We start from the raw sequence: 44,472 nt of genomic DNA, 5'->3' as shown, positions 1-44,472 counted from the left end.
CCAGCGCCCAGTCGAAGTGGGTGGATTTGCTCAGCGCGGCCATCGCCTCGGCGGGGCCCGATGCGAACCGCCCGCCCCACAGCGCACCGGTGTTCGTGCTGCCGCTCTGCGTCATCGTGTGCTGTCTCCTCGTCGTTGGTTCTGGGACTCCCCGTGCTCCGGCCCGGTCGGTATCGGAACTCGGCCCGGACTCCGTGTCGATGCCCGTCGACAACGGAATTGTTCGGCGCAGGCCTCGGCCCGGGTCCGTTCTCCGCGCCGCATCAGGCCGTCACCTGCGTCGATCCCACCGTAGCCGGGGCGCGCGGCGCGCATCAGGCGCGGCCCCCGAGCGCGCCGACGAGGGCCGGCGCGCACAGCACCGGCCCTCGTCGACAGCGTCGGATTACTTCTGGTTCAGATCGCGGCGCGCGGCGACCTTCGACGACAGTCCGTGGATCTGCACGAAGCCCTTGGCCAGCGACTGGTCGAAAGTGTCGCCCTCGTCGTAGGTGGCGAGGTTGAAGTCGTAGAGCGACTGCTCGGAACGGCGGCCGTTGACCACGGCGGAACCACCGTGGAGCACCATCCGGATGTCGCCGGAGACGGCCTGCTGGGTGTCCTGCACGAAGGCGTCCAGCGCCCGCTTCAGCGGGGAGAACCACAGGCCGTCGTAGGCCAGCTCGCCCCAGCGCTGCTCGACCTGGCGCTTGTAGCGGCCCAGCTCGCGCTCGATGGTCACGTGCTCGAGCGCCTGGTGTGCGGTGATCAGCGCGATGGCGCCGGGCGCCTCGTAGATCTCGCGGCTCTTGATGCCGACGAGCCGGTCCTCGACCATGTCCAGCCGGCCGACGCCCTGGCGGCCCGCGCGGTGGTTCAACTCGACGATGGCCTCGAGCACGCTGACCTGGCGACCGTCGATGGCGACCGGGACGCCCTTGTCGAAGGTGATGATCAGTTCGTCGGGGGCCTCGAAGTTGACCGTCGGGTCTGCGGTGTAGTCGTAGACGTCCTTGGTCGGCGCGTTCCACAGGTCCTCGAGGAACCCGGTCTCCACGGCACGGCCCCACACGTTCTGGTCGATGGAGAACGGCGACTTCTTGGTGACGTTGATCGGGAGCTTGTTCTCCTCGGCGAAGGCGATGGCCTTCTCCCGGGTCCAGGCGTAGTCGCGGACCGGGGCGATCACGTTCAGATCGGGCGCGAGCGCGCCGATGCCGACCTCGAAGCGCACCTGGTCGTTGCCCTTGCCGGTGCAGCCGTGCGCGACGGTGGTGGCGCCGTGGAACTTGGCGGCCTCCACCAGGTGCTTGACGATCAGCGGCCGACTGATGGCCGAAACCAGCGGGTACTCGCCCATGTAGAGAGCGTTGGCCTGGATGGTGGGCAGGCAGTACTCGTCGGCGAACTCGTCGCGGGCGTCGACCACGACGGCCTCGACGGCGCCGCAGTCGAGTGCGCGCTGGCGCACCACGTTCATGTCCTCGCCGCCCTGGCCCAGATCGATGGCGACGGCCACGACCTCGGCGCCGGTCTCCTTGCCGATCCAGCTGATGGCGACGGAGGTGTCCAGCCCACCGGAGTAGGCGAGTACGACGCGCTCGGACATGTCTTCAGTGCTCCCTAGGTGTTGTATGAGTGGTGGTCTCGACCGTCTTGCGGCGGTCTGCCGGTCGCGCCGGCGCGCAGGTCAGGAACCCTGCACCCTTATGCAAATGATTATGCACGACTATGCAAGCCCATACATAACCGGGGTGGTCATCTCGGCGCGGATCACATCCGGACGCCTCGGTCGAGACGGTTTCGTCATCACTGTAGGCACCGTCTCGATACTCGGCAGGCTTGGCCGCGCCCGGGGCCTGTGAAAGCCTGGACTCCTCCACGAAAGCCTGACCCATCCGCGGCGGATGCAAAGGACCCGGCCCATGTTCCACAACATCATCGAGCCCCTGCAGGACCTGGCCGAGCAGAACCGCGATCTGATCGGATACGTCGTCATCAACCTCGGCAACGAGGCACTGTCGATCGTCAGGTGGGGTCTGGAAGTTCTGCCGCCGCTGCTCCAGCCGTACTTCGCCCAGTAGCCCGAGCGGCTCGTTCGGCCGCCCGGCAGCATCCGGATGCAGAGGAGCACCCGTGAACGACACCGACCCCCTGCTGCAATTCGCCATCGACAATCGGGACTGGCTCGGCTTCGCCCTCATGCACGGCGGCAATGCCGCCGTCACGATCACCCGGATGGGGTTCGAACTGGTGGCGCCGCTGTTGCAGCAGTTCTTCTCCGAGTACCCGCACTGATGGCCCGGATCCGCTCACTGCGTTGTTCCGGCGGTGCGGAGCGCGCTCGCCGGCGCTTCCTCCGCATTCGATCGCCCGAGCGTTTCCCGCTCGTCGACGCGGCAGGCTCGGATCACACGGATACGTGAGCGTCGGCTTCCGTCCGGGGTTGCGCCGAGAGGTCGGCGTCGTCGAGTTCGGGCTGCTGCAAGGCCGCCGCTACGCGCCGCATCACTTCCGGACGCGCGCCGGGCACTCGCCAGACCCGCTTGGTGTTCGGTGTCCGCTTCGGCAACGGCATGATCTTTCCTTTCCGGGTAGGCAGCCCGACTGCCGCTCACGGCACGTCGGCGCGGCGACTGTCACAGTAAGGACAAGCCAACCTTCGGCCGGTTACATCCATGCCTACTGTCGGCGCTGCTGCGGCGGCGATGAGCTGAACGTTCTTCTCATCGGAATTCGGTAACGGCTGGATAATTCATATTGCGAAACACAGCTACCGCTGGCGTTCTGATCGAAATATTTGATCTTGGAAGCGAATTGTCACAGGCCGCCGGTGGCGGTAGCGATTTCGCGACTCGAGAAATCAGGAACGGTCCGATGAAATTCCGACCGCAAATCGAGTTTGCCGACGAGAATCTGGTGTAGCCCACATTCGGGGCATATCGATACGCTGCCGACCCTTGCGCTGGAAGCGGTGCATCGCCGTCGACGGCAGGCAAGGAGTGGTGATGAAGGGTGGCGCGAGACTGGCGATCGGTGTGGGCGTCGGGTATGTCCTCGGCCGCACCCGCAAGATGCGGTTTGCATTGGCGCTGGCGGGTGCGGGACTGAGCAGGCAGTCCCAGGCGCGGGAGTTGCTCAAACGCGGCGGTTCGCTGATGGAGTCGTCCTCGGAGCTGGCCAAGGTCACCGAGGCGGTCCGGGGTGAGTTGGCCGGTGCGGTCCGGGCGGCGGCGGTCAATGCCGCGGCGAACCGGGTGGACGCCCTCAACGCGCGACTGCGACAGCCGTCGACGGGATCGAGAGAGGATCTGCCCGAGGACGAGTACGCCGACGATCTCGACGAGGACGAGGTCGATGAAGAGCGCAGCGACGACGGTGATTTCGAAGACCGGGACGAGTACGACGACACCGACGACGAAGAGGCCGCTGAAGACGACGAGGGCTACGCGGACGACGAGGCGGAATTCGACGACGAGGCGGAGGACGAAACGGAGCCCGAGGACGAGACGGAACCGGAGGACGACGAGACCGACGAGACGGAAAACGAGGACGAGGACGAGGAGTCCGCGCGCGACACCACCGACGACGAACCGGCCCGGCGCGTCCGCCCCCGTGGCCGGCCACGAGCCGCCGCGACGTCGCGGACCCGGACGAGCAGGTCACGCGGAACCGAGAGCGCGGGTTCCGGCGGTCGTTCCGGCTCCTCCGCACGCCGCGTGCGGGCCGACGCCGACACCGCCGATCGCGCGCCCGTGCGCCGGACCGGGAGGTGAGGGCAATGGCGAAGGGAACAGTCGGCGATCGGTCCGGTTCAGGTACCGCGGGCGCCGCCCGCCGGGCCGCCACCACGGTCACCCGGCAGGCGGGCAAGGCCGCAACCGCGACCGCCGGACAGGCACGCCGCGCGGCCTCGTCCGGCACGGGACAGGCACGCCGCGCCGCCTCGTCCACGACCGGACAGGCACGCCGGGCGGCGTCGTCGACCACGGGGCAGGCGCGCCGCGCCGCGTCGTCGACGGCGGAGAAGGTCGAAGAGCTCACACCGGCCGCACAGTTGCAGCAGTCGCTGCAGAGTCTGGCGGGCACGGTGGCCGAGCGGGCGCTCAGCGGAGTCACCGACAAGGTGGCGGGGACCGCCGACCGGCTGCACGATTACGCCGAGGGCGGCGGCGGCAATCTGCTGGCGGCTGTGACCGGCGTGGAGAAGCTCGCCGGTGGTGCGTCACCGATGAAGGCGGCGATGAGTGCCGGCATGGCGCATCTCGGCCACAACGTCAAGGACACGCTGCAGAACGCGAAGGACTCGCTGCTCGGCGGCAAGGGTAAGGGCAGCGGCGGCAAGAAATTGAAGCTGACGAATATCGTCGAGCAGATCGATGTCGGGGTGCCGGTCCGGCTGGCCTACGACCAATGGACTCAGTTCGCGGATTTTCCGAAGTTCATGAAGAAGGTCGAACAGGTCGAGCAGGTTTCCGACGAGAAGCTGACCTGGACCGGCAAGGTGTTCTGGTCGCGGCGCAGCTGGGAATCGACCATCGTCGAGCAGGTCCCGTTCGAGCGGATCGTCTGGCGGTCGAAGGGCCAGAAAGGCTATATCGACGGCGCGGTGACCTTCCACGAACTCGCCCCGGAGTTGACCCGCATCATCATGGTGCTCGAGTACCACCCGGTCGGGGTGTTCGAGAAGACCGCCAATCTGTGGCGCGCCGCAGGAAGACGAACACGCTTGGAACTGAAGCACTTCCAGCGCCACGTCATGACCGAGACCATATTGCATCCCGACGACGTGCAGGGCTGGCACGGGGAGATCCGCGACAAGAAGGTAGTCGCCGAGAACGCCGTCGACGAGGAGGCCCCGGAGGAGGAGGAGGAGTCCGGCGCGAAGCCCGCGACCGGGCGCTCGGCGCGCAGGAACAGAGCCGCCGAGAACGAGAACACCGAGTCCGCCGAGAATTCGGAGCGATCCGCGCCACGCCGCAAGCCGGCCCGGCGACGGGCCGGATCCGAACGTCGAGGCGCCGATCGAGGAGATGAATCGACATGACGATCGAACCCGCGGGGGGCCGGGGCGGGGCAGGCACGATGGCACGGCCGAACTCGTCCAGTCTGGCCGATGTGGTCGACACGATCCTGGACAAGGGACTGGTCATCGATGCCTTCGTGCGGGTGTCGCTGGTCGGCATCGAACTGATCACCATCGACGCGAGGGTCGTGGTGGCCAGCGTCGACACCTACCTGCGTTTCGCGCAGGCGGTCGATCGGCTCGACATCTCCGAGAGCGATGCGAAGGGCCTGCCCGATCTGGTCGGCGACGCCGTGTCGGGCGGCGCCAAGCACAAGACCAAAGGCGCGATCGAAGCCGCGGGCGAAAAGGTGATGGGCCTGCTCGACGAGGTGGAGGACAAGCGCCAGCGGGCATCGCGGCCGCGAGAGAGGGGTCACTGATGCCCGGCGAGACGGCGATGTACGTGTACGGCATCGTGCCCGGCGATGTAGAGCCGGAAGATCACGCGACCGGTGTGGGCGATCCCCCTGGCCGGATCACCGTGGTGCGGCAGGGCGACGTTGCCGCGCTGGTCAGCGAGGTTCCGATCGGTCGACCGCTGGGCACCCCGGACGATCTCACCGCGCACGCGCGCCTGCTCGACGGCTCGGCCGCCGTCGCGCCGGTGCTGCCGTTGCGCTTCGGCGCGGTCCTGACCGATGCGGACGCGGTGCAGGAGGAGCTGCTGAAGTCCCATGAGGACACGTTGCGTACCGCGCTGGGCGAACTGGAGGGCCGCGCGCAGTTCGTGATCCGGGGGCGGTATGTCGAGAAGGCCATCCTGCGCGAATTGCTCGAAAGCGATCCCGAGGTGCAGCGGCTGCGCGCGGAGATCCGCGACAAGCCCGAGGACGCGACGCGCAACGAACGTATCGCGCTCGGCGAGATGATCAACAACGCGATCGAGCAGCGCCGGGCCGCCGACACCGATCGGGTGGTCGGCGCGCTCGACGACCTCGACCCGCTGGTCAACCTGCGGCCGCCGACGCACGAGGAGGAGGCGGTGCACGTCGCGGTCCTGATCGAGCTGGAGCGCCAGGGCGAACTCGAGCAGAAATTGACAGAGCTGGCCGAGGAGTGGGACGGCCGCGTGGAGCTGAGCCTGCTCGGCCCGATGGCGGCCTACGACTTCGTCGCCGCGCCGGAACCGGAGGGCTGAGCCATGGGGCTGGTGTCGTCGCTGTTGATGCTGCCGCTCGCCCCGGTGCGCGGAGTGCTGTGGCTGGGCGAGGTGATCCAGGAACGGGTCGAGCACGAACTGAACGACCCGGCGAAGATCCGCCGCGAGATCGAGGCGATCGACGAGGCCGCGGCCGCGGGCGAACTGTCCGACGAGGAGCGGCGTCTCGCGCAGCAGCGGGTGCTCGACCGGTTGATCCGGCCGCCCGGATCGACGGGTCCGCCCGCCGGAGAGGAGTGATCGAGGTGACCCGCGAGCCGGCAGACGAAGCCCCGGAGCGCGGCGCCCCGCTCGCGGCCACCCCGGCCGAGGCGGCTGCCGCGGCGAGCGAACAATTGCGCTCTCTGATCGCCAAGCAATTGGAGGGCACGACTTCCATGACGCCGACCGAGGACGGGTGGAGGGTGGAGATCGAGGTCCTGGAGGACCAGCGCATTCCCTCGTCGTCGGACATGCTCGCACTCTACGAAGTGGAGATCGACTTGGACGGCAATCTGCTGGCCTATCACCGGACCCGCCGCTACAGCCGCGGCAGCACCGATATCGGAGGGGGTCGGTCATGACAGTGGCCGGGGGGACGCCGTCCTCGCCGCAGCCCTACGGGGGCGGCCATCAGTCGACGAATCTCGGCGACATCCTCGAACGGGTACTGGACAAAGGGCTGGTGATCGCCGGCGACATCCAGGTGAACCTGCTCGACATCGAACTGCTCACGATCAAATTGCGCCTGGTGGTGGCGTCGCTGGAGACCGCGAAGGCAGTGGGCATCGATTGGTGGGAGACCGATCCGTGGCTGAACAGCAAGGCGCACACGCTGGAACGGCGCGATCATGATCTGGAACTGGAGAACCGGGAACTGCGCGAGCGGATCGCGCGGCTGGAAGGAGCTCTCGGTGTGGACGCACCCGCCGAAATCACCGCCGAAACGGAGGACGAGCGGTCGTGACCGGTGACGAGGGGATCTGGCTCTACACCGTCGCCGACACCACGACCGTCGGCGAGGTCCTCGACGGGGCGACCGGCGTCGCCGGGGAAGCGTTGCGCAGAATCGAAGCCGGACCACTGACGGCGGTGGTCGGTTCGGTGCCCCTCGCGGTCTTCGGCGAGCAGCCGTTGCGCCGGAACCTGGAGGATCTGGATTGGCTGGAAGGCGTGGCGCGCGCGCACGATGCGGTGGTGTCGGCGGCGGCGCGACGTGGACCGGTCGTGCCGATGCGGTTGGCGACGGTCTTCCTGGACGACGACCGTGTGCGTGAGTTGCTCGAGGAACGGCGAACGGATTTCGAGGCGGCACTGGCACTGGTGGCGGGCCGCACCGAATGGGGAGTCAAAGGTTATGGCGACCGTGACGCACTGATCGGCGCCGTCGCCCGGGCGGCCGCGCCCGACAGCGGCGGCACCGGCACCGCGTATCTGCTCCGCCGCCGGGCACAGTTGAGCGCGCAGGACACCGTCGAGCAGCAGACCGCCGAGCACGTCGAGCAGATCCACGAGACGCTGGTCCGGGAGGCCGCGGCGGGACGGCGGCAACCGGCCACCGATCCCGCGCTGAGTCGCACCGGGGAGTGGATGGTGCTCAACGGCAGCTATCTCGTCGACGACGATCGCGCCGACGCGTTCGCGGCCGCTGTGGCCGCCCAGAGCGAACGCTTTCCCGGTATCCGGCTGGAATTGACCGGGCCCTGGCCGCCGTACTCGTTCGCGGGCGTGAGCAAGGATCCGCTGTGAGGGCCGCCGACGGCGAACGCCGCGTCGCGCTGGTGGACCTGCTGGATCGGGTGCTGGCCGGCGGCGTGGTGATCTCCGGCGACATCAAACTCTCCATTGCCGATGTCGACATGGTGCAGATCTCGCTGCGCGCGCTGATCTCCTCGATCAGTGCCCTGACCGGGGCCGGCCCCGCTGAACTCGAGCCCGCCGGTCGCCCGGCGCCGCAACGGGAGTCGGGTTCCGATGGCTGAATACGACGGTGTGCCACCCAGAATCGACGCCGATCCGGAGAGCGTCGAGCGGGGACTGGTGACCCTGGTGCTGACCCTGGTGGAACTGCTGCGGCAACTGATCGAGCGACAGGCCGTGCGCCGGGTCGACGAGGGCGATCTCACCGACGACCAGATCGAGCGGATCGGCACCACCTTGATGCTGCTCGAAGAGCGGATGGCCGAGCTGCGTGAGCACTTCGGCCTGCGGCCCGAAGACCTGAACATCGATCTGGGCCCGCTGGGGACGCTGCTGCCGGAGGAACGCTGCGATCCCTGGTGAGTCCCGGCGAACCGCGCGCGTTGTCAGGGAAATGCGCAACGCCGCTGCGGCGGGAGTTCAGGATCCGAAGTCACGCAGTATTCCCGCGTACGGCTTCGCCGGCGGCGCGGCGAATTCCCCACGGCCGGAAGGCCGCAACCGCATGGTCGCCAGCGACTGCACCGCGAGGGTGGCGGCCGCGACCCCGTCGATCACCGGCACCCCGACCTCGGCGGTGATGTGCGCGGCCAGATCGGTCATGCCCGCGCAGCCGAGCACGACGACCTCGGAGTCGTCGTGTTCCACCGCACGCCCGCACGCCTCGGTGACGATCCTGCGCGCGTCCGGGTCGGTGTCGAGGGCCAGGACCGGGAGGTCACAGGCGTGCATGCCGAGGCAGAACCGGGACATGCCGTAGCGCTCGAGCAGGTCGGCGGCGCGGCCGAGGGTACGGCCGAGGGTGGTGACGACGCTGAATCCGCGGCCGAGGTGGCTCGCGGTGTGGAAAGCGGCTTCGGCCATGCCCACGACGGGGACGCTCGCCAGTTCGCGGGCGGCGTCGAGACCGGGGTCGCCGAAGCAGGCGATCACGTAGCCGGCGACCGGATCGGGCTCGGCGTCGGCGCGGCGGATGGCGTCGAGCAGGCCGGGGACGCTCAGCGCTTCGTCGTAGTGGCTCTCGATGGAGGCGGGGCCCGTGGCGGAGGTGACCGCGTCGACGCGGGTGCCCGGGCCTGCGACGGCTCGGGCACCCGCTTCGATCAGATCGGTCATCGCCCGGGTGGTGTTCGGGTTGACGACCACGATGCGCATCAGGCGGTGGCCTCCGCGGGGGCGGGGCTGCGGCGCGACAGCAGGGTGTAGACCACGAAGCCGAGCGCGCAGCCGATGAACCAGCTGTACTGGGCGGTGGTCGACATGCCGGGCAGGCTGTTGAACAGCACGGGGAACACCGCGACCAGAGCGCCGAGCACGGTGGCGATCACCGCGATCGGGTTGTAGCCCTTGCGGTACCAGTAGCTGCCCTGCTCGGACATGGTGAACAGGTCGTCGACGATCACCCGCTGCTTCTTGATCAGGTAGTAGTCGGCGATGAGCACGCCGAACAGCGGGCCGATGAAGGCGCCGAGGGTTTCCAGCGTGTAGTGGATCACGTCGGGGTTGTTGTAGAGGTTCCAGGGCGTGATGAGCACCGAGCCGACGGCGGCGATCATGCCGCCCGCACGCCAGCTGATCTTCTGCGGGCTGACGTGGGAGAAGTCGAAGGCGGGCGAGATGAAGTTGGCGACGATGTTGATGCCGATGGTGGCGATGGTGAAGGTGGCCGCGCCGAGCACGATGGCGAAGGTGGAGTCGATACGGGCCACGGTTTCCACCGGGTCGGTGATGAGTTCGCCGTAGACCGGCAGGGTGAGCGAGGCGGTGACCACCACCAGCAGCGAGAACACCAGGAAGTTCACCGGCAGGCCGAGCAGGTTGCCGCGCCGGACCGCGCCGAAACTGCGGCCGTAGCGGGAGAAATCGCCGAAATTCAGCATCGGGCCGGAGAAGTAGGACACCACCAGGGCGATGGCGCCGAGCATGACCGGCACCGCGTCCAGGCCGTGATGGGTGACCTCGCCGAGGCTGAGGTCGATGGCGCTCCAGCCCGCCTCGGAGATGAGGTAGCCGCAGAGCAGGAACATGACCACGTAGACGGCGGGACCGCAGAAGTCGATGAACCGGCGGATGGATTCCATGCCCCGCCAGAAGACACATGCCTGCACGACCCACAGCAGCAGATAGCAGCCCCAGCCGAGCGCCGACAGCCCGACGAAGCCGTAGTCCGCGGTCACCGCGTACGGGGCCAGGCCCGGGAACAGTTTGATCAGCACGATCTCCAGCGCCGCGGAGGCCAGGAAGGTCTGGATGCCGTACCAGGCGACGGCGATCAGGCCGCGGATGACCGCCGGGATGTTCGCGCCGAGCACGCCGAAGGAACTACGACAGATGACCGGATACGGCACGCCCGTGACCTGGCTCGGCTTGGCGACCAGGTTGCAGAAGAAATAGACGATGGTGATGCCGACCAGCAGCGCCACCAGCACCTGCCAGCTGGACAGGCCGAGCGCGAACAGACTGCCCGCGGTGACGTAACCGCCGACGCTGTGCACGTCCGACATCCAGAAGGCGAAGATGTTGTAGGAGCTCCAGGTCTGCTTCTCGAGTGGCGCCAGGCACTCGTTGGTGAGCCTGGGGTGGTAATCGGGCGTGCCGGCCGCGGCGGCGGTCGAGGGGGCGCTCGGCGCGGTGGCCGGGGCGAGTATCTCGGTCATGGCGATGTCCCGTCCGGGAGTGGAGATCTATCGCCGGTCACCATAGGAAGCGGCTATTGCCCCGCCGTTGCCCTTCCGTTGCCCCGCTATTGCGTCGTTGATATATCTTCCGCCGCAGGAGATCCGGTCGTGCTCCCGCGGCGGCCGCGGCCGGGTGGTCACGCCGACGGGCCGATCAGGCCGGCGACGATGCGCGCCGAGAGCATGACCAGCGGCAGTCCGCCGCCCGGGTGCGCGGATCCGCCGACCAGGAACAGGCCGGGCACCGGTGCGGTATTGGCCGGCCGCAGGAATGCCGCGCGCGGACCGTTCGACGAGGAGCCGTAGATACTGCCGCCGGGCGTGCACGTGCGCCGCTCGAGGTCGGCCGGTGTGATGACGGTGGTGTGCCGTATCCGCGGACGCACATCGAGACCGCGCTCGGCCATCACCCGCAGGACCAGATCGGCGTAGTCGTCGGCCGAGCCCGGTGCGTCCCAGTCCATTCCGGCTTCCGGATCGTGCCGGGGCGCGTTCACCAGGACGAACCAGGCTCCGGTCCCCGGACCGGGGACGACCGCCGGGTCGTCGGGAGCCGAGATGTACACCGTCGGCGCGGCCACCGGACGCAGTGGCCCGCCGAAACCGAAGACCGCGTCGAATTCCGCGTCGTAGTCCTCGGCGAACAGCACCTGATGGTGCGGTGCGTCCGCGGGTGGATCGTCGAGCGCCAGCAGGATCGCGAAGCCCGACAGGGACGGGGTCGCGCGGCGCAGATGCGCGGCGGCGCGCCGGGTCGCCGGGGTACGGACGAGGCGCTCGTACACCTGCCGCGCGTCGGCGTCGGCGACCACGATCTCGGCGGTTTCGACGCGGCCGTCGGCGAGCACGGCGCCGGTGACGTGCCCGCGCGCATCCGTCGTGAGCTCGACGACCAGGCTGTTCGTCTCGACCGCACCGCCGAGTTCGAGCAGCCTGTCCCGCAGCGCCACCGCGATGCGGCCCAGCCCGCCCCGCACATACCAGGATCCCCACGCCTGTTCGGTCCACGGGATGGAGGCGAGCGCGGCGGGTGCCCGGCGCGGGTCGGAGCCGGTGTAGGTGGCGTATCGGTCGAGCAGCATCATCAGGCGGGGATCGCGCAGGTAGCGGCGTCCCAGTCCGCGCAGGGTGTGCCATGGCGCGACGGTACGGACATCCGAGGGCTTGATCAGGCCACCCACCATGGTGCGCAATCGCATCGGCGACTCCAGGAAGGGGCCGTGGGTCACGTCCCAGATGGCGCGTGCGCGATCGAGCAGCGCCGACCATTGCGCGCCCCGGCCGGGGCCGAGCGCCGCGTCGAGGGCGGCCGGGATATCGGCGAGCGTTCCCGGCATATTCAGTTCCGTGCCGTCGGGGAAGCGGTATCCGGCCGCGAGCGGCAGCCGCTGCAGCGAGAGGACGTCGTGGACCGAGGAGCCGGTGGAGGCGAACAGTTCCTCGAGCACCTGTGGCATCGTCAGCAGCGACGGGCCGGTGTCGAAGCGGAACCCGTCCTGCTCCACCACGCCGAGCTTGCCGCCGATCTCCTCCGACTGCTCGAGCACGGTGACCCGATGTCCCATGGCCTGCAATCGCATCGCGGCCGCCAGCCCGCCGATCCCGGCACCGACCACCAGCACCCGGCTCATGCCCACACCTCGCCCGGGCCGTGTCCGTCCTGTGAAGCCATCCCACCGCATCCTTCCCGTCGAGGACCACGGCGGCGACCGTTCGACTCCCGGCTCGCCGTTGCCCGGCCCGCGTTCGTTCCTGACAGGCGGCCGCGCTGTCACCGGCTCGCACTGCGCACTCTGCCACGGTGGTGACGCCTCCGGTGCCCGAACCGCTCGGCGCGCCGGTGGGCCGTGACCGGCGCGGGCGCGCGCTCCGTTACGGAGCCGCCGGAACATCCTCCGGCGCAAGCAGTCCGGTGTCGGTGGGCAGCGTCGCGATGACACTCTCCAGCCGGCGGTGGTGTGTTTCGGCCGCCGTCAGCAGACGGTCGACGTCGCGCGCGAGGAAAGCGTCGAGCAGGTGGGCATGGTCGGTGTGCAGGAGGATGCGATCGGCTCGATCGACGTGCACCATCGTCTGCACGGGTTCGGTGACGTTCCAGGCTGTTTCGAGCATGTGCAGCAGCCGGAACATGCGCGACGGCCTGGTCAGGGCGACATGGAAGTGCCTGGACAGGCGGTGGTAGGCGACCGGGTCGTCGTCGCGGATGGCGGCTTCCAGATCGGCGTTCACACCGAGCAGGGCCTCGATGTCGGCCTCGGTGGCGTGGCGGGCGGCCGCGGCCAGCGACGCTGTCTCCAAAGTCTCCCGGACTATGTACATCTCGCGTAGCTCGGCGGCGGTGAGCTGGGCAACGGTGTATCCGGAATGCGGCTGGTGGGTGACCAGCCCCTCCCCCATGAGCGTTTTGAGCGCCTCGCGAACCGGTATGTGGCTGACGCCGAACAGTTCCGCGACTTCACGCAGCGGAATGGCGGTGCGCGGTGGCACCGCCCCGTCCAGGATCACCCGGCGCAGTTCGCCCAGAATGATCTGGGGCCTGCCGGGTTCGTCGACCACCAACCGGGCGAGCAACGCGGATCGTCGGCGTGGCGGCATGGCCCTCACGGTAGGCGGCTCGTGTTGCGATCTCGGTCACGGATGTGACAGGCAGGAAAATGTACGTGCAGCCGCGCGCTCGACAGGAAACGGAACGGATCAACCGTGCAGCATGTCCCGCATCTGGTCGATCTCGGCCTGCTGGCCGTCGATGATGTGCTGGGCCATGGCCTTGGCGTCCGGGTAGGCGCCCTCGGCGAGCTCGGTGCGCGACATCGTGATCGCTCCTTCGTGATGGGTGATCATCCCGGTCAGCCACAGCCGGTCGAACTCGGCACCGGTGGCGGCCCCCATGTGCGACATCTGCTCGTCGTTCATCATTCCCGGCATCGGCCAGCCACCGCCGTGCGGGCCGGGGCCGTGCCCACCGCCCATGACGGGCACACCCCATGCCTGCAACCACGCGGTCATCGTCGCGATCTCGGGTTGCTGGGCGGCCTGGATCCGCTCGGCCAGCTCGATGAGTTGCGGATCGGTCGACCGCATCAGCGCCATCTCGGCCATCATCACCGCCTGCTGATGGTGCGGGATCATCTGCTGCGCGAAAGCGATGTCGGCGTCGTTGTGCGCCTCGGCCGGGACGGCCGTGGTGGCGGTGCCCGGCGCCGCGGGCGCCGAAACGCTGGTGGTGGTCACCCCCTCGGTGCGGCCCGCGGCCGAATCGTCGTTGCCGCAGCCGGTGAGTACAGCAGCCGCGGCCAGCACCACCAGCACGGCTGAGGTAAGCGTCTTGCCGGACATGATCACTCCTGACGTTTTCCGAAGGTGTGCATCAGGCCGATATGGGTGTCGCCGCGACCTGGGCCGGGCAACTCTTGGTCCGTTCACGCGCTGCGGCCGCATCCGGCGCCACCAGCACGAATCCACCCTAGCAACGAGCTACCTGCCACTGCCGACATCGTCCCGGGTCGCTTGTGACCGCCGGTTCCGGGATCTCGCGGTGTGTGGCCCACCTCCACCGCCTCCGCTGCGCTCGCTTCTGGCTCCTGCGCGCCTGCCTCGGGAGACGGAGCGCGATCCGCTCAGGCCAGTTCCTCGATCTTGGCGGCCAATTCGGCGCCGGTGAGGGGTTCGCGGGCGATGACGGCGATGGTGTCGTCGCCGGCGATGGTGCCGACGATGTAGGGCAGGGCGGCGCGGTCGAGGGCGGAGGCCAGATAGCCCGCGGCGCCGGGTGGGGTGCGCAGCACGGCGATATTGCCGCTGGCGTCGGTGGAGACGAGCAGGTCGCCGAGGAGTTTGGAGAGGCGGTCGGTGCCGCCGGTGACGCCGCGGACGGGGCTGCCGTCCTCGGGGACGACGTAGACGCCCGCGCCGCCGTCGGCCGCGCGGAGCTTCACGGCGCCGAGTTCGTCGAGATCACGGGAGAGCGTGGCCTGGGTGGTCTCGATGCCCTCGGCGGCAAGCAGGGCGGCCAGTTCGGTCTGGCTGCGCACGGCGTGGGCGGAGAGCAGTTCGATGATGCGGGACTGGCGGCCCGCGCGGGTGCGGGCGATCGCCGGTCCTCTACCGTCGGACGATCGCCCGGAGCCGCGCTCAGGGGTGGAGACGCTCATCGTCGCGTCTCCCCGCGTCGTCGGTGCTGCGTCGACCGGACCGCACCGGTACCGCCCACGGTATCCCCGCGCCGCGCAACCTGTCCGGCAGCAGTTCCGCGTCTCATAGCGACGCGCCCTCCCGTTTGGCCAGCAGCCAGACCAGAAGAGCCTTCTGGGCATGCAGCCGGTTCTCGGCCTCGTCCCAGACCGCGCTGCGCGCACCGTCGATGACCTCGTCGGTGATCTCGTCGCCGCGATGCGCGGGCAGGCAGTGCAGGACCACCACGTCGGGTTCGGCGTGGGCGAGCAGTGCGGCATCGATGCGATACGGGACGAACGGGCCGACCCGGTCCAGGCCGTCGTTCTCTTGGCCCATCGAGGTCCAGGTGTCGGTGACCAGCGCGTGCGCGCCGCGGGCGGCGGCGACGGGATCGCCGGTGACGGTGATGGTCGCACCGGTCTCGGCGGCGCGCTTGCGGGCGGCCTCGAGCACCCACGGCAGCGGTTCGAAACCGGCCGGGGCGGCGATGGTGACATCGAGTCCGGCGGTGACGCCGCCGAGCAGCAGCGAGTGCGCCATATTGTTCGCACCGTCGCCGAAGTAGGCGAGCTTGCGGCCCGACAGCGTGCCCAGGCGCTGGCGCAGGGTCATGAGATCGGCCAGCACCTGGCAGGGATGGAACTCGTCGGACAGCGCGTTGACCACCGGAACCGTTGCCGCCGAGGCCATCTGGTCGAGGCGGTCCTGCTCGAAGGTACGCCAGACCACGGCTTCGACATAGCGGGAGAGCACCCGGCCGGTGTCGGCGAGGGTCTCCTCGCGGCCCAGCTGGGTGTCGCGGCCGTCGACAACCACCGCGTGCCCGCCGAGCTGGGCGATGCCCACCTCGAAGGAGAAGCGGGTGCGGGTGGAGTTCTTCTCGAAGATCACCCCGACGCCGCGCGGGCCCTCGAGCGGGCGGCGCGAGAACGGGGCCTTCGCGAGTTCCAGTGCCAGGTCGAGGATTTCGGCCTGTTCGGCGGGCGAGACGTCGTCGTCACGCAGGAAATGGCGCAGTTCGCCGGTCATCACCGGGCTCCCTTCGCGTCGGCGGCCGCGGCGTCGAGGATGCCGGGCAGGTCCGCGACGAAATGTTCGGCCTGGGCCTCGGTGAGCACCAGGGGCGGCGCCAGCCGGAGGACGTTCGGCTTGGGGGCGTTGATCAGGTAGCCCGCTTCCCTGGCGCGCGCCTCCACCTCGGCGGAGACGTTGTCGGTCAGGGCGATCCCGATCAGCAGGCCCGCGCCGCGCACATGATCGATGAGCGGATGCTCGAGCACGGCGATGCCGTCACTGAGCCGCTTGCCGACCGATTCGACATGGGCCAGCAGCCCTTCTTCGTCGAGGGTGCGCAGCACGGCGAGCGCAGCGGCCGCGCAGACCGGGTTGCCGCCGAAGGTGGTGCCGTGCATGCCGGGGTTGAACAGTTCGGCGGCGCGGCCGGTCGCCAGCATGGCGCCGATGGGCAGGCCGCCGCCGAGTCCCTTGGCCAGGGTGATGACATCGGGGACGATGCCCGCGGCCTGGTGGGCGTAGAAGGTGCCGGTGCGGCCGATGCCGGTCTGTACCTCGTCCAGGATCAGCAGCGCGCCGTGGCGGGAGGTGATCTCGCGTGCCTTGGCCAGGTAGTCCAGCGGCGGAACCACCACGCCGGATTCGCCGAGGATCGGCTCGAGGAACACCGCGGCGGTGTGATCGTCGACGGCGGCGGCCAGCGCGGCGGCGTCACCGTAGGGCACGTGCACGACGCCGGGCGGCATGGGCTCGAAGGGCGCACGCTTGGAGGGTTGACCGGTCAGCGCCAGCGCGCCCATGGTGCGGCCGTGGAAGGCCTCCTCGCAGGCGACGATCTTGGTCCGGCCGGTGAGCCGGGCGATCTTGAAGGCGGCCTCGTTGGCCTCGGTGCCGGAGTTGCAGAAGAAGGCCTTGCCCTCACCGTCGCCGAAGTGCGCCAGCAGACGCTCGGCCAGCTCGATCACCGGTTCGCTGACATAGAGGTTCGACACGTGGCCGAGGGTGCCCAGCTGCTGGGTGACCGCCGCCAGGATGGCCGGGTGCCCGTGGCCGAGGCTGTTGACCGCGATGCCGCCGAGGAAATCGAGGTAGCGCTTGCCGTCGGCGTCGTAGACGACCGCGCCCGAGCCGCGCACCAGCGCGACCTGCGGGGTGCCGTAGTTGTTCATCAGCGCCGAGGACCAGCGCTGCCGCAGCTGCTCGGTGCTCTGTCCGGTGCCCTGCGCTGCCGCGCCGGGCTGTGCTGAAGCGTTCATTCCGTCTCTCCTCCCGGAGTCACCATCGTGCCGATCCCCTCTCCGGTGAACAGTTCCAGCAATACCGAATGCGCGACCCGACCGTCGATCACGTGCGCGCTCGGCACTCCGCCGCGCACGGCGCGCAGGCAGGCTTCCATCTTGGGCACCATGCCCTCGTCCAGGCTGGGCAGCAAGGTCTCCAACGCGCCGGCCTCGATGACACTGGTCAGCGAGGAACGGTCGGGCCAGTCGGTGTAGAGGCCTTCGACGTCGGTGAGGACGACCAGCTTCTCGGCGCCGATGCCCTCGGCGAGCGCGGCGGCGGCGGTGTCGGCGTTGATGTTGTGCACCACGCCGTCGGCGTCCGGGGCGATGGTGGACACCACCGGGATCCGGCCCGCGTCGATCAGGTCGAGCACGGCGGCCGGGTTCACCTCGGTGACATCGCCGACCAGGCCGATGTCGGTGGGTTCGCCCTCGACGAGGACGGTGCGCCTGGTCGCGGTGAACAGCCGCGCGTCTTCGCCGGAGATGCCGACCGCGTACGGGCCGTGGGCGTTGATCAGACCGACCAGCTCACGCCCGACCTGCCCGAACAGCACCATCCGCACCACATCCATGACTTCCGGTGTGGTGACCCGGAATCCGCCGCGGAACTCGCCCTGCAGGCCGAGTTTCTTCAGCATGGCGCTGATCTGCGGACCGCCGCCGTGCACCACCACCGGGTGCACCCCGACGGTGCGCAGGAACGCCATGTCGGCGGCGAAGGCGCGCTTGAGTTCGTCGTCGACCATGGCGTTGCCGCCGTACTTGACGACGACGATCTTGTCGCGGAACTTCTGCAGCCAGGGCAGCGCGCCGGCCAGGACGTGTGCTTGGTCCAGCGCACTCAGGCGATCGACGGCGGTCATGAGCTGTAGGCCGAATTCTCTTCGACGTAGGCGTGCGACAGGTCGGTGGTGCGCACCATCGCCTCGCCCTCGCCCACGTTCAGTTCGACGCGAACCTCGATGTCCTCGCCGGACAGGTCCACCTCGCGCGCGCCGGGCGCGCCGACGCTGTCGATGCACACCGGATTCCCGTTGAAGGACACGGAGATCCGATCCGGGTCCAGGGTGATCGGGGCGATGCCGACCGCGGCCAGCACCCGGCCCCAGTTCGGATCGGAGCCGAACAGCGCCGTCTTGACCAAACTGTCGCGGGCGATGGCGCGGGCCGCGATCAGGGCCTCGTCCTCGCTGACCGCGCCGGTGACGACGACCCGCACCCGCTTGGTGACGCCCTCGGCGTCGGCCATCAGCTGGGCGGCGAGATCGTCGCAGACCGCGAAGACAGCGGCGTCGAGCTCTTCCTGCGAGGGCGTGACCCCGGAGGCGCCGTTGGCCATCAGCAGGACGGTGTCGTTGGTGGAGCAGGAGCCGTCCACGTCGAGCCGGTCGAACGTGAGCCGGGTGGCCTTGCGCAGCGCGGAGTCCAGCGCCTCGGCGCTGACGGCCGCGTCGGTGGTGAGCACCACCAGCATGGTGGCCAGCGAGGGCGCCATCATGCCCGCGCCCTTGGCCATGCCGCCGATGTTCCACTTGTCGCGGTGGTGGAAGGCGACTTCCTTGGGCACCGTGTCGGTGGTCATGATGGCGTGCGCGGCCTCGGTGCCGCCGGAGAGCCCGCCCGCCATCTCGTGCACGATCTCGGTGATCGCCGGGATGAGCTTGTCCATCGGCAGCCGGTCGCCGATCAGGCCGGTGGAGCAGACCGCGATCTCGCCCGCGCCGGTCTCGGTGCCCCAATTGCTCAGCGCCGCGGCGAGTTCCTCGGCGGTGCGGTGGGCGTCCTGGAAACCGCCGGGGCCGGTGCAGGCGTTCGCGCCGCCGGAGTTCAGGATCACCGCGCGCAGCCGCTCGGCGGTCAGCACCTGTTGCGACCACAGCACCGGCGCGGCTTTCACCTTGTTACTGGTGAATACGCCGGCGGCGGCGTATTCGGGACCTTCGTTGAAGACCAGCGCCAGGTCCGGTTTGCCGCTGGCCTTGATGCCCGCGGCGATGCCCGCCGCCCGGAAGCCGAGCGGGGCGGTCACGCCCTGGGTCCGCACCAGCTTGCCGGTGCCGCTCTCGGTTGTCGTCACGGTGCCACTCCTACGGTGGGAAGTCCTTCGGTCTCATCGAAGCCGACGGCCAGATTCATCGACTGCACCGCGCCACCGGCGGTGCCTTTGGTCAGGTTGTCGATCGCGCCGATCGCCACGAGCAGCCCGGCATCGGCGTCCACGGTGACCTGCAGGGTCATCGCGTTGGAGCCGAGCACCGCACCGGTCTGCGGGAGCATGCCCTCGGGCAGCAGGTGCACGAACGGTTCGTCGGCGTAGGCCTTCTCGTAGACCGCGCGGGCCTCGGCGGCGTCGACGGTGGTGGGGGCGGTGCAGGTGGCGAGGATGCCGCGCGGCATCGGAGCCAGCACCGGGGTGAACGACACCTTCACCGGGTCGCCGGACAGCGCGGACAGGTTCTGCGCGATCTCCGGGGTGTGGCGGTGGGCGCCCGCGATGTTGTAGGCGCGCACCGAGCCCATCACCTCCGAACCGAGCAGGCCGACATCGAGCTTGCGGCCCGCACCGGAGGTGCCGCTGACCGCGACGACGTTCACCGTCGGCTCGACGATGCCCGCCGCGACCGCCGGGGCCAGCGCCAGGCTCGACACCGTCGGGTAGCAGCCGGGCACCGCGATCCGGGTGGCGCCGCGCAGCGCCGCGCGGCCACCGGGCAGTTCGGGCAGGCCGTAGGGCCAGGTGCCCGCGTGCTCGGTGCCGTAGTACTTGGTCCAGGCGGCCGCGTCGCGCAGCCGGAAGTCCGCGCCGCAGTCGATGATCACCGTGGATTCGGGCAGCTGCGCGGCGATCGCGGCGGACTGGCCGTGCGGCAGGCCGAGGAAGACCACGTCGTGGCCGGACAGCTCTTCCACCGTGGTCGGCGCGAGGATCCGGTCGGCCAGTGCCAGCAGATGGGGTTGGTGGGTGATCAGCGGGGAACCCGCGTTGGAGCCCGCGGTCAGCGCCCCGATCTCGAGGTGCCCGGATCGGTAACGTGGGTGGGCGAGCAGCAGGCGCAAGACCTCGCCGCCCGCGTATCCGCTCGCTCCGGCGACAGCAATCCGCAGAGGGGCATCCGAATCAGCCATGAAATGATTATGCACGACTGTGCAAGCTCATTCATGACCGGGTCCGAGGGCCGTTGCTCGCCGATGTCGATGCCCACCCCCGGACACCTCGGAAGGCACCGGGATGAAGAGGCCGAAGCCGAGCGTCTCCCACGCCTCGCCCACCGGATCGACGCCACCGCCGGAGTCAGCCCAGCCGAGCGCGTGCGGGGCCGACGAGAATCCCGAATATCAAGAGCAGCACCACATCCGGGATGCAGCCACGCGACAGCCGGGACACCACCGGGGCCGCGACCGCGGCGACGGCGATTCGGCCACAGCGACACCGACCGCCTCGGCTGCCACCGGACCCACCGAGTGACCGTGACCCAACGGTGACACGACTCGGCGTGACCTGCTCGCCTCGTCGACCGCCCGCATGCCGGCAGCCGGCCGGCCACCCGCTTCCGCATGTCCGCGCGGAGACGAAGGCCTTGCACCGCAATCGGATTCGCCAACGGGTCCGGCTTCGTGAATTTCCGGCGAGGGCTGCGAAATTCAAGATCAGAAATTCTCCGGACAAGACGAAGAGACGCGAATCCGCTCCACCGGCGGCGGAATTCACCCCGGCCGCACACCGCGTCGGTCACGGCCCGACACCGAGCCCACGAGCGCCGTTCCGACCCGTAGCCGAGCGCGCAGTTTTTCTCGAACAAAGCTATTCATATAATTCGAAACGGCCGCACAGCAGCGGGCGAGCCACTGTCGACGCGGCAGCGTCTATCCGGCCCCGCAACTCGGAGTAACACATCGAGACCAATGCGGCGACCGGCAGAAACCTCGATCTACCTGCGGAAATGACGAGCCCGTCCAGCTCGGCACGCGAATTGGCGAGCCTCTTCGGTCGCCCGCATCACATATCCGCAGGCCTGAAACGTGAGGTGCGCCACAATTCCGTTAGAACATCCGATCGAACGACCCCCGCATTTCCGTGCCTTTACCGGGAGCAATACAGTTATCCCTCGATAATCGGTCAAGACATTAGCGACGTTACCTCCGCGTGATTGTTCGAGATTCTTTCGTTATGGTCGAGCTCGGCCCGATCGAACCGAGACGGGCACGCCGCTCGAACCGCCGAACACCGACAGACCCTGTCCCACGGTTCGAGATAACCCCGACATCCACTGGGGACAGGGACTCAGGCCACGTTGCCGAGTCGGTGGGCGCAGCGAGGAACTTCTCATGTCGCAGAACCGAAAGATCAGCACCCGCGTCGCCACCTTCGTCGCCGCTGCCGGCGCCTTCGCCGCCATCCCGTTCGGTCTCTCCACGGCCACCGCCTCGGCCAACAACTGGGACGCCGTCGCACAGTGCGAGAGCGGCGGCAACTGGGCCATCAACACCGGTAACGGCTTCTACGGCGGCCTGCAGTTCACGCAGAGCACCTGGGAGGCCTACGGCGGCTCCGGCCAGGCCCACAACGCCAGCAAGGCCGAGCAGATCCGCGTCGCGGAGAACGTGCTCGCGGGCCAGGGTCCCGGCGCATGGCCGGTCTGCGGCGCCTACCTCTGATCGAGACGTCTCCGATCGAGCGCGCTGCCTGAGCGGGACGTCCCCCGCCGAACGAGCAACACAGCCCCTGTCACCAGTGCCGGTGACAGGGGCTGTGGTCGTCCACGGGCCGCTACCCACCGTGGCGGTGTGCAGGTGGAACCGCCGGGAACATGCCATCTTCTGTCAGGTTCCGCGGATAGTGTTCGCGGATGCGCGCGAGCCGTTTGGTGAGATTGCTGCTGCTGTTGCAGACCCGGGGGCACATCAGCGCACCGGAACTGGCCGCCGAGCTCGAGGTGTCGGTGCGGACCGTCTACCGCGACGTGGAGGCGTTGTCGGCGGCGGGCGTGCCCGTCTACAGCCAACAGGGCCGGGGCGGCGGCGTCCGCCTGCTCGACGGTTTCCGCACGCGGCTGACCGGGCTCACCTCCGAGGAGGCCGATGCGGTCCTGTTGACCGGCCTGCCCGGCGCAGCCACCGACCTCGGCCTGGGCACCGTGCTGGCCACCGCCCAGCTCAAGGTGCTGGCCGCGCTGCCGCCGGAGATGCGCGGGCGCGCCACCCGGATCGCCGAACGTGTGCACGTGGACGCGCCCGGCTGGTTCCGTCGACCCGATGAGACCCCGGCTCTTGCCGCGATCACCGACGCGCTCTGGCACGACCGCACCCTGGAAGTCCGGTACGGGCGCGCCGACGGCGAGGTACTGCGGAATCTCGACCCGCTCGGCCTGGTCCTCAAGGCGGGCACGTGGTATCTCGTGGCCCGCAGCGGCGACGCCATCCGTTCCTATCGCGTGGGGCGCATCGTTTCCGCCACCCCCACCGATCGCGCCTTCACCCGCCCGCCGGGCTTCCAGCTCGCCGAGCACTGGGCCGCCGCGCAGGAGGAGTTCGCCCGATCCATGCTGCGCGTGCGTGCCCGGTGCCGCATCGCCGCCGACCGGTTGGGCCTGCTGCGGCTGTTCCTGGACCCCGCCGCGGCGACCGAGGCGCTGGCGACGCGCGGCGAGCCCGACGAACAGGGTTGGGTCGAGGTGACCGTGGGCGCGGAGTCCTATCCGGTCCTGGTGCACGGACTGCTGCCGATGGGCGAGCACGTGGAGGTTCTCGAACCGGTCGAGTTGCGCGAGCGCATGGCGGCCACCACCCGGGCGATGGCGGCCCGATACGCCGACGACGGCTGACACACGGATACGCGTGCGACTGTTGCGGCCCCGGCGATGGGTGACCTGCTCCTGGTGATGTGGGAAGTCACCTCGGCGGAGCTGCTGCCGGCGGTGGCTCAGGTATCACCGCCCGGCATCGGCGGATCACCGCGCAGGCCGTTGCGCCGTTCCCGTCGTGGTCCGCGGTCCCGGTGGGTCAGGATCGCGGTGGCGGTGGCCGCGATCTCCCGGTCGCCGTCGTGTGTCAGGGCGTCGAGTACGCGCCGCGCGGCCGGGCCGGGGATCTCCGCGAGTGCCTGGGTGAGGCGCAGCCGGACGGCTGGGGCCTCGGCGCCGGCGAGCGCTCCCGAGACGCACGCGACGATGTCGGCCTCGGACGCGATGTCGGCCAGGAGGCCGAGCGTTTCGGCCGCTTCGACATCGCTTCGGCCCTCGACGACCATCGCCAGGAGGGCGGGCAGCGCGTCGATCTCGCCGCGGGAGCCCAGTGCCAGCGCCGCGCGCCCGCGGACTGTGGCATCCGCGTCGCCGAGCGCCGCGCGCAGCAGTTCCGTCGCTTCGCCCACGCGCAGTTCGGCGATGGCGGTGACGGCGCGACGCCGGACCTCGACCGATGCCGAGTCCAGTCCGGCGGCCAGACCCTCGAGCCCATACCCCCGTGCCCTGGCCAGCGACCACCGCAAGGCCCCGGCCACATCCGCGTTGTCCTCGGCCAGGACGGCATCGACCAGGGCATCGATCGGCAGCGCGGTGGGCGCGTCCGCGGACAGGACCGCCTGTTGACGGCGCGGAGCGTGACCGGATTCCAGGGCGCGCAGCAGCGCGACCACGCGCAGCACGTCCTCCCACTCGGCCGGGGCGGCGGCGTCGACCCGCTCGAGCTTCGCGAGCAGTTCCTCCTCGGCGGCGATCCGCAGGCGGGTGTGCCGGATGAGGTCGGTCACCAGCTCGGCGGGCGTGAACTCGGGCTCGTCGAGCGCCCGCTTGACCTCCTGCAGCGAGAGCCCGAGGGTGCGCAGGCTCTCGACGTGCAGCAGGCGGCGGATGTCGTCGGCGGAGTACTCGCGGTAGCCGCCCGAGGTGCGCCCGGTGGGCTGCACCAGGCCTACCGCGTCGTAGTGGCGCAGCATGCGGGTGCTGACGCCGGAGCGCCGCGAGACCTCGCCGATCAACATCGCCTCTCCTCTCAGTGGTCCGGACCCGCGATCACGACACGTTCGGCCACCTCCACCGAGAGGGTGAAGCTGCTCTCGGGGTCGCGCACGAGCTGTCCGGTCGCCTCCGCGTGGGCGCGGACGAGCGGATCGGGATGCGTGTCCACCGCGTCGAGTACGGACAGGACGACCTCGCCGAGTCCGGCGAACGCGCGGCTCAGGCTCAGTTGCCTGTCCCGGTCGCCCCGCCCGAGTTCGGGCACCAGCGCGGTTGCCAGTGCGAGTTCCTCCCCCACGGGCACGAGCGCCACCGCGGCTCGCCACGCGCTGCGCGCCACCTCGTCGTCCTCGTCGTGTACTCGCGCCGAGACCGGCGGCCAGGCGCGCGGGTCGCCGATCTTGGACAGCGTGTGCAGCGCCTGGCTGCGCGCCTGCGCGATCGCGGAATCGAGCTCCTCGATCAGCCTCGGCACCGTGATGTCGGCAGGCAGCCGGCACAACGCCCAGGTCAGCATGTCGCGGATGAAGAAATCCGGCTCGACGCCGCACCGGGCGATCAGGATCTCCAGCAGACCGGGATCGGGCTCGGTACCCGCGGACAGGGCAGCCCGCAGCCGGACCGACGAGTCGGCCGCCGACAGGGCGTCGGCGAGCCGACCATGTGGGGTTGTGTTCACGACAACCACCTCCTTCGCCGACCATTGGAGTCCTTGACATCGTGTCAAGGTCAACTGCCGGCAGCGGGCGCGGATCGCCGGTGGCACAGCGATGAATTCGCCGGGGCTGCGTCGTCTGCACTACGACAACCCTCGTCACGATGCAGGAGAAGCGAGTGCCACAACTACTGCGAGTCCAGAATTTCAACGTCTCGAGCGACGGCATCGCCGCCGGGAAGGACCAGAGCCTCGACACCCCGTTCGGCCTCGACCCCGGCGCCATGCTCGCCTGGGCGGGCGCCACCGCCAGTTGGCCCAACCGCACCGATCCCGGCGGCAGCCGCGGGCTCGACGACTACTTCACCCGGGACTTCGCGAACAATATCGGCGCCGAGATCATGGGCCGCAACAAGTTCGGACCGCAGCGCGGACCGTGGCAGGACCACGCATGGCAGGGCTGGTGGGGCGAGCAGCCGCCCTTCCACACCCCGGTGTTCGTCCTGACCCACCACCCCCGGCCGTCGATCACCCTCTCCGACACCACCTTCCATTTCGTCGACGAGGACCCGGCCGCCGTCCTGGTCCGGGCGAAGGAGGCCGCGCAGGGCAAGGACGTGCGGCTCGGCGGCGGCGTCACCACGATTCGGGAGTTCCTCGACGCCGACCTCGTCGACACCCTGCACGTGGCGGTCTCGCCGATCGAGTTCGGCTCCGGGCTGAAGCTCTGGGAATCCCCCGAGGAACTGACCGATCGCTTCCACCTCGAGAAGGTGCCCAGTCCGAGCGGCGTGACGCACCACATCTTCTGGCGGAAGTAGGTCGAAGCCGGGCGGCGCTGACGGCCGGGCGAGGCGCCCGGCCGTCAGCGCAGTGATCGGAAGAACGCACGGATGTCGTCGACCAGCAGGTCGGGCGCCTCCAGGGCCGCGAAATGGCCGCCGCGGTCGTACTCGGTCCAGCGGACGATCGTGTGCCTGCGCTCCGCGATCGCGCGGATGGACGTGTCGCCGGGGAAGACGGCCGCCGCGGTGGGGACACCGGAGGGTCCGGGGGCCGCGCCCCATGCCTCGCCTTCGCCGTAGAGGCGGATGGAGGAGGAGAAGCAGCCGGTGAACCAGTACAGGCGGACATCGGTGAGCAACGCGTCGCGGCCGACCGCGTCCTCGGGCAGGGTGATCGCGGGATCGGTCCAGCGGTGATACATATCGGCGATCCAGGCGAGCAGCCCGGCGGGGGAATCGTGCATGGCCACGGCGAGAGTGCCGGGGCGACCGGATTGCACCGCCGCGTAGCCGTAGTGGGTGAAGCTCTCCGCGCCGGTGAGGACCTCCAGCTTCGCGCGGTCCTCCGTGAGATCGGATTCGATCGCGCGCCAATCGAATCCGTCGCGCCAGTACTGCGCGAGCGCCCGCAGATACGACACCGGAGTGCCTTTCTCCCAGCCCGCGGCGGACTCCCCTGGCCATCGCGTATGGGCCAGCCGCCGGTGCAGATCGTCGATGCGGTCCTGGGGGATGTCGATGCGAAAAGGGCGTATCTCTTCTCGGAGGGTCATGGATGGCACGCTAGGCACGATTGCGGTCGATTACCGGCCGCAATTGCGAGATGTCAGGGTCGCCAATCGAGAATCGTCGCGAGAACACGGAACTGGGCCGAAGAAGGGGTCAGGCGCATGACCGCGTCGCGGGCGGCGACGACGGGCCGGGCGGAGAGCTGACCCACGGCGCCGAGCCGGGCGGATCTGGCGGCGATCATCCTGGTGCGCGGGCGGCGCAGACGGTCGTATTCGGTGAGGTCACCGGAATTCTTCGCGATGCGGGCGAGGACGACGGCGTCCTCGAGCGCCTGGCAAGCACCCTGGCCGAGATCGGGGCTCATCGCGTGGGCGGCGTCGCCGAGCAGGGCGATGCGGCCGGAGACGAAGGACTTCAGATTCGGCAGGCGATAGATGTCGTGATGCAGGACCGCGGCCGGGTCGGCGTCGGCGAGCAGCGCGGGGATGGGGTCGTGCCAGCCGCCGAACACATCGCGCAGTTCGGGAAGGCCCGCGCTCGGCGCACCCTCGGGTTTGTTCGCGGCGCCGAAGCAGTAGACGCGGTCGTCGGCGAGAGCGGCATAGCCGAAGCGCAGCCCGCGACCCCAGGTTTCGCCGAGGGCGGCGATCGGGCGGGTAGGGGTGACGATCACCCGCCAGGCGGTATAGCCGGCGTAGACCGGGGCGACCGTGCCCGCCACGGCGCGGCGCACGACACTGTTGATGCCGTCGGCGCCGACGACCAGGTCGGCGCGGGATTCGCCCGCCGAGTGCGTGACGGTACCGTCGATGCCGGCTTCGGTCACGGTGATGCCGGTGCGGATCGAGCCGGCCGGGACGGCGGCGCGCAGGATGTCGAGCAGATCCGCGCGGTGCACCACGATGGGCAGGCCGTAGCGGGCCTGCAGCGCCGGCACGTCGAACCTCGACAGCCAGGCGCCGCGACTGTCGCGGATACCGGCGGAGCCGTCCTCGCGGGCGCGGGCGCGCACCCGGTCACCGATCCCGAGCGCGTCGAGCGCCCGTAAGGCATTGGGCCACAGGGACAGTCCCGCACCCGGGGCGGTGAGTGCGGGCGCGCGTTCGAGCACCTCCACCTGCCAGCCGATCCGGGTGAACGCGATCGCGGTCGCCAAGCCGCCGATTCCGGCGCCGACGACGGTCAACTCGGGCATATCGCTTCTCCAGTCCGTGAGGGCCACTGTACGGCCACGGTCCGAAACTACTACTTCCGTAGTACAGATACAACATCTGTAGTGGCGATCACTACCGGCGTAGTATCGCTGCGTGCCGACCACCCGCGAACGACTCCTCGACGCCGCCATCGACCTGCTCGGTACGCGGGGTTCGCGTGCCCTGACCCATCGAGCGGTCGACGAGGCCGCCGGGCTCCCGGCCGGCTCGTCCTCCAACTACTTCCGCACCCGCGACGCCCTGCTCAGCGGAATAGCCGAGCGCCTGGAGGAGCGCGACCACCTCGACTGGGCCGCGCTGAGCCGCGTCCCGGCTCCCGGCACGGTCGACCAGCTCATCGAGACCATGGCCGCCTTCGTCCGCCACGCCGTCACCACCGACCGCACGCGCACCCTGGCCCGCTACACGCTGTTCCTCGACGCCCGCGCCGACGGACCGCACGAGTCCGTGCTGCGCGGACGGCAGCGGCTGACCGCGTGGGCGGGCGAGCTGGTGCGTGGCGCCGGACGCGACGAGTCCGCGGCCGCGCTGCTGGTCGACTACCTCGACGGGGTGACGCTGCGGGCGGCGGTGTCCGGTGCCGACGGCTTCGATCCGAAGCCGGACCTGGAGCGGATCGTGCGCGCTCTGCTCGGCTGACGGCTCGGGCACTACGCACCGGCCCACTGAACGCCGGCGCACTGAGGCGGAGGTCGGCCGACCGACGCGCGCCGGCCATCGCCGCGCGGGTTCGGGGCGCGGATCCGCCACGTATCGGCCGACCACGTATCGATCGGCCGTGATCGAGACGCGGGCATCGGCGTCAGAAGAAGGTGTGGACGAGGTCGACGACCACCGGTTGGGGCGCGGAGGTGTCGTCGACGACGGGAATCAGGCGCCATTTGTCGAAGGCCGTACAGGGGTGTGACAGGCCGAGCCGCAGAATCGAGCCGATCGGCGGGCCCGCGGTGTCGGCGGGCAGGCGGAGAAAGGCGTGCTGGTCGTTGAACGCGCTGATCGTTGCTCCCGGAATCCTCTGCGGCACCGGCATTCCCAGGTCGTACGGGAAGTCGCGCTTGCCGCCGTCCAGAAGGGCGAGGCCGGGTTCGGGAGCCGAGAGCACCCGCGCCCAGCCGTGCATGGCGGGCAGCAACGTGCGCGGGGCGCGGTCGGGAGCGAGTGGCGAGATGCCCGCGTAGAAGCCGTCGTCGTGGACGAGATAGGCGCCGGAGCGCAGGACTACCGTGGTGGGCACACCGCGTGCGCCGGTTTCGTCGGCCAGTCCGGCGAGGTGATCGATCACGAGATCCTGGTAGGCGCTGCCGCCCGCGGTGACGATCGCGGGTCCGGGATAGCCGCCGGAATCGGCGAGTTCATGATGCAGGCGGGCCAGTTCGGTGAGGTAATGGGCCACCTTCCGCAGGCTCGGCGGCTCCCGGTCGGCCGCCAGGGCGGCCTCGTAACCGCCGACGCCCGCCAGACGCAGGTGTCGGGAGCGTCGCACGGCTTCGGCGAGGCGGTGGGCGTCGGCCACCGAGCGCAGGCCGGTGCGGCCGCCGGGGGCGCCGAGTTCGACGACGACGCCCACCTCGACGGGCTCGGGCACGTCCGCCAGGCAGCGGTCCATGATGTCCACCCCGGCCGGGTCCTCCACCCAGCAGTAGAACTCGAAATCCGGGTCGCGGGCGAGCTCGCCGGCCAGCCAGTGCAGTGCGCTCCGGTCGAGCAGGCTGTTGGCCAGCACGATCCGGCGCACCCCGAACGCGCGGGCCAGCTGGACCTGCCAGCCGGTGGCGAGGGTGATGGCCCAGCAGCCCGCCGCCAGCTGGTCTGCCCACAATTGCGGGGCCATCGTGGTCTTGCCGTGCGGGGCCAGACGCACCCCGGCCCGGCCCGCCCACTCCCCCATCACCGTCGCGTTGTGGGCGAGCGCGGCGCGGTCGAGGGTCAGCAGCGGAGTCTGGAACTCCGCGAGTTCGGGTGCGGTGGAGAGGAATTCGCGTGCGGTGCGACCCCATGCCGCAGGCGGCAGGCTCTTGTGTTCGGGGCCGAGCACGCGATCGGCGAGGGCGGCGACCGCGGCGTTGTCGATCATCGCCCTACCCCGAGTTGCGCAGGGCTGTCGCCAAGCCGTTCATGGTCAGCAGGATGCCGCGTTTGACCAACTCGGTGTCTTCGCCCGAGCGGAGCCTGCGCAGGAGTTCCACCTGCATCTGATTGAGGGGTTCGAGGTAGGGGAAGCGGTTGTGGATCGACTCGGCCAGCGACCGGTTGTCGGCGAGGAGCTGATCGTGGCCGGTGATGGCGGCGTGCATCCGCAATGTGCGGGCGTGTTCCTCGGTGATCATGCCGAAGATCCGGTCGCGCAGATCCACGTCGTCGACGAGTTCGGCGTAGTGGGCGGCGATGGCAAGATCGCTCTTGGCCATCACCTGCGCCAGGTTCGACAGCACCGTGTTGAAGAACGGCCAGCGCCGATAGAGCTCGGTCAGGCGGGACAGCCGTTGCGGGTCGTCACCGACCCATTCCTCCAGTGCGGCGCCGGTGCCGTACCAGCCGGGCAACATGACCCGGGCTTGGCTCCACGACATCACCCACGGAATCGCCCGCAGATCGCCGACCGAGTTGGTGGGCTTGCGGGAAGCGGGCCGACTGCCGATATTGAGATCGCCGACCTCGGCGATCGGGGTGGACTGCCGGAAGTACTCCACGAAGCCGGGAGTCTCGTGCACCAGGCGCGAGTAGGCGGCCCGCGCCCGCGCCGCGAGATCGTCCATCAGCTCGTAGGCGGGTTCGGCATCGGCCCCGAGGCCCTCCACGTCGAGCAGGGTCGATTCCAGGGTGCCCGCGATCAGCGACTCCAGATTTCGATGTGCCGCACCGGCTTCGGCGTACTTCGCGGCGATCACCTCGCCCTGTTCGGTGAGCCGAAGCGCGCCGCGCACCGCGCCCGCCGGCTGGGCGAGGATGGCGTCGTAGCTACGCCCGCCGCCGCGGCCGACCGTGCCGCCGCGGCCGTGGAACAGCCGCAATCTGATGCCCGTCTTGCGCGCGACCTCGACCAGATCCAGTTCGGCGCGGTACAGCGCCCAATTCGCGGCCAGGTATCCGCCGTCCTTGTTGGAGTCCGAATACCCGAGCATCACCTCCTGGCGCATGCCCGCCGCCGCGACGAGATCCCGGTAGACGGGCACCTCCAGCGCCGCGGACAGCGTGGCGGCACCCGCCGCGAGATCCTCGATCGTCTCGAACAACGGCACGATGTTCACCGAGCAGCGCGGTCCGGACGCGGACGGGCTGTCCGCGCCCGCGTCACCGTCGCCCGCGCGACCCACCGGCCGGACGCTCGCACCCGGGTCGAGCAGGCCACCTTCCTTCAACAGCAGCGCTGCCTCGAGCATGTCGCTGACCGAGGTGCACATGCTGATGATGTAGTTCGGCACGGCCTCGGGGCCGAAGGTGTCGACCACGCTCGCAGCCGCGCGGACGATGCCGATCTCCTTCTCCGCCACGTCCCCCAGCCGCGCGTGCGGGCCGAGCAACGGTCGCCGGGTGCGCAATTCGGCGGCGAGGAGCTCGACCCTGGCGTCCTCGTCGAGGTCGGCGTAGGCGGGGTGCACGCCCGCCCACGCCAGAAGTTCCGCGACCACCTGTTCGTGGACCTCGGAGTTCTGCCGCATGTCCAGACCTTGCAGATGGAAGCCGAAGGTCTCCACCGCGTGCCGCAGCGCCGCCAGCCGGTCGTCGGCCAGCAGATCGTCACGGGAGGCGCGCAGGGAGGCGTCGATCGCCTCGAGGTCGGTGAGGAATTCGCGGGGCCCCGGGTACGGCTCGGGGTCCGGGCCGGTCGCCGAGTTCGGCAGGGCGGCGCCGAGGGCGCGTTCGGCGGCGGCGGACAGGCGGACCCTGATGCGATGCAGCGCACGGCGATACGGCTCGTCGCTGTAGGTGGCGGGGTCCGGGTAACCGGCCGCCGACAGGGCCTCGACCTCGGGCGTCACCGATACCAGCCGGGCCGACTGGGAGAGGGTCTTCTCGAGCTCCACCAGTTCGCGCAGATACCGGCCGAAGGCCACGCTCGCGGCCTGACTCGCGGCGTGCCGGACCACATCGGCGGTGACGAACGGATTGCCGTCGCGGTCGCCGCCGATCCACGAGCCCGGACGCAGGATCGGGCGATCGAGCAGCTCCGCCTGCGGCCAGCGGGCGCGCAGGGCGGCACGCACCTCGGCATTGATGGCCGGGATGACATCGAACAAGGTGAGATCGTAGTAGCGCAGTCCGACGGCGATCTCGTCCTGAATGCGCAAGCGCGCCAACCTGATCAACGCCGTCCGCCACAGCGAGAGCACCTGCCTGCGGATGCCGAGTTCGACCTCGGCGCGTTCGCGCGGGTCGTTGACCCACTGCCGCCGGCGCATCAGCTCGGTGATCCTGGCCTGCGCGTCGAAGACGGTGCGGCGACGCGTCTCGGTGGGGTGGGCGGTGATGACCGGCGAGACCAGCGCATCCGACAGCAGATCGGCCACCGTGCCCGCGTCGAGTGCGGCGGCGTCCAGCTTGTTGTAGGTGGCGGCCAGTGAGGAATCCTGCGGCGCCTCCCCCGCGGCGACGTGCACGGCGCGGCGGCGATCGCGCTGGATGTCCTCGGCGAGGTTGGCCAGCAGGACGAAGTAGGTGAAGGCGCGGATCAGCGGCAGCGCCACGGCGATGTCGACATCGCGCAGCATCTGCGCCACGGCGCTGCGTCCGACCTCCTCGCGGCGCACCCGGAACGCTTCCACGCGCACCCGTTCGATGAGGTCGAACACCTCGGGGCCCTCGTGGTCGCGAATGGTCTCGCCGAGCACGCCGCCGAGGAAGCGGATGTCGTCGCGCAGCGGCCGGGTGGCGTCCTGTTCGGTCTCGATCCGCGGTTCGGTCATGCGCTCGACCCTACTGCCGGATCGCGTCGTCGGGCGGCCCGGACGCGGCAGAATCACACAGGCGCGCGGGCGGTGCCCGGCCTGTGGACAACCGGGTAGCGTGCACCCGCACGACCCGAACTATCCCGAGGAATTCGCATGGCAAACGACGTCACCCCGACGAAACTCACCGGCACCGGCCGGGTGGCGCACTTCGGCAGCACCCGGCTGACCGGCATCACCAAGCTGCAGAGCCGCCTGCACGCCCGCCTCTACACCCGCTTCGGCGGCACCCGGTTCGGAAAGTTCCTCGGGCGCCCGATCTTCCAGCTGACCGTGGTCGGCAGGAAATCCGGACAGCCGCGGCCGGTGGTGCTGATGTACGTGCCCGACGGCGACGATCTGCTCGTCTGCGGCTCCTACGGCGGCAACCCGAAGCCGCCGAACTGGTGGCACAATCTCGTCGCCGCCGGCCGCGCGGAGGTACAGGTCGGCGCCGAGTCCTGGCCCGTGGCGGCACGCGTGATCACCGATCCCGCCGAATACGACGCGCGCTGGAAGGTGCTGGTGCGGCACTACCCCGATTTCGCGACCTACCAGGCGCTGACGACGCGCACCCTGCCGATCGCGGTGCTCGCCCGATCGGAGTCGTGAACGCTCGGCCGGTGGCCGCCGGCGCCCCGGCCGGGTTGCCCGCCGTATCGGCAGGCGGGCAGCAGGTCACTCACCCGCGTCGGCGAGGATGCTCAGGACGACATCGGAGGTGTAGAACGGCTCGAGGCGTTCGCGAATGAGGCGGGCGAGCACCCCGTCGCGCTTGGCGGCCTCGACGACGGCGGGGCCGTAGCGCAGGATCTCGGCGGTGACGTCCTCGGCGGTCAGGCCGATTTCGGGGAGCATGGCGGCGAGGGTGTGATCGCGGTATTCGTCGTAGAAGACCTCGACGCACTGGGCGACGAGTTCGCCGAAGTACTGCTTCTCCCGGGTGGTCACCGCGATCTCGTAGCAGAGCAGGACGAGTTCGTGCAGGTCCTTCTTGGTGAGGTACTCGCGCAGGCCGCTGACCGGCTCGCCCGCGTGCAGGTCCCAGAACTCCATGGCGGCCGAGTGCACGGGGGCGTCGCGCAGCATCTCGCGAATGGCGTTGTTGGTGCGCTTGAGGGCGAACAGCGCGCCCCTGCCCGCGAGATCGCCGACGAAAGTGTTGTCGGCGGCGGCCTTCTTGGCGCGGTTGGCCGCGGACTGGCCGAGCGACATCAGCGAGCCGACGCCGGGGATCTTCTCGGCCCGTTCCCGGTTGGCCTGCACGAAGTCGTTGATCAGCTTGTCGACGAACTTCGAGGCGACCGTGGCGACGAGCGGGGATTCGGTGAGCCGGTCCAGGATTCGCTCCTGGGCCTGGTGCATACCGAGCACCTTTTCCAGCAACTGCTCGACCGGTTCGCGATCGACGACCGAACCGAGGGTGTCGGTGTCGTTGTCGGCGATGTGGTCGTAGATGGCGTCGGCGAACACGCCGACCATGTCGGCCAGCACCGGGCTGCCGCCGATCAGGTCCACCACGGTGGCTACGGTCTGCTTGCCGTCCTCGAGCGCCACCACCTCGCCGAATCCGATGGTCCCGGCGACGGCGAGCACGTCGGCGACATCGCGGGCGACCACTTCCGCGAATCGCTCACCGGTAACTTCGGCCAGCAGGAAGTCCACCTGGGCGTCGAGCAGCCGTTCGGCCATCGCACGCGGTTCGGTCATCGAATCCACCCCTGTCGTCGGTCCGCCCGCCGAGGGCGGCGGGCGTCAGTCGGCGTCCTCGCCGTGCAGTGATCTGCGGATACGGTCGAGGCGCTCACGCGCGGCTTGCTCGCGCGCGGCGAATTGTTCGTCGGCGTCGCGTCCCGCGGGGGTCAGGCGATCGAGTTCGCTCATTCCCTGCGCGGTGCCGAAACGTCGGTCGACCTTATCGCGAACCGAGTCGAAGGTGGGGACTCCGGAGGAGCTGTAGCCACTGTCCCCCGAAGCCGGGAACCCCGTGGAGCCGGGGAAAACGGGGCCACCTACCTGGCCCGATATCGAGCCGGGAGGGTCACCGACGGGTCGAGTAGTGGTGCTGGTCACACTACCGGTGCCGTCGCCCCGAGGAATCGTCTCGTGTTCGGCGAGCCCTTCCCCACCGCCGGAATCGGCCATCTCGGCGAGGGCGGCGTGCACGGCGTGAAAAGCGGGCCGGCCGGCGACGGCCGCACGCAGGACTTCGGCCAACTCGGCATCGGGCAGGGCGGCCAGCCCGGCGAGGATCTGGTCCTTGTCGCTCATGTAGCCAGGCTACGCAGCGACCGGAGCCGCTGCCGGGGGTTGCGTCCCGGCAGCAGTTCGATGCGACCTACAGGCAGTCAGTCCTCGACGACGTCGACGCCACGCCAGAACGCGACGTGGTCCTTGATCTGCGCGGCGGCCTCTTTCGGCTCCGGGTAGTACCAGGCCGCATCCGGGTTCTCGCTCCCGTCCACGCGCACCGTGTAGTACGAGGCGGTGCCCTTCCAGGGGCACACGGAGTGCGTATCGGTCGGGGTGAAGTACTCGGAGCGCACGGCGGAAGCCGGGAAGTAATGGTTGCCTTCGACCACCACCGTGTCGTCGCTCTCCGCGAGCACGACGCCGTTCCATTCCGCTCGAACAGTCATGAGAGCCTCCGTGATCATCGACGAACCGGACCGATGTCCACGCTACTCCCGCAGCCTCTCGATCCCGGCTCACACGAAACCGAACAGCGGCGCCACCGCGGCGACCACCAGCGCCGCCCACAGGCCGAAGACCGGCAGGTAGCGGGTCTGCCAGCGCTCGGCCGCGTGGAAACCGAAGCGGCCGAGCAGGAATCCGCCGAGCAGCCGGGCCGACCACACCAGGTTCACCGCGAGGACCAGGTTCAAGCCGAGGGCGACGGCCTTGTTCGCGGTGACGCCGAACTCCGCGATCCGGCTGAGCATCGCCGTCAGCATGACCACGTCCACCGCGAGCGCGAGCACGACGAGCACCAGTTGGAGTGTGTCGAACAGGTCCGCGGGCAGCAGCGGGTCGCGCGCGGAGATCGCGTAGAGCAGCAGGCCGAGAACCACGACGAGGATGAGATCCATCAGGATCAGCAGCTCGCGGTCGACGTCGACAAGACTGCCCGCCGCCGCGAATCCCACCAGCAGGACCGTCAGCATGACGATGGTGATCGGCGTGAACACCCTGGTCAACACCGGCGCGATGTTCTCCACGACATTCTGCTTGGCTTCCACCAGCCAGGCGGCGACCACGACCGCGCCCGCCGGTCCGAACCGCAGCGCCCAGTCCAGGACGGTCTCCTCGGCGTCCAGGCCGAGCGACTCGAACGCGCCGACGGTCAGGCCCATCAGGATCAGGCCGCCGAGCGCGATCAGGGTCAGGTAGACGATCCATTCGCCGGTGAACCGGATGAAATCCATGCGACGGCGGTCCGATCGCCACTCGCCGCCGACATAGGCGAAACCGACGGCGAACCAGAGCATGAGCGGCGCGTGGATGGCGGCGATCACCTCTGTGGCGCCGTCGCGCTCGAACGGAAAGGTCGTGAGCAGAATCCCGGCGGCCACGAACGGCAGGACCAGGACGGCGAGCGCCCGCGGGCCCAGCTGCCGCTTCCACGCGAAATAGGCTGCGAGGAAGGGCAATACGAACAGACTCGCGGTCCGGGCGAACAGGTTCTCATCGATACCGGCCAGCACGGCGATCGTGATCGCCACTCCGGCGGACGCGGCTGCCGCGAGGACCACCAGCAGTTCCCGGTCCGGGCCACGCACGCCCTCCGCGGGCGCGGGCAGCAGCACCAACTGCTTCCACAGCCGCTCGGAATGCTCGCGCGCGAACTCCCGCGAGATGGCGTCCACGCTGCCCATGCGCTTGACCGCGACCAGGAAGGCCTCGTCGGCGGCCAATCCGGCGGTGCTCAGATCCGAGATCTGGTCGCGCAGGTGGTCTTCCATCTCGTCGACATCGGCCGCCGAGATCGCGCGATGCCGTTCGATGTAGCCGCGCCACTGCCCTATCTGCGATTCCAGTCGCTCGTCGGTGCCCGTCATGCCAGGCCACCTTCGGCGGCGCGTGGCAACTGCGCGCTGCGCCACACCTCGTTCAACGCGTCGGCCACGACATCCCACTGGCTGCGCCGTTCCACCAGCACCCCGCGCCCGGCCTCGGTGAGCGCGTAGTGCTTGCGCTTGCGTCCGGTCTGCGCGGCGCCCCAGGACGCCGACACATAGCCTGCCCGCTCCAGTCGGTGCAGCAGCGGATACAGCATGCCGTCGGTCCACTCGATCCGGCCGCCGGACAGTTCCTTCACCCGCTTGAGGATCGCGTACCCGTAGGACTCGCCCTCGGCCAGGATTCCGAGCACCAGCAGCGTGGAGGACGCCGCCACCAGATCCTTGTCTATATACATAGCACCTCTATGCCTATAACTTCTAGGCATCACGGTAGCGGAACTCGGCGCCACGGCAGGGAGTTTTGAGGTCAGTGGGCTTCCACGTAGTCCTCCCCGCCCACGTAGAACGTGTGACCGTCCGACACTTCGGCATCGACGGCCCGCACGACAGTGGCGGCGAAATCCTCGACGGTCGGCAGCGGTCCGGCGTTTCTGCGGGCGGCGACCGCGGCCGGATCGCGCCGCTCCAGCAGGCGGATGATGATCGTGCCGTCGATCATGTCACCGGAGACCACCGTGAATCCGACAGCCCGACGGGCGAATTCGGGAACGAGATCACGCAGGGCGTCCTCCCCCGCACGTTTGCTCGCCGCGATCGGCTCGTAGCCGTCGGGCAGCGGACGACCGCTGCCGTGGAAATGCGCCTGATGGCTGGTCACGAAGACGATGCGGCCGCCAGGCGAAAGCAACGGCAGTGCGGCGGTGGCGAGATCGACTTGGGCGTCGCGGTTCAGCCGCAGGGCGTAGCCGGCGCCGGCGTCGCGCTCCAGACCTCCGGAGGCGTTCAGCACCAAGGCGCCGAGCCGGCCGAAAATATGGTGCTTCGAAATGAGAAGCGCAAACTCCGACGCGGACGGCGGCTCCGAGAAGACACCCGCACATACCCGAGTCCTGTCCACGATCGATCTGCTCGGGCAGCGCTGGACGCTGCGCATCATCTGGGAGCTGGAGCCGGGTCCCCTCGGTTTCCTGCAGTTGCGCCGCAGCATGGGCAACTGCTCGTCCAGCATGCTGTCGAACCGGTTGCAGCAGTTGCAGGAGGCGGGCTTGGTGCACAAGCACGGCCCGAAAGGGGCCTACGAGCTCACCGTCTGCGGCGTCCGGCTCAGCGATGCGCTGCAACCACTCTGGGACTGGTCCGACACCTGGACCGGGGCGCCGGACGCCGACAGCGCGATTCTCCCGCGCGACTGAAGGCCCTTCGCGCCCGATCGGCGTGCCTCGCACCGACCGGGCCCGTGCACGGGTGTGTCCGGCCGATGAGTTCGGCGGGCCGGTCCGGTCTCAGTTGGAGAGTGGAGAGGAGCAGGCGATGGTTGTCGTGGCCGGATGCGCAGGGGTGGTCGAGCAGGCACGGCGAGCGCGCGGGTGCCTGGATTTCGCGATCGGCGCGGACCTGGTGGAGCCCGGCCGGATCAACGTGTTCGAGCGATGGGCGACGCAGGAGGAGGTCGAGGCGTTTCGCGGGAGCGGGCCCGAGCAGGGGCAGAGTGCCGCGATTGTCGAAGCGTCGGTGACGGAATTCGATATCGCCGCGGTTCGGCCGCTGACCTGAACGAGATCGGCCGGCAGGGTGTGCCCCCCTGCCGGCCGATTCCGGATGCTCTCGCCGCTCAGCCGCGCAGGACGGCGCCCACCGACTCGCCCGCGGCGGCAACCGCGGCATCGCGGGCCGCGCTGGCCTCGTCCTCGGTGAGGGTGCGGTCGGAAGCGCGGAAGCGCAGGGCGTAGGTGAGGGACTTGCGGCCCTCGCCCGCCTGCTCGCCTTCGTACACGTCGAACAGGGCGACGTCCTCGAGCAGATCGCCCGCGCCGCCGCGCAGAGCGGATTCGACGGCCGCGGCGGAGACGGACTTCTCGACGCTGACCGAGACGTCCTGCAGCACCGCGGGGAACGCCGAGACGACCGGCGCCGGCCGGGCCTCGGTCAGCGGCAGAGCGTCGAGGTCGAGTTCGACCGCGCAGGTGCGGGCGGGTAGGCCCGCGCGCTCCAGGACCGCCGGATGCAGCTCGCCCGCATGACCGACGACGGTGCCGTCGACGACGAGCTCGGCACAGCGGCCCGGATGCCAGGGCAGGTAGGCGGCGGCGCGACGTTCGATCACCACGCCCGCGGCGTCGGCAACGGCCTCGACCAGGGCGAAGGCGTCGGCGGCCTCGACCTGCCTGCCCGGGCCCCACGGGCCGCGCGGTTCCTGGCGGCCGGTGAGCACGGCGCCGATCCGGACGGGCTGCTCGGGCAGCGAGGCCAGTAGTTCGGTGATCTGCTCGTCGGTGGGACGGCGGTCCACCGGCAACGGCTCGACGGCCTTGGTCGCGCCGGTGGCCAGGGTGACCTGGCCGATGGCGTAGAGGGTGAGGTCGCGGGCACCGCGGGAGATATTGCGCTGGGCGATCTCCAGCAGACCGGGCAGCAGCGTGGTGGACAGCTCGGCGCGCTCCACGTCGAGCGGGTTGAGCACCCGGGTGGTCGCGCGGCGCGGATCGTCCTCGTCCAGGCCCCACACGTCGAAGACGCCCGCGGCCAGGAACACCGGCGCGGGCACCTCGACGGCGCCTGCGAAGGCCAGCGCGCGGCTCACCGCCCGGCGGCGACGCTGCACCGCGGTCAGACCGCGACCGGCGGGGGCGGTCGGCACAATCGACGGAATCTGCTCGAGGCCCTCCAGGCGCAGCACCTCCTCGACCAGGTCGGCGGGCTGGGCGAGATCGGGACGCCAGCTCGGCGGGGTCACCACGAGCTGACCGTGACCGGTCTCCTCGTCGACGGAAACCTCGACGTGGCAACCGATCTGGGCCAGCCGGCGGGCCGAGGTGCCGCGCGGGTAGGTGACGCCCGCGACGCGATCGGCCAAGTCGATGTCCATCCGGATCGGCTCGGGGGCCGGGGTGGGCACCCGCACATCGGAGAGCACGGGTTCGACGGTGCCGCCGGTGATCTCGGCGAGCAGGGTGGCGGCGCGGTCCAGCGCGGCGACATTGAGTTCCGGGTCGACGACGCGTTCGTAGCGCTTGCCCGCCTCGGAGACCAGCTTGTGCCTGCGCGCGGTGCGGTAGATGAGCAGCGAGTTCCAGGTGGCGGCTTCCAGCAGCACGTCGGTGGTTTCCGCGCTCACCTCGGTGCTCGCGCCGCCCATCACGCCCGCCAGCGAGATCACGCCGGAGTCGTCGGCGATCACCACGTCCTCGTCGTCGAGGGTGCGTTCCACGTCGTCGAGGGTGCGCAGGGTCTCGCCCCTGTTGGCGGTGCGCACCACCAGACCACCGTTGAGACGCGCGGCGTCGAAGGCGTGCAGGGGCTGGCCGAGTTCGAGCATGACGTAGTTGGTCACGTCGACGGCCGGGGAGATCGGCCGCACGCCCGACAGCAGCAGCCTGCGCTGCAGCCACCACGGGCTGACCGCGGCCGGGTCGATGCCGGTGACCCGGCGCGCCGCGAACCGGGTGCATCGGGAATCGGATTCCACCCGGATCGGCCAGGCCGGGGCCTCGTCGGCGGGCAGCGTGCGCACCGCGGGATCGAGGTACTCCAAATCGGCCCCGCAGGCGATCTCGCGGGCCAAGCCGCGGACCGAGAAGCAGTAGCCGCGGTCGGGGGTGATGTTGAGCTCGATGACGGTGTCGTCGAGGCCGAGCAGTTCGTTGGCGTCGGTGCCCGGCTCGGCGGTGCCCGGTTCCAGCACCAGGATGCCGGAGTGGTCCTTGCCGATGCCGAGTTCGGCCACCGAGCAGATCATGCCGTTGGAGACGTGACCGTAGGTCTTGCGCGAGCTGATCGCGAACCCGCCGGGCAGCACGCCGCCGGGCAGCACCACCACGACCAGGTCGCCCACCGCGAAGTTACGCGCGCCGCAGACGATCTCCTGCGGCTCGACATTGCCGACGTCGACCTTGCAGAACCGGATCGGCTTCTTGAACTCGGTCAGCTCGGTGACCTCCAGGACGCGGCCGACCACCAGCGGATGCTCCAGGTCGCCGGTCACCCGGGCCAGCTTGTCGACCTCCTCGACCTCCAGCCCGACGCGGACGAACGCGGCGTCCAGTTCCTCGGGCGTGACCGACCAGCCGGGGGTGGCGCGCTCGATGATCTCGGTCAGCCAGGACTGCGCTACTCGCACGTGACTTTTCGCTCTCTCGATCGAAGGGGGAGGTCAGGACTGGATGCCGAAGGGCAGGGTGAACCGCACGTCGCCCTCGACGATGTCGCGCATATCGGGGATGCCGTTGCGGAACTGCAGGGTCCGCTCCAGACCCATGCCGAACGCGAAACCGCTGTACTCGTCGGGATCGATGCCGCTGGCGATGAGCACCTTCGGGTTGACCATGCCGCAGCCGCCCCACTCGACCCAGCCCGCGCCGCCCTTCTTGTCCGGGAACCACACGTCGACCTCGGCCGAGGGCTCGGTGAAGGGGAAGTAGTTGGGCCGCATACGGGTGCGGGTGTCGGGGCCGAACAGGGCGCGGGCGAAGGCGTCCAGCGTGCCGCGCAGATGCGCCATGGTCAGGCCCTTGTCGATGGCCAGCCCCTCCACCTGGGAGAACACCGGGGTGTGGGTGGCGTCGAGCTCGTCGGTGCGGAAGGTGCGACCGGGGCAGACCACATAGATCGGCAGCTCGCGCTCGAGCATGGAACGCACCTGCACCGGGGAGGTGTGCGTGCGCAGCACCTGGCGCGAACCCTCCGGGGCGATGTGGAAGGTGTCCTGCATGGTGCGGGCCGGGTGGTCGGGCAGGAAGTTGAGCGCGTCGAAGTTGAAGTGCTCGGTCTCGACCTCGGGGCCTTCGGCGACCTCCCAGCCCATCGCGACGAACACATCGGCGATGCGCTCGGAGATGACGGTGATGGGATGACGGGCGCCGGCCGGGCGCCGGCGGGCGGGCAGCGTCACGTCGATGGCCTCGGCGACCAGCACGGCGGCATCGCGCTCGGCCAGCAGCACCTCGCGGCGGGCCTCGAAGGCCTGCGAGACCCGGCCGCGGGCCACGTTCACCCGCTTGCCCGCGTCCTTCTTCTCCTCCTTGGGCAGCGCGCCGAGCGCCCGCTGGGCCAGCGCCAACGGGGCCTTGCCGCCCAGGTGGTCGGTCTTGGCAACCGCGAGGGCGTCCAGATCGGCGGCCGCGGCGAAGGCCTTCTCGGCTTCGGCGGCGGCCGCGGCCAGCGCCTCTTCGCTCAGGTCCACGGCCGATTCCGCGGCATTGCGCTCGTCGGTCTTGCGCTCGACTCCGGTGCTGTCGTCGGCCACGATGGTTCGTCTCTCCCGTTGGGGTCGGTGCGGGCCGGGTCGAGTCCCGGTCCGGATTGCTGCTGGTACGAAATCCTATGGGATCGGTTTCCGGCGATTCACCCGGATTACCGGCGCGCCGGATCCGAGTCGCGAGCGCGGTGGTGCACACGGGCGCTCGCGTAGAGGCAGATCGCCGCCGCGGCGGCCAGGTTCAAGCTCTCGGCGCGGCCGTGGATGGGGATGCGCACGCGGTGGTCGGCGCGGGCCGCCACGGCCGGATCCAGGCCGTGCGCCTCGTTGCCGAACAGCCAGGCCACCGGGCCCGCCAGGATCTCGTCGGCCTCGTCGAGGTCGACCTCGCCGTCGGCCGCCGTGGCCAGCAGGGTGAGCCCGGCTTCGCGCACCGCGGTCAGGGTCTGCTCGATCTCACGGCCGCGCACGATCGGCACGTGGAACAGGCTGCCCGCACTGGCCCGCACGCACTTGCCGTTGTGCGGGTCGACGGTGGGGCCGGCCAGCACCACACCGTCGGCGCCGACCGCATCCGCGACCCGGATCAGGGTGCCTGCGTTGCCGGGCTCGGCGATCTCCACCGGAACCGCCAGCAGGCGCGGGTCGCGGCCGAGCACGTCGGCAAGCGGCACGTCGATCTGCTCGCAGACGGCGACCAGGCCCGGAGCGGTGACGGTCTCACCGAGGTGTTCGGCGGCGCGGTCGTCGACCAGCGTGGTGCGCACGCCGGTGGCGGCGGCCGAGGCGACGAGCTCGTGCTCGCGCTGGGCCGCGGCGGCCGAGTAGAACAGCTCCCGGACGCGGCCCGTCGCCAGCGCGGCGGTCACCGCGTTCGCCCCCTCCGCGAGGAACAGCCCGGTCTTGCGGCGGTGCGCGGCCCGATGGAGCTTGGCAGCCGAGACGACTCGCGGATTGTGCCGGCTCGTCAGCTCGTCCACGACGACCCACCGCGGTGCGATACGACGAAACGACCCGCGAGATGCGCCCGTGAGAGCGCGTCCGCGGGTCGTTCCGAAGAGTTTCCCGTTGTCAACGAGGTTCGGCTCAGGCGGCCGGGGCGTTGACGTCCTGCGGGAGCGCGGCCTTCGCGACGGCCACCAGACCGGCGAACGCCTCGGCGTCGGAGACGGCCAGCTCGGCCAGGATCTTGCGGTCCACCTCGACACCCGCGGCCTTCAGGCCCTGGATGAAGCGGTTGTAGGTGATGTCGTTCAAGCGCGCCGCGGCGTTGATACGCGCGATCCACAGCTTGCGGAAATCACCCTTGCGCGCCCGGCGGTCCCGGTAGGCGTAGGTGAGCGAGTGCAGCTGCTGTTCCTTGGCCTTGCGGTACAGCCGCGAGCGCTGGCCCCGGTAGCCCTTGGAGGCCTCGAGGATGGAACGGCGCTTCTTCTGAGCGTTGACGGCCCTTTTGACGCGTGCCACTGGTCAGTCCTTGATCGAGTAGGGGGCGCGGTCGCGCCCGGATGTGGTCGGGAGGATGGCGGTGAGCCGGTGGAGCGAGTTACCGGCCCAGCAGCTTCTTCACGCGACGGACATCGGCAGCCGCGACGACCTCGGTGCCGTCCAGACGACGAGTCCGGCGGGAGGACTTGTGCTCGAGCAGGTGGCGACGGTTCGCCTGCTGACGCAGCAGCTTGCCTTTACCGGACACCTTGAATCGCTTCGAGGCGCCGCTGTGGCTCTTCATCTTCGGCATGGATTCCTCTATCTGTCGTCCCGCAGGTCACCGGGAGACCTGCGGCATCTGAACGTATTACTGCGGACCGGCGGCTTGCCCGCCCTGGTCGGCGGCGGGGGCCGGTGCGGCGGCCTGCCGGGGCTGCGTGGCCGCCTGCTGCGCCTTCACGCGGGTCTTCGCACCCTTGTGGGGAGCGAGCACCATCGTCATGTTGCGACCGTCCTGCTTGGCCGAGGTCTCGACGAAACCCAGGTCGGCGACGTCGCCGGCGAGCCGCTGCAGCAACCGGTACCCGAGTTCGGGCCGGGACTGCTCGCGACCCCGGAACATGATCGTCACCTTGACCTTGGACCCGGCCTCCAAGAAGCGCATCACATGGCCCTTCTTGGTTTCGTAGTCGTGGTCGTCGATCTTCGGCCGGAGCTTCTGCTCCTTGATGACGGTCTGCTGCTGGTTCTTCCGGGACTCGCGCGCCTTCTGCGCGGTCTCGTACTTGAACTTGCCGTAGTCCATGATCTTGCAGACCGGCGGACGGGCATCCGGGGCGACCTCGACGAGATCGAGATCGGCTTCCATTGCGACGCGTAGTGCATCTTCAACACGCACGATCCCAACCTGCTCGCCGCCAGGTCCGATGAGTCGGACCTCGGGAACACGGATGCGATCGTTGATGCGGGTCTCAGTGCTGATGGGGCCTCCTAGGTCAAGCGGTGTCGTCACGACGACCGCAAGTAATGCAACCCCTGTTTCAACACAAAAGCCCCGGTGCGGTATTTCACCGCAACGGGGCCCGAGTCGACCGATCGCCGATGCGACGGAATCGCAACGACTCCCGCGCACGGATCTCGCGC

Annotated in this window: 49 protein-coding genes and 1 pseudogene; 19 read left to right on the top strand and 31 right to left on the bottom strand. The window is 69.7% G+C overall.

The window, feature by feature from the left end; translation table 11 throughout:
* Window positions 1-385: 385 nt before the first annotated feature.
* Complete coding sequence (locus ON26_RS09375) at window positions 386-1,588, bottom strand: argininosuccinate synthase (protein WP_040795606.1); 1,203 nt, start codon at window positions 1,586-1,588, stop codon at window positions 386-388.
* A 316-nt stretch (window positions 1,589-1,904) separates the two neighbouring features.
* Here ON26_RS09375 and ON26_RS33845 point away from each other — a divergent pair, with 316 nt between their 5' ends.
* On the top strand, window positions 1,905-2,063 hold the full coding sequence (locus ON26_RS33845) for a hypothetical protein (RefSeq protein WP_169333698.1): 159 nt from the start codon (window positions 1,905-1,907) through the stop codon (window positions 2,061-2,063).
* A gap of 52 nt (window positions 2,064-2,115) precedes the next feature.
* Window positions 2,116-2,277, top strand: coding sequence for a hypothetical protein (locus ON26_RS33840; RefSeq protein ID WP_169333697.1), 162 nt, complete (start codon window positions 2,116-2,118; stop codon window positions 2,275-2,277).
* Between the two features lie 112 nt (window positions 2,278-2,389).
* On the opposite strand, the gene ON26_RS33235 is transcribed toward ON26_RS33840, so the two are convergent.
* Window positions 2,390-2,557, bottom strand: coding sequence for a hypothetical protein (locus tag ON26_RS33235; RefSeq protein WP_157171836.1), 168 nt, complete (start codon window positions 2,555-2,557; stop codon window positions 2,390-2,392).
* A gap of 382 nt (window positions 2,558-2,939) precedes the next feature.
* On the opposite strand from ON26_RS33235, the gene ON26_RS09370 reads away from it, so the two are divergent.
* The 10 genes from ON26_RS09370 to ON26_RS09325 are packed head-to-tail and all read left to right on the top strand — an operon-like array spanning window position 2,940 to window position 8,468.
* Window positions 2,940-3,755, top strand: a complete 816-nt coding sequence (locus tag ON26_RS09370) for a hypothetical protein (RefSeq protein WP_051026859.1) — start codon at window positions 2,940-2,942, stop codon at window positions 3,753-3,755.
* 5 nt (window positions 3,756-3,760) lie between these two features.
* Window positions 3,761-5,026, top strand: coding sequence for an SRPBCC family protein (locus ON26_RS09365; protein ID WP_083883962.1), 1,266 nt, complete (start codon window positions 3,761-3,763; stop codon window positions 5,024-5,026).
* Complete coding sequence (gene gvpJ, locus ON26_RS09360; RefSeq protein WP_040795605.1) at window positions 5,023-5,427, top strand: gas vesicle protein GvpJ; 405 nt, start codon at window positions 5,023-5,025, stop codon at window positions 5,425-5,427. The genes ON26_RS09365 and gvpJ (ON26_RS09360) overlap by 4 nt, the downstream gene beginning before the upstream one ends.
* Window positions 5,427-6,185, top strand: coding sequence for a GvpL/GvpF family gas vesicle protein (locus ON26_RS09355; RefSeq protein ID WP_040795604.1), 759 nt, complete (start codon window positions 5,427-5,429; stop codon window positions 6,183-6,185). The genes gvpJ (ON26_RS09360) and ON26_RS09355 overlap by 1 nt, the downstream gene beginning before the upstream one ends.
* A gap of 3 nt (window positions 6,186-6,188) precedes the next feature.
* Complete coding sequence (locus tag ON26_RS09350) at window positions 6,189-6,446, top strand: gas vesicle protein GvpG (protein ID WP_040795603.1); 258 nt, start codon at window positions 6,189-6,191, stop codon at window positions 6,444-6,446.
* Window positions 6,446-6,769 (top strand): gas vesicle protein GvpO, encoded by a 324-nt coding sequence (gvpO, locus tag ON26_RS09345; protein ID WP_281032382.1) that lies wholly within the window; start codon window positions 6,446-6,448, stop codon window positions 6,767-6,769. Before ON26_RS09350 ends, gvpO begins: the two co-directional genes overlap by 1 nt.
* Window positions 6,766-7,152, top strand: coding sequence for a gas vesicle protein GvpJ (gvpJ, locus tag ON26_RS09340; protein ID WP_040795602.1), 387 nt, complete (start codon window positions 6,766-6,768; stop codon window positions 7,150-7,152). Before gvpO ends, gvpJ (ON26_RS09340) begins: the two co-directional genes overlap by 4 nt.
* Window positions 7,149-7,934, top strand: coding sequence for a GvpL/GvpF family gas vesicle protein (locus tag ON26_RS09335; protein WP_040795601.1), 786 nt, complete (start codon window positions 7,149-7,151; stop codon window positions 7,932-7,934). Before gvpJ (ON26_RS09340) ends, ON26_RS09335 begins: the two co-directional genes overlap by 4 nt.
* The gene (locus ON26_RS09330; RefSeq protein WP_040795600.1) at window positions 7,931-8,167 is read left to right on the top strand and encodes a gas vesicle protein; all 237 of its coding nucleotides are present in this window, start codon (window positions 7,931-7,933) and stop codon (window positions 8,165-8,167) included. The genes ON26_RS09335 and ON26_RS09330 overlap by 4 nt, the downstream gene beginning before the upstream one ends.
* Window positions 8,160-8,468, top strand: a complete 309-nt coding sequence (locus ON26_RS09325; RefSeq protein WP_040795599.1) for a gas vesicle protein K — start codon at window positions 8,160-8,162, stop codon at window positions 8,466-8,468. Before ON26_RS09330 ends, ON26_RS09325 begins: the two co-directional genes overlap by 8 nt.
* 57 nt (window positions 8,469-8,525) lie before the next feature.
* Here ON26_RS09325 and ON26_RS09320 read toward each other — a convergent pair whose 3' ends face one another.
* The 11 genes from ON26_RS09320 to argC all read right to left on the bottom strand — a co-directional run bounded on the left by ON26_RS09320 (window position 8,526) and on the right by argC (window position 20,382).
* Window positions 8,526-9,260, bottom strand: a complete 735-nt coding sequence (locus tag ON26_RS09320; RefSeq protein ID WP_040795598.1) for an aspartate/glutamate racemase family protein — start codon at window positions 9,258-9,260, stop codon at window positions 8,526-8,528.
* Window positions 9,260-10,762 (bottom strand): NCS1 family nucleobase:cation symporter-1, encoded by a 1,503-nt coding sequence (locus tag ON26_RS09315; RefSeq protein WP_040795597.1) that lies wholly within the window; start codon window positions 10,760-10,762, stop codon window positions 9,260-9,262. The genes ON26_RS09320 and ON26_RS09315 overlap by 1 nt, the downstream gene beginning before the upstream one ends.
* Window positions 10,763-10,920: 158 nt before the next feature.
* Complete coding sequence (locus ON26_RS09310; RefSeq protein WP_040795596.1) at window positions 10,921-12,414, bottom strand: phytoene desaturase family protein; 1,494 nt, start codon at window positions 12,412-12,414, stop codon at window positions 10,921-10,923.
* Between the two features lie 241 nt (window positions 12,415-12,655).
* The gene (locus ON26_RS09305; protein ID WP_040795595.1) at window positions 12,656-13,378 is read right to left on the bottom strand and encodes a GntR family transcriptional regulator; all 723 of its coding nucleotides are present in this window, start codon (window positions 13,376-13,378) and stop codon (window positions 12,656-12,658) included.
* A gap of 99 nt (window positions 13,379-13,477) precedes the next feature.
* A complete protein-coding gene (locus tag ON26_RS09300) occupies window positions 13,478-14,119 on the bottom strand; it encodes a DUF305 domain-containing protein (RefSeq protein WP_040795645.1) in 642 nt (213 codons plus the stop codon).
* Between the two features lie 281 nt (window positions 14,120-14,400).
* Window positions 14,401-14,934 carry an arginine repressor gene (locus ON26_RS09295; RefSeq protein ID WP_245545783.1) on the bottom strand — a complete coding sequence of 178 codons (534 nt, stop codon included), beginning with the start codon at window positions 14,932-14,934 and terminating at the stop codon, window positions 14,401-14,403.
* Between the two features lie 103 nt (window positions 14,935-15,037).
* On the bottom strand, window positions 15,038-15,985 hold the full coding sequence (argF, locus tag ON26_RS09290) for an ornithine carbamoyltransferase (RefSeq protein ID WP_040795594.1): 948 nt from the start codon (window positions 15,983-15,985) through the stop codon (window positions 15,038-15,040).
* Window positions 15,985-17,226, bottom strand: coding sequence for an acetylornithine transaminase (locus tag ON26_RS09285; protein WP_083883960.1), 1,242 nt, complete (start codon window positions 17,224-17,226; stop codon window positions 15,985-15,987). Before ON26_RS09285 ends, argF begins: the two co-directional genes overlap by 1 nt.
* Window positions 17,223-18,119, bottom strand: a complete 897-nt coding sequence (argB, locus tag ON26_RS09280; RefSeq protein WP_040795593.1) for an acetylglutamate kinase — start codon at window positions 18,117-18,119, stop codon at window positions 17,223-17,225. Before argB ends, ON26_RS09285 begins: the two co-directional genes overlap by 4 nt.
* Window positions 18,116-19,333, bottom strand: a complete 1,218-nt coding sequence (gene argJ, locus ON26_RS09275) for a bifunctional glutamate N-acetyltransferase/amino-acid acetyltransferase ArgJ (RefSeq protein ID WP_040795592.1) — start codon at window positions 19,331-19,333, stop codon at window positions 18,116-18,118. Before argJ ends, argB begins: the two co-directional genes overlap by 4 nt.
* Entirely contained in the window at window positions 19,330-20,382 is a 1,053-nt protein-coding gene (gene argC / locus ON26_RS09270) for an N-acetyl-gamma-glutamyl-phosphate reductase (protein ID WP_040795591.1), read from the bottom strand. Before argC ends, argJ begins: the two co-directional genes overlap by 4 nt.
* A gap of 1,200 nt (window positions 20,383-21,582) precedes the next feature.
* Between argC and ON26_RS09265 the strand changes: the two are divergent.
* Both ON26_RS09265 and ON26_RS09260 read left to right on the top strand, forming a co-directional pair.
* Window positions 21,583-21,909 (top strand): annotated as a pseudogene (locus tag ON26_RS09265) (transglycosylase family protein); the annotation flags it as partial.
* A 194-nt stretch (window positions 21,910-22,103) separates the two neighbouring features.
* Window positions 22,104-23,078: a helix-turn-helix transcriptional regulator gene (locus ON26_RS09260; protein ID WP_040795589.1), complete on the top strand. Its 975-nt coding sequence runs from the start codon at window positions 22,104-22,106 to the stop codon at window positions 23,076-23,078.
* 98 nt (window positions 23,079-23,176) lie between these two features.
* On the opposite strand, the gene ON26_RS09255 is transcribed toward ON26_RS09260, so the two are convergent.
* Both ON26_RS09255 and ON26_RS09250 read right to left on the bottom strand, forming a co-directional pair.
* On the bottom strand, window positions 23,177-24,235 hold the full coding sequence (locus tag ON26_RS09255) for a MerR family transcriptional regulator (protein WP_040795588.1): 1,059 nt from the start codon (window positions 24,233-24,235) through the stop codon (window positions 23,177-23,179).
* An 11-nt stretch (window positions 24,236-24,246) separates the two neighbouring features.
* Window positions 24,247-24,900, bottom strand: a complete 654-nt coding sequence (locus tag ON26_RS09250) for a HEAT repeat domain-containing protein (protein WP_085998978.1) — start codon at window positions 24,898-24,900, stop codon at window positions 24,247-24,249.
* A gap of 146 nt (window positions 24,901-25,046) precedes the next feature.
* Here ON26_RS09250 and ON26_RS09245 point away from each other — a divergent pair, with 146 nt between their 5' ends.
* The gene (locus tag ON26_RS09245) at window positions 25,047-25,688 is read left to right on the top strand and encodes a dihydrofolate reductase family protein (protein ID WP_040795642.1); all 642 of its coding nucleotides are present in this window, start codon (window positions 25,047-25,049) and stop codon (window positions 25,686-25,688) included.
* A gap of 44 nt (window positions 25,689-25,732) precedes the next feature.
* Here the strand turns inward: ON26_RS09245 and ON26_RS09240 are convergent, their stop codons facing one another.
* Together ON26_RS09240 and ON26_RS09235 are read right to left on the bottom strand one after the other, a co-directional pair.
* Window positions 25,733-26,425 (bottom strand): epoxide hydrolase N-terminal domain-containing protein, encoded by a 693-nt coding sequence (locus ON26_RS09240; RefSeq protein ID WP_051026858.1) that lies wholly within the window; start codon window positions 26,423-26,425, stop codon window positions 25,733-25,735.
* Between the two features lie 53 nt (window positions 26,426-26,478).
* Window positions 26,479-27,579, bottom strand: coding sequence for an FAD-dependent monooxygenase (locus tag ON26_RS09235; protein ID WP_040795586.1), 1,101 nt, complete (start codon window positions 27,577-27,579; stop codon window positions 26,479-26,481).
* Between the two features lie 112 nt (window positions 27,580-27,691).
* On the opposite strand from ON26_RS09235, the gene ON26_RS09230 reads away from it, so the two are divergent.
* The gene (locus ON26_RS09230; protein WP_040795585.1) at window positions 27,692-28,237 is read left to right on the top strand and encodes a TetR/AcrR family transcriptional regulator; all 546 of its coding nucleotides are present in this window, start codon (window positions 27,692-27,694) and stop codon (window positions 28,235-28,237) included.
* A 163-nt stretch (window positions 28,238-28,400) separates the two neighbouring features.
* Here the strand turns inward: ON26_RS09230 and ON26_RS09225 are convergent, their stop codons facing one another.
* Together ON26_RS09225 and ppc are read right to left on the bottom strand one after the other, a co-directional pair.
* A complete protein-coding gene (locus ON26_RS09225; protein WP_040795584.1) occupies window positions 28,401-29,672 on the bottom strand; it encodes a type III PLP-dependent enzyme domain-containing protein in 1,272 nt (423 codons plus the stop codon).
* 4 nt (window positions 29,673-29,676) lie between these two features.
* Complete coding sequence (ppc, locus tag ON26_RS09220) at window positions 29,677-32,502, bottom strand: phosphoenolpyruvate carboxylase (protein WP_040795583.1); 2,826 nt, start codon at window positions 32,500-32,502, stop codon at window positions 29,677-29,679.
* Between the two features lie 138 nt (window positions 32,503-32,640).
* Between ppc and ON26_RS09215 the strand changes: the two genes are divergently transcribed.
* Window positions 32,641-33,135 (top strand): nitroreductase/quinone reductase family protein, encoded by a 495-nt coding sequence (locus ON26_RS09215; protein WP_051026857.1) that lies wholly within the window; start codon window positions 32,641-32,643, stop codon window positions 33,133-33,135.
* A 66-nt stretch (window positions 33,136-33,201) separates the two neighbouring features.
* On the opposite strand, the gene ON26_RS09210 is transcribed toward ON26_RS09215, so the two are convergent.
* From ON26_RS09210 to ON26_RS09185, 6 genes are all read right to left on the bottom strand, one after another.
* Window positions 33,202-34,233: a hypothetical protein gene (locus tag ON26_RS09210; RefSeq protein WP_040795639.1), complete on the bottom strand. Its 1,032-nt coding sequence runs from the start codon at window positions 34,231-34,233 to the stop codon at window positions 33,202-33,204.
* A 45-nt stretch (window positions 34,234-34,278) separates the two neighbouring features.
* Window positions 34,279-34,794, bottom strand: coding sequence for a hypothetical protein (locus ON26_RS09205; RefSeq protein WP_040795582.1), 516 nt, complete (start codon window positions 34,792-34,794; stop codon window positions 34,279-34,281).
* 77 nt (window positions 34,795-34,871) lie between these two features.
* The gene (locus ON26_RS09200) at window positions 34,872-35,162 is read right to left on the bottom strand and encodes a DUF427 domain-containing protein (RefSeq protein WP_040795638.1); all 291 of its coding nucleotides are present in this window, start codon (window positions 35,160-35,162) and stop codon (window positions 34,872-34,874) included.
* A 69-nt stretch (window positions 35,163-35,231) separates the two neighbouring features.
* Complete coding sequence (locus tag ON26_RS09195) at window positions 35,232-36,581, bottom strand: permease prefix domain 1-containing protein (protein ID WP_040795581.1); 1,350 nt, start codon at window positions 36,579-36,581, stop codon at window positions 35,232-35,234.
* Entirely contained in the window at window positions 36,578-36,940 is a 363-nt protein-coding gene (locus ON26_RS09190) for a PadR family transcriptional regulator (protein ID WP_040795580.1), read from the bottom strand. The genes ON26_RS09195 and ON26_RS09190 overlap by 4 nt, the downstream gene beginning before the upstream one ends.
* Window positions 36,941-37,011: 71 nt before the next feature.
* On the bottom strand, window positions 37,012-37,494 hold the full coding sequence (locus ON26_RS09185; protein WP_306307244.1) for an SDR family oxidoreductase: 483 nt from the start codon (window positions 37,492-37,494) through the stop codon (window positions 37,012-37,014).
* A gap of 37 nt (window positions 37,495-37,531) precedes the next feature.
* On the opposite strand from ON26_RS09185, the gene ON26_RS09180 reads away from it, so the two are divergent.
* Both ON26_RS09180 and ON26_RS09175 read left to right on the top strand, forming a co-directional pair.
* A complete protein-coding gene (locus ON26_RS09180) occupies window positions 37,532-37,897 on the top strand; it encodes a winged helix-turn-helix transcriptional regulator (RefSeq protein WP_051026856.1) in 366 nt (121 codons plus the stop codon).
* A gap of 118 nt (window positions 37,898-38,015) precedes the next feature.
* Window positions 38,016-38,258, top strand: a complete 243-nt coding sequence (locus ON26_RS09175; protein WP_051026865.1) for a putative quinol monooxygenase — start codon at window positions 38,016-38,018, stop codon at window positions 38,256-38,258.
* Between the two features lie 58 nt (window positions 38,259-38,316).
* Here the strand turns inward: ON26_RS09175 and pheT are convergent, their stop codons facing one another.
* The 6 genes from pheT to infC form a co-directional block, all read right to left on the bottom strand.
* The gene (gene pheT, locus ON26_RS09170; RefSeq protein ID WP_040795578.1) at window positions 38,317-40,821 is read right to left on the bottom strand and encodes a phenylalanine--tRNA ligase subunit beta; all 2,505 of its coding nucleotides are present in this window, start codon (window positions 40,819-40,821) and stop codon (window positions 38,317-38,319) included.
* A 33-nt stretch (window positions 40,822-40,854) separates the two neighbouring features.
* Complete coding sequence (pheS, locus tag ON26_RS09165; protein ID WP_040795635.1) at window positions 40,855-41,883, bottom strand: phenylalanine--tRNA ligase subunit alpha; 1,029 nt, start codon at window positions 41,881-41,883, stop codon at window positions 40,855-40,857.
* Between the two features lie 170 nt (window positions 41,884-42,053).
* Entirely contained in the window at window positions 42,054-42,878 is an 825-nt protein-coding gene (locus ON26_RS09160; protein WP_040795577.1) for a TrmH family RNA methyltransferase, read from the bottom strand.
* Between the two features lie 106 nt (window positions 42,879-42,984).
* A complete protein-coding gene (gene rplT / locus ON26_RS09155; protein WP_014983432.1) occupies window positions 42,985-43,365 on the bottom strand; it encodes a 50S ribosomal protein L20 in 381 nt (126 codons plus the stop codon).
* A 79-nt stretch (window positions 43,366-43,444) separates the two neighbouring features.
* A complete protein-coding gene (gene rpmI / locus ON26_RS09150; protein WP_040795576.1) occupies window positions 43,445-43,639 on the bottom strand; it encodes a 50S ribosomal protein L35 in 195 nt (64 codons plus the stop codon).
* Window positions 43,640-43,696: 57 nt separating this feature from the next.
* The gene (infC, locus tag ON26_RS09145) at window positions 43,697-44,341 is read right to left on the bottom strand and encodes a translation initiation factor IF-3 (RefSeq protein WP_085998976.1); all 645 of its coding nucleotides are present in this window, start codon (window positions 44,339-44,341) and stop codon (window positions 43,697-43,699) included.
* Window positions 44,342-44,472 lie beyond the last annotated feature (131 nt).

It is taken from the genome of Nocardia higoensis NBRC 100133, assembly GCF_000308595.1.
In the GTDB taxonomy this organism is placed as follows: domain Bacteria; phylum Actinomycetota; class Actinomycetes; order Mycobacteriales; family Mycobacteriaceae; genus Nocardia; species Nocardia higoensis.
The sequence above is the reverse complement of the archived record's forward strand: the minus strand, read 5'-3'. Positions and strand labels throughout refer to the sequence as shown.

What these genes read in the sequence shown, in the direction of transcription:
- ON26_RS09375 (WP_040795606.1), bottom strand. Translation starts at nt 1,588, where the DNA reads ATGTCCGAGCGCGTCGTACTCGCCTACTCCGGTGGGCTGGACACCTCC.
- ON26_RS33845 (WP_169333698.1), top strand. Translation starts at nt 1,905, where the DNA reads ATGTTCCACAACATCATCGAGCCCCTGCAGGACCTGGCCGAGCAGAAC.
- ON26_RS33235 (WP_157171836.1), bottom strand. Translation starts at nt 2,557, where the DNA reads ATGCCGTTGCCGAAGCGGACACCGAACACCAAGCGGGTCTGGCGAGTG.
- ON26_RS09365 (WP_083883962.1), top strand. Translation starts at nt 3,761, where the DNA reads ATGGCGAAGGGAACAGTCGGCGATCGGTCCGGTTCAGGTACCGCGGGC.
- gvpJ (WP_040795605.1), top strand. Translation starts at nt 5,023, where the DNA reads ATGACGATCGAACCCGCGGGGGGCCGGGGCGGGGCAGGCACGATGGCA.
- ON26_RS09355 (WP_040795604.1), top strand. Translation starts at nt 5,427, where the DNA reads ATGCCCGGCGAGACGGCGATGTACGTGTACGGCATCGTGCCCGGCGAT.
- ON26_RS09350 (WP_040795603.1), top strand. Translation starts at nt 6,189, where the DNA reads ATGGGGCTGGTGTCGTCGCTGTTGATGCTGCCGCTCGCCCCGGTGCGC.
- gvpJ (WP_040795602.1), top strand. Translation starts at nt 6,766, where the DNA reads ATGACAGTGGCCGGGGGGACGCCGTCCTCGCCGCAGCCCTACGGGGGC.
- ON26_RS09325 (WP_040795599.1), top strand. Translation starts at nt 8,160, where the DNA reads ATGGCTGAATACGACGGTGTGCCACCCAGAATCGACGCCGATCCGGAG.
- ON26_RS09320 (WP_040795598.1), bottom strand. Translation starts at nt 9,260, where the DNA reads ATGCGCATCGTGGTCGTCAACCCGAACACCACCCGGGCGATGACCGAT.
- ON26_RS09315 (WP_040795597.1), bottom strand. Translation starts at nt 10,762, where the DNA reads ATGACCGAGATACTCGCCCCGGCCACCGCGCCGAGCGCCCCCTCGACC.
- ON26_RS09310 (WP_040795596.1), bottom strand. Translation starts at nt 12,414, where the DNA reads ATGAGCCGGGTGCTGGTGGTCGGTGCCGGGATCGGCGGGCTGGCGGCC.
- ON26_RS09305 (WP_040795595.1), bottom strand. Translation starts at nt 13,378, where the DNA reads ATGCCGCCACGCCGACGATCCGCGTTGCTCGCCCGGTTGGTGGTCGAC.
- ON26_RS09300 (WP_040795645.1), bottom strand. Translation starts at nt 14,119, where the DNA reads ATGTCCGGCAAGACGCTTACCTCAGCCGTGCTGGTGGTGCTGGCCGCG.
- ON26_RS09295 (WP_245545783.1), bottom strand. Translation starts at nt 14,934, where the DNA reads ATGAGCGTCTCCACCCCTGAGCGCGGCTCCGGGCGATCGTCCGACGGT.
- argF (WP_040795594.1), bottom strand. Translation starts at nt 15,985, where the DNA reads ATGACCGGCGAACTGCGCCATTTCCTGCGTGACGACGACGTCTCGCCC.
- ON26_RS09285 (WP_083883960.1), bottom strand. Translation starts at nt 17,226, where the DNA reads ATGAACGCTTCAGCACAGCCCGGCGCGGCAGCGCAGGGCACCGGACAG.
- argB (WP_040795593.1), bottom strand. Translation starts at nt 18,119, where the DNA reads ATGACCGCCGTCGATCGCCTGAGTGCGCTGGACCAAGCACACGTCCTG.
- argC (WP_040795591.1), bottom strand. Translation starts at nt 20,382, where the DNA reads ATGGCTGATTCGGATGCCCCTCTGCGGATTGCTGTCGCCGGAGCGAGC.
- ON26_RS09260 (WP_040795589.1), top strand. Translation starts at nt 22,104, where the DNA reads ATGCGCGCGAGCCGTTTGGTGAGATTGCTGCTGCTGTTGCAGACCCGG.
- ON26_RS09255 (WP_040795588.1), bottom strand. Translation starts at nt 24,235, where the DNA reads ATGTTGATCGGCGAGGTCTCGCGGCGCTCCGGCGTCAGCACCCGCATG.
- ON26_RS09240 (WP_051026858.1), bottom strand. Translation starts at nt 26,425, where the DNA reads ATGACCCTCCGAGAAGAGATACGCCCTTTTCGCATCGACATCCCCCAG.
- ON26_RS09235 (WP_040795586.1), bottom strand. Translation starts at nt 27,579, where the DNA reads ATGCCCGAGTTGACCGTCGTCGGCGCCGGAATCGGCGGCTTGGCGACC.
- ON26_RS09225 (WP_040795584.1), bottom strand. Translation starts at nt 29,672, where the DNA reads ATGATCGACAACGCCGCGGTCGCCGCCCTCGCCGATCGCGTGCTCGGC.
- ppc (WP_040795583.1), bottom strand. Translation starts at nt 32,502, where the DNA reads ATGACCGAACCGCGGATCGAGACCGAACAGGACGCCACCCGGCCGCTG.
- ON26_RS09215 (WP_051026857.1), top strand. Translation starts at nt 32,641, where the DNA reads ATGGCAAACGACGTCACCCCGACGAAACTCACCGGCACCGGCCGGGTG.
- ON26_RS09210 (WP_040795639.1), bottom strand. Translation starts at nt 34,233, where the DNA reads ATGACCGAACCGCGTGCGATGGCCGAACGGCTGCTCGACGCCCAGGTG.
- ON26_RS09205 (WP_040795582.1), bottom strand. Translation starts at nt 34,794, where the DNA reads ATGAGCGACAAGGACCAGATCCTCGCCGGGCTGGCCGCCCTGCCCGAT.
- ON26_RS09200 (WP_040795638.1), bottom strand. Translation starts at nt 35,162, where the DNA reads ATGACTGTTCGAGCGGAATGGAACGGCGTCGTGCTCGCGGAGAGCGAC.
- ON26_RS09195 (WP_040795581.1), bottom strand. Translation starts at nt 36,581, where the DNA reads ATGACGGGCACCGACGAGCGACTGGAATCGCAGATAGGGCAGTGGCGC.
- ON26_RS09190 (WP_040795580.1), bottom strand. Translation starts at nt 36,940, where the DNA reads ATGTATATAGACAAGGATCTGGTGGCGGCGTCCTCCACGCTGCTGGTG.
- ON26_RS09180 (WP_051026856.1), top strand. Translation starts at nt 37,532, where the DNA reads ATGAGAAGCGCAAACTCCGACGCGGACGGCGGCTCCGAGAAGACACCC.
- ON26_RS09175 (WP_051026865.1), top strand. Translation starts at nt 38,016, where the DNA reads ATGGTTGTCGTGGCCGGATGCGCAGGGGTGGTCGAGCAGGCACGGCGA.
- rpmI (WP_040795576.1), bottom strand. Translation starts at nt 43,639, where the DNA reads ATGCCGAAGATGAAGAGCCACAGCGGCGCCTCGAAGCGATTCAAGGTG.